General features: G+C 66.5%; 48 protein-coding genes and 3 pseudogenes (1 of these 51 only partly in view). 18 read left to right on the forward strand and 33 right to left on the reverse strand.

Annotated features, from left to right (window positions below; genetic code table 11):
* Positions 1-657 precede the first annotated feature (657 nt).
* Complete coding sequence (locus NFX44_RS22075) at positions 658-1,050, forward strand: DUF6745 domain-containing protein (protein WP_262285478.1); 393 nt, start codon at positions 658-660, stop codon at positions 1,048-1,050.
* A 711-nt stretch (positions 1,051-1,761) separates the two neighbouring features.
* On the opposite strand, the gene NFX44_RS22080 is transcribed toward NFX44_RS22075, so the two are convergent.
* From NFX44_RS22080 to NFX44_RS22105, 6 genes are all read right to left on the reverse strand, one after another.
* Positions 1,762-3,558 (reverse strand): caspase family protein, encoded by a 1,797-nt coding sequence (locus NFX44_RS22080; protein WP_262285479.1) that lies wholly within the window; start codon positions 3,556-3,558, stop codon positions 1,762-1,764.
* Positions 3,542-3,904 (reverse strand): hypothetical protein, encoded by a 363-nt coding sequence (locus tag NFX44_RS22085; protein WP_262285480.1) that lies wholly within the window; start codon positions 3,902-3,904, stop codon positions 3,542-3,544. Before NFX44_RS22085 ends, NFX44_RS22080 begins: the two co-directional genes overlap by 17 nt.
* On the reverse strand, positions 3,901-5,427 hold the full coding sequence (locus NFX44_RS22090) for a hypothetical protein (protein ID WP_262285481.1): 1,527 nt from the start codon (positions 5,425-5,427) through the stop codon (positions 3,901-3,903). The genes NFX44_RS22085 and NFX44_RS22090 overlap by 4 nt, the downstream gene beginning before the upstream one ends.
* Positions 5,428-5,800: 373 nt before the next feature.
* The gene (locus NFX44_RS22095; protein WP_262285482.1) at positions 5,801-6,463 is read right to left on the reverse strand and encodes a hypothetical protein; all 663 of its coding nucleotides are present in this window, start codon (positions 6,461-6,463) and stop codon (positions 5,801-5,803) included.
* 13 nt (positions 6,464-6,476) lie between these two features.
* A complete protein-coding gene (locus NFX44_RS22100) occupies positions 6,477-8,639 on the reverse strand; it encodes a glycoside hydrolase domain-containing protein (protein WP_262285483.1) in 2,163 nt (720 codons plus the stop codon).
* A 143-nt stretch (positions 8,640-8,782) separates the two neighbouring features.
* On the reverse strand, positions 8,783-9,244 hold the full coding sequence (locus NFX44_RS22105) for a YjfA family protein (RefSeq protein ID WP_262285484.1): 462 nt from the start codon (positions 9,242-9,244) through the stop codon (positions 8,783-8,785).
* 229 nt (positions 9,245-9,473) lie between these two features.
* Here NFX44_RS22105 and NFX44_RS22110 point away from each other — a divergent pair, with 229 nt between their 5' ends.
* Both NFX44_RS22110 and NFX44_RS33350 read left to right on the forward strand, forming a co-directional pair.
* On the forward strand, positions 9,474-11,039 hold the full coding sequence (locus NFX44_RS22110; protein ID WP_262285485.1) for a hypothetical protein: 1,566 nt from the start codon (positions 9,474-9,476) through the stop codon (positions 11,037-11,039).
* Positions 11,040-11,379: 340 nt separating this feature from the next.
* Positions 11,380-11,883 (forward strand): DUF2690 domain-containing protein, encoded by a 504-nt coding sequence (locus NFX44_RS33350; protein WP_369015334.1) that lies wholly within the window; start codon positions 11,380-11,382, stop codon positions 11,881-11,883.
* A gap of 476 nt (positions 11,884-12,359) precedes the next feature.
* On the opposite strand, the gene NFX44_RS22115 is transcribed toward NFX44_RS33350, so the two are convergent.
* Positions 12,360-13,232 (reverse strand): class I SAM-dependent methyltransferase, encoded by an 873-nt coding sequence (locus NFX44_RS22115; RefSeq protein WP_262285486.1) that lies wholly within the window; start codon positions 13,230-13,232, stop codon positions 12,360-12,362.
* Positions 13,233-13,601: 369 nt separating this feature from the next.
* Complete coding sequence (locus NFX44_RS22120; RefSeq protein ID WP_262285487.1) at positions 13,602-14,282, reverse strand: SDR family oxidoreductase; 681 nt, start codon at positions 14,280-14,282, stop codon at positions 13,602-13,604.
* 56 nt (positions 14,283-14,338) lie between these two features.
* Between NFX44_RS22120 and NFX44_RS22125 the strand changes: the two genes are divergently transcribed.
* The 8 genes and pseudogenes from NFX44_RS22125 (at position 14,339) to NFX44_RS22155 (ending at position 19,841) form a co-directional block, all read left to right on the forward strand.
* Positions 14,339-14,710 (forward strand): helix-turn-helix domain-containing protein, encoded by a 372-nt coding sequence (locus NFX44_RS22125; RefSeq protein ID WP_262285488.1) that lies wholly within the window; start codon positions 14,339-14,341, stop codon positions 14,708-14,710.
* Between the two features lie 310 nt (positions 14,711-15,020).
* Entirely contained in the window at positions 15,021-15,482 is a 462-nt protein-coding gene (locus NFX44_RS22130; protein ID WP_262285489.1) for an IS5 family transposase, read from the forward strand.
* The gene (locus NFX44_RS22135; protein ID WP_262285490.1) at positions 15,451-15,648 is read left to right on the forward strand and encodes a hypothetical protein; all 198 of its coding nucleotides are present in this window, start codon (positions 15,451-15,453) and stop codon (positions 15,646-15,648) included. The genes NFX44_RS22130 and NFX44_RS22135 overlap by 32 nt, the downstream gene beginning before the upstream one ends.
* Before the next feature lie 76 nt (positions 15,649-15,724).
* On the forward strand, positions 15,725-16,000 hold the full coding sequence (locus tag NFX44_RS22140) for a hypothetical protein (RefSeq protein ID WP_262285491.1): 276 nt from the start codon (positions 15,725-15,727) through the stop codon (positions 15,998-16,000).
* 598 nt (positions 16,001-16,598) lie between these two features.
* Positions 16,599-17,045 carry a helix-turn-helix domain-containing protein gene (locus tag NFX44_RS33355; RefSeq protein WP_369015336.1) on the forward strand — a complete coding sequence of 149 codons (447 nt, stop codon included), beginning with the start codon at positions 16,599-16,601 and terminating at the stop codon, positions 17,043-17,045.
* A gap of 595 nt (positions 17,046-17,640) precedes the next feature.
* The gene (locus NFX44_RS22145) at positions 17,641-18,006 is read left to right on the forward strand and encodes a transposase (RefSeq protein ID WP_262285492.1); all 366 of its coding nucleotides are present in this window, start codon (positions 17,641-17,643) and stop codon (positions 18,004-18,006) included.
* Positions 17,913-18,677 (forward strand): annotated as a pseudogene (locus NFX44_RS22150) (transposase); the annotation flags it as partial. The gene NFX44_RS22145 and the pseudogene NFX44_RS22150, both read left to right, overlap by 94 nt.
* 120 nt (positions 18,678-18,797) lie before the next feature.
* A complete protein-coding gene (locus NFX44_RS22155) occupies positions 18,798-19,841 on the forward strand; it encodes a hypothetical protein (protein ID WP_262285493.1) in 1,044 nt (347 codons plus the stop codon).
* 144 nt (positions 19,842-19,985) lie between these two features.
* Here NFX44_RS22155 and NFX44_RS22160 read toward each other — a convergent pair whose 3' ends face one another.
* Positions 19,986-20,261, reverse strand: a complete 276-nt coding sequence (locus NFX44_RS22160; RefSeq protein ID WP_262285494.1) for a hypothetical protein — start codon at positions 20,259-20,261, stop codon at positions 19,986-19,988.
* A gap of 347 nt (positions 20,262-20,608) precedes the next feature.
* On the opposite strand from NFX44_RS22160, the gene NFX44_RS22165 reads away from it, so the two are divergent.
* On the forward strand, positions 20,609-22,546 hold the full coding sequence (locus NFX44_RS22165; protein WP_262285495.1) for an ATP-dependent endonuclease: 1,938 nt from the start codon (positions 20,609-20,611) through the stop codon (positions 22,544-22,546).
* Entirely contained in the window at positions 22,543-24,207 is a 1,665-nt protein-coding gene (locus tag NFX44_RS22170) for a UvrD-helicase domain-containing protein (RefSeq protein ID WP_262285496.1), read from the forward strand. Before NFX44_RS22165 ends, NFX44_RS22170 begins: the two co-directional genes overlap by 4 nt.
* 337 nt (positions 24,208-24,544) lie before the next feature.
* Here the strand turns inward: NFX44_RS22170 and NFX44_RS33360 are convergent, their stop codons facing one another.
* From NFX44_RS33360 to NFX44_RS22230, 14 genes and pseudogenes are all read right to left on the reverse strand, one after another.
* Positions 24,545-25,012: an endonuclease domain-containing protein gene (locus NFX44_RS33360; protein WP_369015338.1), complete on the reverse strand. Its 468-nt coding sequence runs from the start codon at positions 25,010-25,012 to the stop codon at positions 24,545-24,547.
* A 299-nt stretch (positions 25,013-25,311) separates the two neighbouring features.
* Positions 25,312-26,184, reverse strand: coding sequence for an endonuclease VII domain-containing protein (locus NFX44_RS33365; RefSeq protein WP_369015344.1), 873 nt, complete (start codon positions 26,182-26,184; stop codon positions 25,312-25,314).
* Between the two features lie 210 nt (positions 26,185-26,394).
* Positions 26,395-27,424 (reverse strand): annotated as a pseudogene (locus NFX44_RS22175) (IS30 family transposase).
* A gap of 858 nt (positions 27,425-28,282) precedes the next feature.
* Positions 28,283-29,590 (reverse strand): hypothetical protein, encoded by a 1,308-nt coding sequence (locus NFX44_RS22180; RefSeq protein WP_262285497.1) that lies wholly within the window; start codon positions 29,588-29,590, stop codon positions 28,283-28,285.
* Entirely contained in the window at positions 29,587-32,670 is a 3,084-nt protein-coding gene (locus NFX44_RS22185; protein ID WP_262285498.1) for a hypothetical protein, read from the reverse strand. Before NFX44_RS22185 ends, NFX44_RS22180 begins: the two co-directional genes overlap by 4 nt.
* Positions 32,667-33,332 carry a hypothetical protein gene (locus tag NFX44_RS22190; protein WP_262285499.1) on the reverse strand — a complete coding sequence of 222 codons (666 nt, stop codon included), beginning with the start codon at positions 33,330-33,332 and terminating at the stop codon, positions 32,667-32,669. Before NFX44_RS22190 ends, NFX44_RS22185 begins: the two co-directional genes overlap by 4 nt.
* Positions 33,329-33,877, reverse strand: a complete 549-nt coding sequence (locus tag NFX44_RS22195) for a hypothetical protein (RefSeq protein ID WP_262285500.1) — start codon at positions 33,875-33,877, stop codon at positions 33,329-33,331. The genes NFX44_RS22190 and NFX44_RS22195 overlap by 4 nt, the downstream gene beginning before the upstream one ends.
* On the reverse strand, positions 33,874-35,097 hold the full coding sequence (locus NFX44_RS22200) for a hypothetical protein (RefSeq protein WP_262285501.1): 1,224 nt from the start codon (positions 35,095-35,097) through the stop codon (positions 33,874-33,876). Before NFX44_RS22200 ends, NFX44_RS22195 begins: the two co-directional genes overlap by 4 nt.
* Before the next feature lie 381 nt (positions 35,098-35,478).
* Positions 35,479-38,481, reverse strand: coding sequence for an SMC family ATPase (locus NFX44_RS22205; protein WP_262285502.1), 3,003 nt, complete (start codon positions 38,479-38,481; stop codon positions 35,479-35,481).
* Positions 38,478-39,743: an exonuclease subunit SbcD gene (locus NFX44_RS22210; protein ID WP_262285503.1), complete on the reverse strand. Its 1,266-nt coding sequence runs from the start codon at positions 39,741-39,743 to the stop codon at positions 38,478-38,480. The genes NFX44_RS22205 and NFX44_RS22210 overlap by 4 nt, the downstream gene beginning before the upstream one ends.
* 94 nt (positions 39,744-39,837) lie before the next feature.
* On the reverse strand, positions 39,838-41,154 hold the full coding sequence (locus NFX44_RS22215; RefSeq protein WP_262285504.1) for an AAA family ATPase: 1,317 nt from the start codon (positions 41,152-41,154) through the stop codon (positions 39,838-39,840).
* The gene (locus tag NFX44_RS22220) at positions 41,151-42,641 is read right to left on the reverse strand and encodes a hypothetical protein (protein ID WP_262285505.1); all 1,491 of its coding nucleotides are present in this window, start codon (positions 42,639-42,641) and stop codon (positions 41,151-41,153) included. The genes NFX44_RS22215 and NFX44_RS22220 overlap by 4 nt, the downstream gene beginning before the upstream one ends.
* On the reverse strand, positions 42,638-43,753 hold the full coding sequence (locus NFX44_RS22225; protein WP_262285506.1) for a hypothetical protein: 1,116 nt from the start codon (positions 43,751-43,753) through the stop codon (positions 42,638-42,640). Before NFX44_RS22225 ends, NFX44_RS22220 begins: the two co-directional genes overlap by 4 nt.
* 37 nt (positions 43,754-43,790) lie before the next feature.
* Entirely contained in the window at positions 43,791-44,597 is an 807-nt protein-coding gene (locus tag NFX44_RS22230) for a hypothetical protein (RefSeq protein ID WP_262285507.1), read from the reverse strand.
* Positions 44,598-44,999: 402 nt separating this feature from the next.
* Between NFX44_RS22230 and NFX44_RS22235 the strand changes: the two genes are divergently transcribed.
* Both NFX44_RS22235 and NFX44_RS22240 read left to right on the forward strand, forming a co-directional pair.
* Entirely contained in the window at positions 45,000-45,137 is a 138-nt protein-coding gene (locus tag NFX44_RS22235; RefSeq protein WP_262285557.1) for a hypothetical protein, read from the forward strand.
* Between the two features lie 138 nt (positions 45,138-45,275).
* Positions 45,276-45,656 carry a hypothetical protein gene (locus tag NFX44_RS22240; protein WP_262285508.1) on the forward strand — a complete coding sequence of 127 codons (381 nt, stop codon included), beginning with the start codon at positions 45,276-45,278 and terminating at the stop codon, positions 45,654-45,656.
* 434 nt (positions 45,657-46,090) lie between these two features.
* Here NFX44_RS22240 and NFX44_RS22245 read toward each other — a convergent pair whose 3' ends face one another.
* Positions 46,091-46,336, reverse strand: a complete 246-nt coding sequence (locus NFX44_RS22245) for a hypothetical protein (protein ID WP_262285509.1) — start codon at positions 46,334-46,336, stop codon at positions 46,091-46,093.
* Between the two features lie 78 nt (positions 46,337-46,414).
* Here NFX44_RS22245 and NFX44_RS22250 point away from each other — a divergent pair, with 78 nt between their 5' ends.
* Positions 46,415-47,086, forward strand: coding sequence for a DNA-binding response regulator (locus tag NFX44_RS22250; RefSeq protein ID WP_262285510.1), 672 nt, complete (start codon positions 46,415-46,417; stop codon positions 47,084-47,086).
* A 29-nt stretch (positions 47,087-47,115) separates the two neighbouring features.
* Here the strand turns inward: NFX44_RS22250 and NFX44_RS22255 are convergent, their stop codons facing one another.
* From NFX44_RS22255 to NFX44_RS22270, 4 genes are all read right to left on the reverse strand, one after another.
* Positions 47,116-49,755 (reverse strand): tetratricopeptide repeat protein, encoded by a 2,640-nt coding sequence (locus tag NFX44_RS22255; protein WP_262285511.1) that lies wholly within the window; start codon positions 49,753-49,755, stop codon positions 47,116-47,118.
* A 358-nt stretch (positions 49,756-50,113) separates the two neighbouring features.
* Positions 50,114-51,790, reverse strand: a complete 1,677-nt coding sequence (locus tag NFX44_RS22260) for a tetratricopeptide repeat protein (protein ID WP_262285512.1) — start codon at positions 51,788-51,790, stop codon at positions 50,114-50,116.
* Entirely contained in the window at positions 51,783-52,673 is an 891-nt protein-coding gene (locus tag NFX44_RS22265; protein ID WP_262285513.1) for a triacylglycerol lipase, read from the reverse strand. Before NFX44_RS22265 ends, NFX44_RS22260 begins: the two co-directional genes overlap by 8 nt.
* Positions 52,674-52,706: 33 nt before the next feature.
* The gene (locus tag NFX44_RS22270; RefSeq protein WP_262285514.1) at positions 52,707-53,090 is read right to left on the reverse strand and encodes a hypothetical protein; all 384 of its coding nucleotides are present in this window, start codon (positions 53,088-53,090) and stop codon (positions 52,707-52,709) included.
* 119 nt (positions 53,091-53,209) lie between these two features.
* Between NFX44_RS22270 and NFX44_RS22275 the strand changes: the two genes are divergently transcribed.
* A complete protein-coding gene (locus NFX44_RS22275) occupies positions 53,210-53,695 on the forward strand; it encodes a hypothetical protein (RefSeq protein ID WP_262285515.1) in 486 nt (161 codons plus the stop codon).
* A gap of 63 nt (positions 53,696-53,758) precedes the next feature.
* Here the strand turns inward: NFX44_RS22275 and NFX44_RS22280 are convergent, their stop codons facing one another.
* Positions 53,759-54,589, reverse strand: coding sequence for a hypothetical protein (locus tag NFX44_RS22280; RefSeq protein ID WP_262285516.1), 831 nt, complete (start codon positions 54,587-54,589; stop codon positions 53,759-53,761).
* Positions 54,590-55,005: 416 nt separating this feature from the next.
* On the opposite strand from NFX44_RS22280, the gene NFX44_RS22285 reads away from it, so the two are divergent.
* Positions 55,006-55,167: a hypothetical protein gene (locus NFX44_RS22285; RefSeq protein ID WP_262285558.1), complete on the forward strand. Its 162-nt coding sequence runs from the start codon at positions 55,006-55,008 to the stop codon at positions 55,165-55,167.
* A gap of 8 nt (positions 55,168-55,175) precedes the next feature.
* On the opposite strand, the gene NFX44_RS22290 is transcribed toward NFX44_RS22285, so the two are convergent.
* The 4 genes and pseudogenes from NFX44_RS22290 to NFX44_RS22305 all read right to left on the reverse strand — a co-directional run.
* On the reverse strand, positions 55,176-55,739 hold the full coding sequence (locus NFX44_RS22290) for a hypothetical protein (protein WP_262285517.1): 564 nt from the start codon (positions 55,737-55,739) through the stop codon (positions 55,176-55,178).
* Positions 55,740-55,781: 42 nt separating this feature from the next.
* Entirely contained in the window at positions 55,782-56,003 is a 222-nt protein-coding gene (locus tag NFX44_RS22295; RefSeq protein WP_262285518.1) for a hypothetical protein, read from the reverse strand.
* Positions 56,004-56,224: 221 nt separating this feature from the next.
* Positions 56,225-56,424 (reverse strand): annotated as a pseudogene (locus tag NFX44_RS22300) (hypothetical protein).
* A 94-nt stretch (positions 56,425-56,518) separates the two neighbouring features.
* Positions 56,519-57,671, reverse strand: the 3' portion of a protein-coding gene (locus NFX44_RS22305; RefSeq protein ID WP_262285519.1) for a DUF262 domain-containing protein. The gene runs 734 nt beyond the window's last position; the window shows 1,153 of its 1,887 coding nt (coding positions 735-1,887); the start codon falls outside the window, past its right edge; it ends in the stop codon at positions 56,519-56,521.

The following is a 57,671-nucleotide window of genomic DNA, read 5'->3' on the forward strand; positions in this document are numbered from 1 at the left end:
CGTAATCGGCGCAGCCACCGGACCTGACCGACCACGACTTGACCAACTACCGCACCATTAATGGACAAGCGTCCATCAATAGCGCCTATTGGAGGAAGCCATGAAGCCAGCCATCTACCCGATGACAGAGCAAGCACAAGCCGTAGCGGACAGGTGGACGCAGGCCGCCTTGTCCTGCGAGCCCGCCGACCATGCGCGGGCCGAGGCCGCGGCGCGTCTCGCCTACCAGGCGGCCGGGCAGCCGGAGCCCTCCCGTTTCCTGTGGTGCCCCTCTCCCCCGGCCGCTGTCGAACAACTGCGACGCCTCCTCGAAGGCGGACACACGTCGCTGGTTACCTCAGTGCGGCGCGGCAACCTCAACCGGTCCCTGGCGGCAGCGCGGGCGCCGATCTGGGAGCGAACCAGCGAGCTCGATCAGTTCAACGCCTTCGGAGCCTTCCACCACTTCATGGAGTGGACCGGCTACTACGGCGAACAACGCTACGACGGTGTCGAAGCCCGCTACGACCTCATGGAGCATCCGTACCGCTGCAACCCAGTCACGGAGTCCGAGCGCACTGCCCTCACACCGGTGCTGGAGACGGTGCGGCGTGGTTACGACCTCGTGCACGGTCCGATCTGGGCGGCCATCGAACGAACCTCACCGCCAGCTACACCATGCAGCCCGCCTGGTTCTGGGACACCGGAAGCAGCACCGTCGACCAGAACGACGAAGGACACGCCGTCATTCGGTACTGCCTCAACCCCCGCGACTGGTTTTTCGAACCAGCTTGGAACTACTACCCGGACTGGCTTTTGCTCTCCACCATCGACACCTACCAAGTGGCCCTCGGCGTCACCCCAGATGCAGCCTGGGAGGGATGCAGGGACGTGGCGCAGGCGGCCGGGCCCTGGTGGCCGCTCACCGACGTCGCCGTGATGAGCGAACGCCCCACCACCCTGCGGGTCAACGCACGCGGGCAGCTACACGCCGCGGACGAGCCGGCAGTCGTCTGGCCGGACGGCAGCCAGATGTGGTCGCGCGACGGCAAGGCGCTCCCGCCACCGTGACCATCAGGCGCAAGCAGCTAGCAATGGGCAACGCGTAGCACTCACGCAACGAAAATCCTCGGCGGCCGATAGTCGGTCCCCGACGTGTGCAACGAAGGCCTCTGCGCGGCTGGCTTGCAGGGCCGTAGGACGACGGCCAGGCAGCCGGTTTGGACGAAGGTTCGGTGCGTTCCGCAATATGGTCACGCGGTGCAGCGGACAAGGCACAAGCTGACGACGGCTCTGACGGTCGGCGGCGTGACCTTAGCCGCTGGCTGGGCCTTGCCGAGGATCATGCAGGGCACGTCGAGGCGCGCATCGGGAGTCAAGCCGAACCCGCGACGGCCGAGTCGGCAGCGGCCGCCCAGCTGACAGCGGCTGCCGAGCCTGTGACGAGACTGCCGGCCGGGACGGAGGCGCCTACCCCTGCTCACACAGGCACGGTGCCTGGAGGCCTTCGATCGCCAGTTCTGGCTCGCGTGGGCGCTGTCCCTGACGGCTGTCGCGGTGATCTTCGTGCCTGTCGCCCATCCGCTGTTGGTCGGCGCCAATTCGGGGACGAGTGGGCCGATCGGGGCCGCTCCGGCGGGCGGCATTCTTCTGCTGGTAGACGCCAATGACCTGCTACGCCGGGGATCTCACCGCCAGCCTCAAACCGACCCACCGACCCACGTCGCCGCTTCCGGGACTTGAGCCAACCCCAATGGGCACCTCCGTCGAATGAACCGCTGGTCAGTGAACGGCGACCAACGCCAAGCTGAACGTGCCGCCGGCGCTGACCGCGATGAGTCCACCGAGGCCATCCGGGATGGTGCATTGTTCGTAGCTGTTGTCACCCCAGGCGTGAAGCACACCGTCGCTGCCGAGCGCCAAGCAATGTGACTCGCCGGCCGAGAGAGCGAGCGCGCCTGCCAGATTTCGCGGGACGGAGCCGGTCGGTGCCCGGCCCCATGAGATAACCTGCCCGTCGCGCCGTAGGGCCATGCTGTATGAGCCGCTCGCCGCGATGGTAACGATGTCTGTCGCCGCTGTGGGGACTGCGGATTGTCCGTAGTTGTTGCGCCCCCACGCCGTCACTGTGCCGTCGGCATGCAAGGCAAGGCTGTGCGCTTCGCCTGCGGCGACCGAGACGACATCCTGCACCCTTGGCGGTATCCGCGTCTGGCCGTCGCGGTTTTCGCCCCAGGCCGCGACCGACCCGTCGCGCAGGAGCGCCAGGCTGTGCCAGCCGCCCGCTGCTATCTGGACAGCTTCGCTCAGCTTGTTCGGGGCTTTTGCCTGGCCACCGTTGTTGTTCCCCCAGCCGACGACCGTGCCGTCGGCGCAGAGTGCAAGGCTGTGCGCGCCGCCGGCAGCGATCATTCGTACACCGCGTAGCCTTCGCGTCGGGACCCGAGTTTGTCCCAAGCTATTGTCTCCCCAGGCCAGCACGTTCCCGTCGGCCGTCAACGCGAGGGCGTGCCGGCTTCCGGCGGAGATCGCCGTCACCCCGCGCAGCCCGGCCGGAACGGCCAGCCGGCCGAACTCGAGAACCGTGGCGAAGGCGCGGGCCACGCTCGGGTTGCGGCCGCCCCATCCGATGACGGTCCCTCCGGCTGGCGGCACCTGTTGCGGTGTCGATACTTGGTGCGACCTCCTGGGTATTGGATTGGTCCGGGAGGGGGGCATGCGCCGTCCGTCAAGTCCGTGAATGACACCGGACGCTGCGTCGGGGGTGGTGAACGGCACTGGTGGCGAAGCGGGCTTCGGTTGCGGCGACGGCGCGTAGGCCAGCCAGATCGTGCCTTCGGCGCCGAAGCTCCACCGTTGTGGCGTCTGGTTCACGCCGTGCCGCCGGACGAAGTTGCAGGCGTGCCGGAAGGCGTCCTCCACCGAGATGCGCCCGAGGTTGCTCACGTCCGCCGTGCCGGACGTGAGTCCGTCGATCAGTCCGGCGGTGAAGACGGATCCGGTGATCGTGGAGCCGGGCACCGCCTGACCCTCGAATGAAAACTCAGTCGCGCGCGAAGCGGTGAGGACGATCCTGCCCCGTCCCCGGGCGGAGATCTCGGCGAGGTCGCGGGCGAGGTCGTCAGCACCGCCCTTGGCGCCTGCTGCGAATGCCCCGCTAAAGCAGCAGTCCAAGATGATGACCTGCTGCGTCGCGGCGCACTCCTCAAGACGATCCATCAGCCACAAGGCTTCGACCCCGGTTGCCGTCAGGCGGGATTGGATTGTGTCAGTCGCCGCGAAGTACAGACGGCCGCGTATGTCTCGGATGCCGTGCCCGGATATGTACACGACGAGCAGGTCCTCGGGGGCGCGCTGGGAGAGATACTCGTCAACGCTGACCTTGAACTGCTGGCTGCCCGGGTTCATGAGTGAGGTGACTTGGAAGTCGCCGATGGCGGGATCGCTGAGTACCGTCGCGAGATCCTCAGCGTCGCTTGTTGGGGACCGTAGCCGGCGAAAGGTCGGGTCAAGGTAGGACGAGATCGCAATGACTAGGGCCGCACGGGACCCGCGCGGAAGGTCACGCGTTGGAGCCATGGCGAGCGATGAAGGCCTCGACGATTCGGTTCTGCTGCTCCGGCGTGGCGTTGTTGAGAATGAGGACGTCGCCGTCGACCGTGACCCTGACAGTGCGCCGGGTGCGTATCGCCCATTGCAGCGCTGCCGCCACCACGGCCATGACCCCGTCTAGAGTTAGGTCTCGCACTTCGAGCCAGCGCGCAATCGATCCTAGGCTCTTCGACCCGTCCTGCTGATTCGTGTCTTCCACGATCCGCGGTTCGAGGTCAAGGGTGCGCAGCTCGTTGCGCAAGTCCCAAGTCACCGCGGTGCGATCCGCACCATCCCTCTCGTCGATCTCCAAGATCGCCAGCAGGCCCTTCAACGAAGGTCACCTCCCAAGTCGGCGGGGCTGGTCGCCGCGCTGCCGGTGGCGAGCGCCACGTCGGTGGGCACCATGCCGTCAGCGTCATGCTGCGAAGCGCGCGGCGCCGGGTAGCGGATGTCGTGCATCTCGGCCGGCATTGACCTGCCTCGCAGGCCCCGTATCGCGATCACCACAGCGACCAGGCCGGTGCTAGCCAGCGTTAGCCAGCCGATGCGGTACGGGCCGTAGCCCAGCGCACCGAGAATTCCGAAGCCCCAACCACCGATCAGCACCATCACGGTGGTGATCGCCAGAGTGTGGCCGGTCATGTCGGCGACCGCAGCGGACAACCGCTTCGCTGACATAGCCGACAGTGCCGCCCAGGCGAGGGTCAGCAGGACGTATGAGGCTACCGCGTAGACGGCGAGCAGAGAGATGTCAGACAGTGACCCAGTTTTGACGTAGTCCACGTCGGTGCGCGCGAGCAACAGAGTCAATCCGGCCGCGACCAGCAGGCTAACAGCCGGAATGAGGATAACCCGAGTGGCGGTCCATGCCGCCCGGAGAAGAAGGGCAAACGCCCGCATCCCGATCGTGTAAATCGCCGCCACCGACAGCAGGAGCCAATTGGCGACTGCTACCAGGATACGCAAGCCCCGGTAATAGATCAGGTAGATGAGAATGTCAAGGGCGGACAGAATGAGATCGACCATCACCCGAGAGAGGACCTCGATGAACCGATCTATAGTCTGCCCCCGGCGGCCAGTGGACCGCCGCTCTCCACCCCGCCCGGCGAGCGGACCGGGCTGTCGTGGCGGCCCGATCAGCCATGACGTCTGGTCGGACCACCCGGCGGTACCCAACACAGCGGCGAATCCAACCGACGCCGCTACCGCGAACCCGATGGCGAGCCATCCGGTCCAGGCCAGAGGAGCGGCCAGACCGCCGGGCAGAGCGGCGGCCGAATCGGATTCCACCATGACGGTCCCAAGCCACAAGAGGCCGGCCGCTGCCGCGACGCCCAGGCTGGCCGCGACCAGCGCGGCTCCGGCGACGCCGCCGGAGGAGTCCGCCATCTTGTTCCGCTCCGCCGCGGACCGGCCCAAACGCAGGGCCCAGCCGAGCGCGAGCAGGATCGCGATCACAGTGATGACGGTCTGGAACGCCTCACCGCGTGGCCGTTGGAGGACAGGAGCAACCGCGCAAGCAACCACCCATCCGATCACGATGGCCTTGCCGGCGACTGGAAAGTGCCGCAGCGGCAGTGCGACGACGGCAGCTCCCGCCGCCGAGAGCACTACGAAGATCGGAACAGCGTTGTTCAACGTAGGCGCGGCAAAGAAGGCGGCCCAGGTTAGCGCGCAGGTGAGCACCCCGAGGAGGATCCGCATCCGTTGGGAAACCTCATTGAAAACGAGCAGCGCGCCGTGGGTGCGGCACAGCAGGTCGACCGACTCGATCAGCGTGGCGTCGCAGTCGGTCTGGCCACACCCCTTGACTGTTCCACTTGAGACGGGCATTCCAAAGGATGTCGTCGACATCGGAGGCTCCTATAGATCGACGATGACCGTCCTGCGGTCGGTGCAAATTAGCGTTCCAGCGACCACCTGCGTGAAGTACGCCCGACCGGTCGGACTCTCAAGACAAAAGGGTGACTCGCAAACGCTAAGTGTCATCGCAATGACGACATTAAGCTATGCGCAGCTTCGCGCGATAGCGGCGACGATCCCGTGCGGGAGATCGAAGAAGGAAAATAATCCGGAGATCGCCACCTACGAATAGGTTGCCTGGTACAACCTTTGGCCAGTTAGTCGTTGTACTCCTGGATCGCCGGACTGTAGGTGGCGGCTTCACGTGCGCCCGGGTAACCCAGCTCGGCTTCGGTCGCCGCCTCGATGATTTTCATGCCCGGGATCAGCGTGGGCGCGGAATCTTTCGGGTCAGCACCCGGCGTGGGGGTGCTGCCGGGTCCGCGACGACGCCGGCGGTCTGGGAGCGGAACCGCCGTTGCCTGCCGGTGTCCAGCTGGGCGGCGACGCGGGCCAAGGCGCTGCTGCCAGGGCGGGCGGCGAGGTGGAAATGTGAGGCCTTCGCCGGGGTCAGGTGCCCGCCCCACACCACGGTGCCGGCGCAGTCGGCGAGGATGTCCCGGACGATCGCCTCTTGATGGGGCCACAGCCGTTCGCTGCCACCCAAGGGGTAGGCGGTGGGGTGCAGGACGACGGCGGTACCGGAAAGCTGGTTGGATTCGAAGTCGGCGCGGACGGCACGGCTTGTCAGGTGGCCGGCTATTCCGCCACCTTCCCCGGTGTCCAGTGGCGCGATCTCGTAGTGCCAGCGGCGGGCAACGTGCAGCAGCACTGCGGCGGCGTCGCCCCGCCGCAGAGCCACCGAGGCCGTCGACCCGCCGATCAGGAAGGCGGCAATCGCGTCAGGTTGGATTCGCCAGCCATTGGCGGACACGTCTCCGGCCCACGTGCCGCTGTTGCTGATCGTCGCGCCGGCCGGGGTGCCTACCGTGAGGGCGAGCACACCGGCGCCGGCGGCGGCACCGAGGAGGTTGCGTCGGGTGACCATCTGATGCTCCTCACTAGCTGCTGACGAGGGTGGACACGCCGGGGTCGGCTCCTTGACGCCAGACGTCGTGGTCCAGCCCCCAGCCCGGCTGGAACTCGTACTCTCTGATCTGGTTGAACGACCAGTTCTCCGGCAGAGAAAAGCCCAGGTTGCCGGAGAAGCCCCAGGACATGCCGGAGACCAACGACCAGCGTGCGCCGACCTCGCGCGAGACTCGGCTGCACACGTTGCGGGATCCGTAGACGCCGAAGCTGTAGCGGTTGCCGAACTCGGCGAGCGCATCCCCGACGCCCTGGAAATACGGCTTGATGTTGCTGTCGATCTCGGTGTCCATGGCGTCGTAGTCGACAGCGAAGTAGATGCAAGTGTCCGGAGGGATGCGGTGTTCGACCGCCTTGTGATGTGCGGCTCGACCCTGGTCGTATCCCTTGGAGTACGTGAAGTTGCCCAGTTGGGTGCCGTTGTACTGGAAGATCGGGAAGAATCTCAGCCCGGCGTCCAGGATGGTCTGCGGCTCGCCGGGCTTGAGGGCCTTGCCGAGGTAGTACGGGTCGTCGGGCGGGAGGTGCTCATCGAGGTAGCGGCCGACGATCTGGTAGCCGGCGCTCCTCAGCTGCCTACCGCGGTCCGGGGTGATCTCGGTGATGCAGTCGCAGCCGGCGGCGGGACGGTCCGTGTCGCCGGACGAGACGAGCAGCTGAGCCCAGGTTGTGTAGTCGTTGGTGCCGGTGACGGGTATCTGCGAGAAGCGCTGGAAGGCGCGTAGCCACTCCACATGGGTGCTGGTCTCGGCGTCGGTGTCGATGTCGGCCGGGTTGTAGGCCACGGGCGGCTGCCCGTCGCTCATCGGCACCGGCGAGTTGAAGTAGCAGGCAGAGCGGAACAAATGGCGCAGGTCTCCGGTGAGCCCGGCGGAGCCCCGTCCTCGCAGCCCCGCCTGCGTGCCGGGGCCGAAGTATCCGTTGATGGATTCGGGCGGAATGCCCAACTCGTACTGAAGGGCCATCATGAAGCCCTGCTGCACATCGCGGGAGTAGTAGCCGTCGCAGGGCACCAGACCCATGGCGGGGATGCCAATGCCGGCGACGTAGCGGGAGTTCAGGCGCTGTTGAATGTGCCGGATGTTGCCGTCGCCGTTCGGAACGAGACGGAACTGGTCCATCCGAAGCAGCGCCCTGGCGACATGCGGCCACATGTCGTACCGGGTCGATGCGTTCGAGTAGGAGAGGCCGGCGTCGCCGTAGAGCGCCTGGAGGGCTGCCTCCGAGTCGCTCGTCCATAGCGTCGGAACAACCGAGGTCCAGTAGCCCTTGCACCACAGTGCGCCGTTGTAGATGCCGATCAGGTCGGGGTTGAATTCGTACAACGGGAGGGTGCCGCGTCGCCGGACGGCGTCGAAGGTGCCGGGGCCGAAGTTCTGCACCGTTGGGGAGATGCCGTGCTCGTGCTGCAGCCCTTGGGTGAGTGACAGGACGGTCGGCCAGCCAGTGCGCCCGTTCTGGGGGCACTGGCGGTATCCCGGCGCGCTCGCGTAGGTGGCGTTCACCCGCCGCTGGGTGTCGTATACGTAGATGTCGGCGAGGCCGGTCCATGGCGCGGCCGGGTCGATCGTCGAGCCCATCTGGGCGTACATCGTGAGGTTGCCCGGGCATTGCGTTTCGAACTGGTACGAATGCGGGAGGATCCGGGACCCAGCCCTTCTGGGGGCCTCCTCGCGCAGGTGCCTGATGAGCTCCCGGTAGGCGCGCAGCATGTCCTCGGTGGCCGTGTGGTTGGAGCGCATGAGGCCACAGATGGAATAGAACGCCGCGTTGCGACCCAAGCTGAGGTCATCATCGACGTAGCCTGCGGCGTTCGCTTCGCCGCGTTCGTACCCGCGGCCCTCGTAGATGTTGCCGTGCCGGCAGATGAGGAAGTTGTAGCCAATGTCGCCGTCGAACTTCTCCGTGTTTCCCCGATGATCTTCGTAGATTTCGGCGATGTCCTTCCGACAGGCGGTTTCATTCTCGTAGTCGTTGCCTATCGGGTTGAAGCCGCCGCGGTAGTGGATGAAGACACCACCGATCGGGTTCCAGTTGGGGTTGTCGCTGGGCTCCGGAGCTGCGGCGGCGTGCTCCCAATGCTCCTCGGCCACGTACGGGGCCCAGGTCGCCCGGTTGTAGATGGTCACGGTCATCGCTTCCTCCGTTCACTCATGCCGAAGTTGTTTGGGGGACAGACTGGGACGGCGGGACGTCGCCGTGCTCGTCGATCGGAATCGCCTGTCGGGCGCCGTCGCCGCCGGGAGCGTCACGCTCCCGGCGGTCCCCGGGCGGTCGGTCACTGCCAGGCGGTGCACCCGTCCAGGTGGAGGTCGTCGCCGCTGCGGAAGCAGCCCCGCACCAGGTACCGGAACGACCACATGTTGGTCCACTTCTGTCCGCCGCTGGGGCCGCCCCACTGCTCCGAGCCTCCCGAGACCTGGAGCGCGGACACGCAAGGCCGCCAAATGTCGAAGCAGCCGCCGCCGGTCGTCCTTACCCAGGCGGCGTCGCAGGCCGGCGAGTACCGCAGTTCGAGGAGGGTGTTCTGGAGCCACGGGCTCGCGCCCGAGTACCAGAAGGACTGCAGATTCCGGGCGTCGTTGGCGCAGCCCTTCGTCCACGGGTCCTGGCCGTTGCAGGTGTTCCGGTAGCAGCCGGCGGCGTGGGCCGGCTCCTGTGCTGCGACGGTCATGACCGTCCCCAGCACCAGCGCGGCCAGTGCCGCGGCGGCTCTGCGGGCTCCTTGCGAGAGGTTCATGGTGTGCTCCAGCCGTGAGGGTGGATAAGCCGTTGGCACCCCGTTCGAGGCGTGCCGCCAGGATCCGCGACCCTGTCTGCTAGTGGCCGAGGCGTTGCGCACGGTAGTCCGACGTGCAATAAATGGCCGCGTGGGAGCCGGAAGGAGCACCACCGGCCGCCGTGGCCGCCCGTATCGGGCGTTTGCCGGACCGGCCGACCGAGCACGCCTGCCCGCGCACCAGCACCGGGTGGGCTGGCTGCTGCGGGTCAACCGGCTGTACGGGGCGAGCGAGCGGTGGCTTCGGTCGGCGGCCTTCGCCGAGGCGTTCCAGGGCGGCTGCTGGGCCGAGCAGGTCAGCATCTATCAGATTTCCCGCTGGGAGACGGCGGCAGTAGCTGCTCCATACCTGGCCATCCGCCGCTACGAGGAGCTACTGGGCCTGCCGTCGCACCATCTCGTCGCGCTTGTGGACACCATTCATCGGGACGCGACGTCCACATGGAAGGTGTCGCCGGCATTGGCGCGGGCGCCGGACCGGTTGGCCGCGTCGGACCGCCTCGACGAGCTCGTCGACCGGGCGGCCTCTTCGACCGACCTGCTGACCGGTGTTGAATGGGACGAGCTGACGCGACGGTTGGCGGCCGCCCCGGGGATGGTGATCACGCCGCACCGGGCCTGGGCGGATATCGCCGAGCGGCTGCTCAGCGAGACCATCGTCGCCGACGGCATCGCCTGGATGCAGCGCTACGAGGCGCTGAGCCGGCTCTTGGCGCATCCCGTTGGCCAGCAGGCGGCGGTTGGCGCGTGCGCGAGTCTCGCGGCGGACCCCACGAACCAGGTATTCGTCGAGACGGTGAGCGTGCTGGACGCCAGCGACCACCCCGACGCGAACCGGTACGTGCTCCAGCAGCTCGTCCACCCCACCAACGACCGCGCCCAATACGGCGCCCTCCTGGCGAGCGTCCGCAAGCTGCGGTTCGGGCACTTCACCGACACCGACATGCCGCGTTTGGTGACGATCATTCAGGAGCTGACCTTCGACTCGACCCGGCGGGACGACATCCAGCCCTTGGCGGCCGAGCTGCTGCGTCGTTTGCCGAACACGATTTCGGCGGCGAGCCGGACCAGGCTGCAGGCACTGGCCGCCGATCCGACCCTGGACCAGGTGCTCCGCGCCGGCCGACTGGCCGATCAGGAGGCCAGCCAGCGACTGGTGGCGCGGCTCGTCGGCACGGTGACGGCGGGGATGCCCCGCGACGTCCCACACTTCCGCGACGACGTGCTGCCCGTCCTGCTGGACGAGATGTTGTTCCATCCGGTGTTCGACGTCCGGCTGCTGGCGGCCATCACCGTCAGCGGCACCCCGTACCGCCGGCCGCTCGCCGCAGTTCTCGCCGCTGAGCTTGCCCGCCCCGCGGTCCTGGCCGGATCAGTGGCACCCGCCATGATCGAGGCGCTGCGGCTGGTCGGCGGAGCAGAGCAGCGCGCGGTGATCGAGCGGCTGATCACTGCCAGCGGCGTGCCAGCGCGGATCACGGTCGCCTCGGCCCAGGCAATCGGACACGTAGGTGGGCGTAGCCAGGACCGGTTCTGGAGGCAGGCGATCACGTACCACGCGGGGCTGTGGCAGCGTACCCGGCGGTCGGTCAACGCAGCGGCGCTGAGTAGCCTGACCTACGGCCTGGGCATGACCCGCAACCGAGCCATGCTGCACCGGCTTCGCGCCGACGACCAGATGCCGGAGAATGTGCGGGCCGCCGCCACCTGGTGGCTCAATCTGTCGACCGTCGTGTACGAGGGCGCCAATCGGTAGACCTCCGGTTCTACCGGGCTGTCGCAGAGGCCTGTATTTGTACCGGTGCTGCCAGTCTAGGGATCCGGGGACCGACGTCTGGCCATGCTCACGGAGCCGAACTGACCAGCAGCCACACCTGGGCGGCGTGGCAGCAACAACTCGCTGTCAACGGCCCTGCGGGACTAGAGGTGGTCACAGCCTCGCACCGAACCTGCGGCCCGAGCGTTCGACCAAGCTCCGATCTGGCGATCTATTGCATAGCCGATCGTCCTGCGCAACGCTCCGGCCGCTCGCTGGCAAAGGGCTCATCCCGGCGGCAACCCGTTCGGAGCCCCGAAGGTGAGCCCACGAGCAGACGATGCCGCGTCGCGCACTGCGGGCAGCAGAGGATCTCGCCAGAGCACGGAGGCCGGAAGAACAGAAGAAGCTTGCTGCACAGGTAGCGCTGGTGCTCGGCCTGCTCGTCACGGTGGTCGGTGGCGGCGCAGTGACCACTCCCGCGGAAGCCGTCGAGCCACCCACTTGCTGGGGCGACTGGTGCTCCGGGCAGGACCCGGAGGCCAGCGGCTGCAGCCGAGACGCCCAACCGATTGCCTCCGCGCGGATTCCAGGGACCTACGCGTATGTGGAGCTGAGGTGGTCACCGACTTGCAAGACAAACTCGGCCCGTGTACCCGCCGCATGGGGTACGGACTATCCGTGGCAGTTGCGCGCCTACCAGTGCGCGACCGGCTACAACCAAACCGGCGTCTCGGACAGCAACCCCAACTACTCGTGGACAAAGATGATCTACTCGCCAACGCTCAGGGTCCGGGCTGAGTGGAACGGTCAACCCGGATCCGCCTGGACCGCCTGCGGCTGAAAAGGCACCTGAGCACGCCTGCGCGAGCCGGCGACGCCGCCCCGTTGTTGGTCGCCGGGGTGCCCCTGTGGCACCTCGGCTTCCGGCTGTCGCCGCTTCTCCGGCTCGTCCTGCCTGCAGGTCTGATGGAATTGAAGAACCGGCGTTACGGGGGCGTTGGTAAGCGTGGAAGTGCAACTCCGATGATCGACATGAAACGATCCCCAACTCGGGCTGCGATTTCCGCGGCCATCCGGATCGGCTGGCATTCAGCCAGCCTGGACTGGGTCGGCCCCGGGCTGTCGACCGAGCCCATCCGGTGTCGGCAACGCCATCACGGGCACGCTACATGGAAGGGTCGCAACCAAGCTCCCGTCAACTCCGAAGGCAACTGGCGCACGCAGCGACCCGACCTGGTGCACTCACATGCCGAGGAGCGGATGCAAGCAGCTCACCCACGCCACACGCCGTTATTGATCTTTCACGGCGAGGCGAGTTCAGGGTCGCAGTGCGCGGAGGAACGCCGTGGCCATCGTGCGGCGCGTTGGCGTGCCGGTCGCGGCTAGGGCGTTCATGTGCGTGTCGAGACGCTCGCGTTCGTCGTCGGTCAGGGCGGCGGCGATCGCTTCGCCGTACGTTGGGACCAGGGGGTTGGGCGCGACGCACTTGAGCGTTTCCCAGTCCGCAATCGGCTCAGCGGGCACGTCGACTTGGGCGCGGTAGTCCAGTTCCACCGCCTCGAAGCCGGCAATCACCGCCCAGTCGACGAGGTCACGCTCGTCGAAGTCGGTCATCGGTCGCGTGGTTTCCTCGGTGGTGCTCCGGTACACGTCGCCGACCTTAGCGATCAGGTCGTTCACCGGCGAGTGGCCCAAGCCGAACAGATCGTCGGGGCGGTGCTGCATCGCGAAGCGGTTGATGGGCTCGAAGAGGGAGATCCGTCCGCCCGGCCGCAGGACCCGGAAGAACTCTGTAAAGGCGGCGGCCTTGCGATCGGAGTAGATGAGCACCGATCGAGTGGTCACGACGTCGACGGAGGCGTCAGCGATTCCGGCGAGATCATCGGCCGACGCGACCAGGAAGCTGCACCGCCCGTCGCCGCTGGCGGTGCGCCGGCACTCGTCGAGCACGTCCTGTGAGACATCGCTGAAGATGACATGACCGTCCGGGCCGAGCCGATCAAGCGCACCGAACCCGATCAGTCCGGTCCCGCAGCCCACGTCGAGGACCACGTCGTCGGGCTTCAGGCCAGCTCCATCAAGGACGCCGTCGCGGAACGCCGCCAGCTCCGGGGCATAGCGGGCACGCAAGGCCGCGCTGTTGCCGTCTCGCCGGGCCAGGAGCCATTGTGCCCACTTGTCCGTCGTCACCCGGCCACCGTAACCCCGACGCATGTCCGGCCATGCGTATACACCCCCCTGCCGCGGCGCCCGGATCTGCCGTTGAGCACGCGCGACCCACTACGAACTAGAGGTGGTCGCAGTACGGAGAGCAACAACGGCAAAGGGTGTGGCCCAGGCCCCGCAGAAGAGCGCCCATGCGCTCGACCTCCTCGGCGATGGGCTGAGTGATGGCTACGCCGGCCCGATGTGCTCTCCGGCCTCGTACAGCGGGACCTACAGGCCGGTGCCGAGCGCGTCCACGGCCAGGGCGACGGCGTAGGCGGGGCCTCCGGAGGCACGGAGGGGGCGCGGGGACGGATTCTGGTGGTGGTTGCCATGGCACTGGTGGCGCTGGGATCAGCAGTGTCGGGCGCCGCCGTCGACGTGGACCGTCTCGCCCGTCACCCATCCCGCACTCAGGAGCCACAGGGCGGTGTCGGTGACGTCCTCGAGCGTGCCGACCCTGCCTGCGAGGGAGGCCGCGGCGGCGCTGTCGTACAAGGCACGGCGACGCTCGTTCGGAAGCCGGTCCCAGGTGCCAGAGTCGGTGATACCGGGCGCGATAGCGTTGATGCGCAGCGGCGCGAGCTCCACGGCCAGGTGAGTGACCAGCGCGGCCAGGGCAGCATTCGCAGTGCCTTTGACGACGGTGCCGGGCTTGGGCTGCCAGCCCACTATGCCGGAGAAGAACAGGAACGATCCGTCGGCAGGCATCCGTGGGGCGAAGTGCTTGCCCAGCAGCAGCGGGCCGACGACCTTGGCGGAGAACGCGGCCTGGATCTTGTCGTGTTCCAGGTCGGGCACCGGCACGTCATGGTGGGCCGACGCGGTGGAGATCACGTGGTCGAAGGCGCCGAGCGACTCCGCGGCCCGCGCGATGGTGGTCTCGTCGGTGACGTCGATCTGGACCTCGGGGCCAGACCGTGTGGCGACGACGACGTCGGCGCCGGCCAGCCCGGTGCGCCGGGCGATCTCAGCGCCGATACCGCGGGCCCCGCCGACGACCAGGATGCGCTTGCCTGTCAGGTTCTCGCTCATGACCGCGACGGTATACATTTGCTACCGGTATCTTCAACGCTACCGAGAGGACCTCCATGGGCAAGGCGTACAACGTCATGGCGGCGACGTGCCCGAGTCGCACTGTGCTGCACCGCATCGGGGCGCGTTGGACCGTGTTCGCCATCAACGCACTGCAGGACGGACCGATGCGGTTCACCGAGCTCAAAGCGCACATTCGCGGGATCACCCCGAAGGCCCTCACCGAGACGCTGCGCGCCATGGAGGCTGACGGCCTGCTCGCCCGTACCGACCTGGGCGGCAACCCGCCGCACGTCGAATACGCCTTGACCGAGCTCGGCCGTTCCCTGCTGGTTCCGCTGCGTGCCGTACGACAGTGGGCCGAGACGCACGTCCCGGACATCCTCGCTGCGCGCGAACGAGCCGGCGTCGAGCAGGCCTCAAGCTGAGGATGCCTCCCCGAACGCCGGCAGCAGCGCAAGGTGCCGACGACAGCGTCATGTCGAGCCTCTCAAGCGGTCTAGTCGCACAGCGAGAAGGTCGACCAGTGCTCCTGGCCTGAGGGCCAAGAGCGTGAGTTCTTCCGTTGGACCTCACGAGGCGGTCGCTGCCGACCGCCACGTCGCGCGGCATTCATCCGTAAACAGCCGCATGGCGTTCAGAGTCGTGCGTCCACTGCTTGTGCGGCACGCCCTCCCGCCGCTTCCCGCAGTATGGAGACGGCATGTCGAGAGCGCCTGGAGCGCCCCACGGGGCGATTTGACCGGCCCGAACCCGGTCAACCGGGGCAAACCAGGCAGCAAGATCCATGTCGTCTGCGACCGGACCGGACTGCCCCTGGCCGTCGTGGTCACCGCCGCGAACGTCCACGACAGCCAGCTCCTGCTCCCGATGCTCGACAGCGTTCCTGCGTTCCACACCCCAGCCGGACGCCGCCGGTGGCGGCCGGCCGCCGAGAAGGCCTACGACAGCCATGACCTGCGCGCCGAGGTGCGACGCCGCGGCATCGCGGTACGGATCGCGCGAAAGGTCGAGGCCTCCACCCGCCTGGCCCGCCACCGGTGGATCGTCGAGTCGTGCATGTCCTGGCTCATGCGGTACCGGCGACTCGTCCGCCGCTATGACCGCAAGGGCAACCACTACGAAGCCTTCGTCACCGGCCCGTCGCCGATCACCTACGGTCGGAGAGGTGGAGGTGCTGCTGCGCGGTGGGCCGGGTGACGGCCAGGCAGTGCCGGGCGGCGGGGAGACCGTCGTGTGGCGGGCCTGCTTGTACGAGATCACAGCGGAGTTCGTCCGCCGTGGCGGACGTGATCTTCGGGTGTATCGGCACCGCCCGGACTGCTGCGAGCCCTACGGCCGAGGCGCGGAGGACCGCTGCGAGTAACCCTTCGCTACGGGCGCGCGAGACTCGCTCGCCATCCGAGGCGTCTGCCCGATCGAACGTATGTACGATCGCAGGCGTGCAGGAAGTGATACGGCGCTGGTGGAACGGTGCCTGGGGGCGCCTGACCCGGCGCGACGTGTGGCTGGTCCGCGAGACGCGCTGGACGGTGATGGCCCGGGCCGGGGACACGGAGTCCGGGAAGGTGCTGCGCTGGGAGTTCGACTCGGAGCCACAGGCCCTGGAGATGGTTGATCGCCTGCTGCGCGCCGACACCGCCGGCCAGTGGCGGGAGCAGGACCGCGGCACTCCCCCGCCGGGTACTGGCGCCGGGGAGGCGCGGCGGGTCACATAGCGGCCTCCTGTACCCGGACGGCTTCGGACGGGGACGCCAGCGGCCCCCAGTTCGTCGTGCTTCGCGCGCTCGCCATGGCCTAGCAGGCCATTGAGCAGTGCGGTGCGAGTGACCCCACCGCTGCACCTCATCCGGTCGCCTGTCCGGCTGGCTGCGGGGTTGTGGTCCTTAGGTCGGCGACCGGGCGTCGTGGGCGCAGGCTACTTGCAAGACACAGCAGTACGCCGAGCGTTAGCCACGTCGTGAGGACGATGATCGAATGGGTGGCGCCGTGGCCGTCGAAGAAGGCGGTGGACCGCAGCAGTCGGCCACCCGCGCCGGGCGGTCGCAGTTGTCGTGGTGTCCCGGCCGCTGGAGGTAGGGCGGCCGGGCTTCGGATGGGAACGAAGATCCGTCTGGCTGACGACCTACAAGCCATGATCAGACCGCCTATACGACCCTGCCGGCGGCGCCAGCCGGCAGCGATCAAGACGAGGGCTGACTCGCCCTGCAGAGGACAGTTGAGCAGGGAGGAACTTTCATCAATGGGCGTTGGCGACAGATTTGCGACAGGGGGTGACGGGTTGAGTCGATCACGCGCATCGTGGACGGTGGAAGCATGTCTGCGACCAGCGGATCCGGCTATGTGGGCTGGGTGCTGCGCAGCAACCGGCGTTTCGCCGGGAACGCTGACTTCCATCTGGCCCGCAACTTCGCTCGCGTCTTTCGATTAAGCGCAGAAGCGGGCCTTGCCCCGTCGCAGATCACCCGGTGGGAGCAGGGTACGACGACAGCCAGCCGGGGAGTTCTCCGCCGATATGAACAGCTGTTGGGTGTGCCTCCTGAGTCGTTCGTCGTGGTGAGTGACGCGATGCGCCGCAGCGAGGGGCTGACCCTCGACGTCACGCCTGGCCGGCAAGACGATCAGAGCCGCCTCTATGAACTCCTCGACCGTGCCCTTTCTCCCGGCGAGATGACGGGAGCCGACTGGGGCGTACTGAGCGGGTCGAGTCGAAGGTCAGCTCCTGGAGGATCGTCACCAGACGCGGCATGTCGGTGTCGGTGAAGTGCCCGAACCGCAGCTTGCGGACGCTGGCCAGGAGGGCGCCGTACCGTGAGCCCGTGGCCGGAGCGCTGCTGATGCAGCTCCAAAGTGAGGCGGGACGACATCCAGCCCTTGGCGGCCGAGCTGCTGCGTCGTCTGCCGAACACGATCTCGGCGGCGAGCCGTACCAGGCTGCAGGCACTGGCCGCCAATCCGACCCTGGACCAGGTGCTCCGCGCCGGCCGGCTGGCCGATCAGGATGCCAGCCAACGACTAGTGGGCCGGCTCGCCGGCGCCGTGACGGCCGGGATGCCCCGCCACGTCCCGCACTTCCGTGACGAAATGGCTCATTGGCGCGTCCTGCTGGACGGAGGACGGCCACCGTCTCATGATCCTTCGGTTTCCTGCAAGGACGCGAAGATCAGGCGGTGGCCGTGGCCACGATTGTGGACTACCTGGGCGGTTTGGGGTTTGCCCGACACGCCCGCTGAGGCAGAGCCGGTGGCCGGTCCGGCGGCGGTGCTGGCGGCCTTCCGGCAAGGCCTCTCCCGGTGTTTGACCGGACCGGCGGATGCGTTGTTCGAGCTGACCGACGGTCCTGTGCACCGACTGGCTGGTGCACAGCCTGGTCGACCTGTCGCTTGCGGCGGAGCACCGGCGTGGTCACGGCGCCTTGTACGACGGGTTGAACAGCTGCCGCATCGCCATCGGCCAGCTCCGCACCACGCTGGCCGGCCTGCCGCTGCCGAGGACCGCGGACGGTCAGATCGTCCTGGCGGTCGACGTCAGTAACGGCTGCGCCGGACGCTTCCACCTCGGCGGACCGGCTGTTCTGCCACGTCTACGGCCGGGCGAAGTGTCAGGCCCAGATGATCCCGCTGGCCGTACTCGTTCGTCGCCGCGCTGGAGTCCGGCCGCACCTCGTGGACCGCGATCCTGGACGTGGTGCACCTCGGCCCGACCGACGACGCCACTGCCGTGACCGCCGACCAGCTACGCGACGTCGTCAACCGCCTCATCACCGCGGGGCACTGGCGCGACGGTGATCCTGAAGTTCTGATCGTCGCAGACACCGGCTACGACATCACCCGCCTGGCGTTCGTCCTAGCGAATCTGCCGATGCGGCTGCTGGGCCGCCCGCGCACCGACCGGCTACTACAACAACCGAAGCCACCCCCGACTGCCCGGCAGCACCGGCCGCCCACCCAAACACGGGACCCGAATTCCGCCTGGACACCCGGCTCACCTGGCCGGCGCCGCAGCACCACACCACCACCGAGACCAGCCGCTACGGCACCGCCAACGCCTGCAGCTGGGACCGGCTGCACCTCCACGGTTGACCCGCCGCACCTGCTGGATCGACCACGATGGGCACCTCCCGTCATCGACGGCACCCTGATCCGGCTGCAGGTCGATCACCTACCCGGTGACCGTGACATCAAGCCCGCATGGCTGTGGTGCTCGACGGTCGGCGCCAGCGCCCTCGATGTGAACCGCTGGTGGCAGTGGCTCCTGCGCCGCTTCGACCTGGAGCACACGTTCCGGCTGTTCAAAAAGACCCTCGGCCGGACCCGACCGAAGATCCGCACACCAGAGGTCGCCGACCGATGGACCTGGCTGAGCATTCGACAAAGCCGATCTCTCTCGCGATGAACGCAGAACTGCCCGACCGTCACCCGACCGCCTGATCGGAACGCTTGGCCTTCGCGCGTTCTGCTTTCATCGCGGCCAACGGCAGTGGACCCCTACCCCTATTACCTATATGATGTGCTGGTGGCGGAGTCTGCAGAGCACCAATTCCTATCCGAATGCGTTACGGACATACTCAATCGGTTGTCGCAAACAAATTTGTATGCCTATGTGGAGGCGGAGCGCCGAAAGTTTGACTTCGCCTGCGAGCTTCTGCGCGACTGGTCTCGTCCGCTCGTCGGTCAGACTCTCTGGAGTCACCCGGCCGGGATTGATAAAGATGTGCGCACGATGCTACTTGACGCAAACGCGGAAATATGTGTGTACGTCGCCAAGGACACCATTCAAGCTCACCGCCTCCTTTCGGAAGCGATGAGGGATTTTCGGCTAAGCAACGCCCCTGTGGCTCCGCACCGGCTTAGGGTCTTTTGGGTGCCTCAAGATTTCGATGCTGACGACGAAGCTCAGCGGCAACTTATTGAGCATCTCCTCATGGAGAAGGTTAGCCGCGACATCCTCATGAATGTGGTTTTCGGCAACCTTACCTCCGAAGATGTACGGTTCTTCGTCCGGACCAGCGGTCTACCCGGTCTCCATCTCGCGATGTTATGCTATATCTCTACAGCTCACATCCCGGATATCCGACCGCGTGACCTTGCGGATCGGTTTGGCGTTTCCCAAGGACCAATACGGGAGCGTCTACTCCGGCTCTTCGGATGCGGCTTCTTGTCCCAGTTCGGAGGAGGCGCGACCCTCGCAAGGGCGACGCTTAAGGGACGAGTTTTCCTCGACCTGTGTGCCGAGTTGTGGCGAGAGTACTCCGCGGGCCAATTAGGTGCAGAGATGTTACAAGTTTTGCGTTTGCTCGATATGCGTTTTGCCCCCTCCGCGATAGACCATTCAGCCACGTCGCTTCATCTGGCTGGTCCACTTCTTACTGAGGTGCCGGAGATGGTCACGGGTCGACTAATCGCAACAATCGCTGCTGCGATCGAACGCTGGGGAGTTAGCTTCGACCGCGTCGAGCACGTGATACAGGAAGACTGGAAGCCAATCGGCGAACTGGGTTCGATGCCGCGACAGATTGTGGACAGCCTACGGAAGGAAAGTGAACGATACTCGTTATAGCATCTGGATGATGATGCCAGATCGCCATCGCTCCCCAGCATCGCAGACCCCGACTACCGCGCTGTCGGATATCAGACATGAACGCAGACTGAGTGGGCAGGACCCTCGGGATCCGAGCGTTGGAATACTCCCGGGGGTTCCTGTTCAGCCGTCACGGGCCCGGCGGGGAGGCGCACGATGCAGTCGGAGTTTCACGCCGAGTTGGGCCGGGTCTACCATGGTGGGCACCACATCGGCGGTGGTTCCTTCATCGCTATCGACGGCTCGATGAACGCGCAGCGGCATCAAGCGGTGATGGTGCATGAGCTGGTCCACGGCGACCTGGTTGACGACTCGGGATTCGGCTACCTGCAGGACCTCATACTGTCGCTGACCAGAATGGGCACTCATGCCGAGCGTGCGGAAGCGCTTGATCTGCACGACACGATGATGGCAGCACGATCGCGTCCTTGTACGCGACGCACCGACCGCCCGCGACCTGCTCGCCGTTGTGTTCCTGCATTCCGATCAACCGGGCGACGAGCAGGGGTTTTGCCAGTCCTGCCCGCCGGTCAAGCCCTCGGTCAGCTCACCTCCCAGCCAGCTCCGTGGTTAGCTCGCAATCCACGCCGTGCTGGAGGAAGTCGGGCCACGCCACAGCGAAAAGACGCATCGCCTCGACCAGCGGCGGGCGTACCAGCGAACGAGTGTGTATCGGCGTGGCGCTTGCGCCCCTCCTAGTAAGTCAATCGCCTTCGGATCACCGTTGAGTAGAAGTTGGGACTACCGTGCGCCTGACCAAGCTTCGGGTAAAGAACTTTCAATGCTTCGGGCCCGAGCCCACCATGCTCGAGATCGATGAGATCAGCTACCTGCTCGGGCCAAACGGCTCTGGCAAGACGAGCGTACTCACGGCGCTCGCAAGGATGTTCGCGGCCGAGCTCCCCATGCGCAGAATCCGACCCGGCGACTTCCACGCAGCGATCGGGACAAGCGAGGCCGTCGCCGAGCGCGAACTGTGGATCGAGGTGGAGTTCTCGTTCCCTGAGTTGGGCGATGACACAGCTGAGAAGCTTGCCGTGCCGGACTTCTTCCACCATATGCAGCTCCAAGGGGCGGGCGAGGTGCCCACGACCCGGATCCGTCTCACTGCCACGATTGATGAGGTGAACGAGATCGACGAACGACTTGAGTTCGTGACGAGTGTGGATCCGGCCACCGATGAACCCGTGACCGTCAGTCAGATGGGAAAGTACGACCGGAATCTGATTCAGGTGCACTACTTACCAGCACGGCGAGATCCAGCCGATCACATCGCCTATACCAGCGGGGCGATGTTGGGAAAACTCATGCGCTCGATCGACTGGAGTGCACAACATGCCGTCATCGAGGACTTGGGCCAGCAGATGAGCGATTGCCTTGGCTCCAACGTCGCATTGACTGCATTCGGCACCCACATGACGCAGACGTGGGCACAGCTTCATACCGGGGCCTACTTTCAGACACCGCAGACCGAATTCACGAGGGCGGATATCGACAGCGTTCTGCGGCATTTCAACATCACATTCGACCCTGCGCCGGGCGGAGGCGCGGTGGACTGGACCCGGCTCAGCGATGGACAACAATCCCTGCTCTACCTGACGTTGGTTATAACGCTCCACCGGATCGGGCGTGAGGTTCGTGCGGGGCAGACGCAGTACGTCGACGCCGCAAAGCTGCGGCCAGCATCGTTCACGCTGATAGCGCTGGAGGAGCCGGAGAACAGCCTCTCGCCGCACTACCTCGGACGAGTCACCAAATTGCTAACTGAATTCGCGTCCCAACCAGACGCACAAGTCGTTGTGGCAACCCACTCGCCCTCGGTGGTGCGCAGGGTCATTCCAAGCTCCATCAGGCACCTGCGCCTCAATGAAGACCGCCGTACCGTTATCTCGACAATTGAGCTGCCACCGAAGAGTCACGAGGCCCACAAGTTCGTCCGGGAAGCTGTCGAAGCATTCCCGGAACTTTACTTCGCGCGTTTGGTCATTATGGGCGAAGGTGACAGTGAGCAGATTGTCATCCCACGACTTCTCGAAGCGGCGGGACTCACCACCGATCTCAACTCCATCTCCGTTGTCCCGCTCGGTGGCAGGCACGTGAACCACTTCTGGCGGCTGCTGAACCGCCTGGGCATCCCACACGTCACGCTGCTGGACTTGGATGTCGGTCGGCACCAAGCAGGCTGGGGCCGCCTAAGATACGCCTACACACAGCTGCTGGAGCACGCGGCTCCGGAGACCTCCAGCACGATCACGAATGCCAAGATTGATTTGCTGCCCAAATGGGACGACCCGGCACACCTGATCCGCGATCAAGGAAGCACGGAGATCGCCACCTTGGAGGGTTACGGCGTCTTCTACTCCACGCCGCTCGACCTCGATTTCGCGATGCTGTCGGCCTTCCCAGATGCCTACGGCCTCGATCAGACTGCCGTGGCCCCGCCAGATGACGACACCCTGAAAGCAGTCCTCGGCAGGGCGCGGAGACTCGAAAACCAGTACACTGCGGATGAAGCTAGCCGGTTCGCCAACTATCAGCGACTCTTTATCAACGGAAGCAAGCCCGCCGAGCACTTATCGGCCTTATCAAAGCTCGCCGACGCCGAGCTTGAAGCCGGCATGCCTGACAGCATCAAGCGCTTGATTTGCGCAGTCGACGCTAAGCTTCGGGGGCTTCCCGAATGACGCCGGCGGAATGGACGCCATCGCCTGGAATCGAGCTAGAAACCAACGCGGACATCGCCTGCAGGATCACCGACCGAAGTATAGCCGTCACCGCTGGCCCGGGTACAGGAAAATCCGAACTGCTTGCCCAACGGGCAAGCTTCCTCCTCGAGACCGGACAATGTCCGCTCCCCAAGAGGATCCTCGCCATATCCTTCAAGGTCGACGCCGCCGCCAACCTACGCCACAGAGTACGGTTGCGAGTCAGACGCGAACTGGCACGGCGTTTCGACAGCTACACTTTTCACGCATTCTCTATGACGCTTATACGGCGCTTTCGGCTCGCCCTCTCGGGCATCAACGCTCTCGATCCAGAATTCACGGTCGGGCCAGACCGGATCAAACACAAGCAGATTACGTATAACGACTTCCTGCCCTTGGCCAACGAGGTCCTTGACAACAGCGAAGCCGTCTTGCGTGCACTACGTGAGACGTACAGCCACGTCTTCTTAGACGAATTTCAGGACTGCACGAACAACCAATATTCCCTGATCACGAAAGCTTTTATGGGTACGCCCATCCAACTGACGGCCGTCGGTGACACTAAACAGCGAATCATGGTCTGGGCCGGAGCACTTGAGGGGATCTTCAACACATTCGCGTCTGATTTTGCGGCGATGCCACTCAACCTTTACCAGAACCGCCGCTCAGCACCCCGCCTCCGACGGCTTCAGAACCGGATGGTCATCGACATGGACCCGATCGCTGCGGTGCCGGAAGGCAGCATTGAAGGTGAAGAAGGAACGATCGACCTTCTCGGCTTCGATACGGCCGAGGATGAGGCCGTCCACTTGGCTGAATGGATACAGCAACGTATTAGTACCGGCATACCAGCGAGCCGGATAGCTGTTCTCTTCGCGAAACAGTCAGATTTATATTGTCAGCCGCTCCATACGCAGCTCGATCGAGCTGGCGTGCCCTACCGAAACGACCAGCAGCTTCAAGACTTGCTAGCTGAACCATTCTCCAAAGTCCTGCTGGCATTCCTGAAACTCGCCACGAGCAACCAGAATGCCGCAGCATACGAATCCATCAACGCCAGCGGCCTCTTGGAAGGCGAAGATGAGGAGCGCACCTTTCGACGCCACCACGCTTGGAACGAGCACCTTAAGGCTGCGAGAGCCCTTGCGTTGCAGCGGATCGCTGACCCAGAGGTCATCGGCGAACTTGTTAGTGGACTTGTAAGCATGATCGGCCCGAGCGTGCTTGCGACACTGAGCTCCCTCTATGACGAAGCGAGACTGAGCCAACTCAGCACAGAACTGACCCGTCGGCTTCGAGAAACCATGTTCTTATCAGGCGGCGACCTCGCGGCAACCGTTGAGCGGCTCGGCGAGGACGGCGGGGTAAAAATCATGACCATTCACAAGTCCAAAGGCCTTGAGTTCGAGGCCGTTGTTATACCTGCGGTGGAGAAAGAAATGTTCTGGGGCGACTACGAAGACGAGCGTGCCAACTATTTCGTGGCAGTCTCACGGGCGAAGCACCACCTCCTCCTGACATGCGCCAACCACCGCTCCAAACCGAAAGGCGCACCGTGGAACTGGTCAACCACCCGGAGCCCCTACTTCAGCCTGCTCGCCTACGCCCAAGGCCTGGAAGGTGGCTGGCCTAGCGAATAGCGGGCAAGTGTTGGTCAGCGTTTGGATGACCGAGCGGGCATCGTTCGGAGGTACGCCGATGCTGACCCGGCCACATGAAGAGACAGTCGAACGCCGACGATCCATGGCGCGACTCGGTCGACGGCGGCATGCCCCGATCGGCAATCTTTCCGGGGTTAAAGTCGGGTGCCGTCGTGCGGCCACGCCGCCGCCGAGGCGCCTCCACCCGCAGCCGGGAGGTGGTCATCGTCCCGGATGACTCCCCCGGTCGTCGCCCGGTTCACCGGCCTGTAGCGCCAGGACCTTTCGAGTGCGAACTATGGGCCATGCAGGGCCACAACTCGGGTGGTACCTGCGATCATGGTGCGGCACCGTTGTCGGCTGACGCAGACAGATACGTGATCGCCCGGCGGATGATCCGAGCGTCCTCACGAAGCATCCCGAGGCCTGAGTTACACGTGCCGCAGAGCACGGCTCGCACGCATCGCCCGCAAGCATTCTTGGGCTTGTGGGGGCAGCAAGAGTGGTCGTGGTCGACCACCGGCCGTCGGCCATCGTCAAAGGGCCTGCGGCAGATCGCGCAAGCGTCTCCCTGGTTCTCTAACAGGCGGTCGTACTCGCCGGGTGCCAGGTTGTACATCAGCTCGACATTCCGGCGGTTGACGCATGCGCGACACCGCGGATCCAGCCTGTCGGACATCAGCTTCGATGGTCCGAAGTCTGATTCAGGCTTCCATGCCTTACACATACTGCATTGCCTGCGGCCCAGCCCGTCGCGAATCGCAACCGCAGTCTTTGAGCGCCGCTGGGGGCGGAGTGGTTCCATCGGGCGTCCGGTACCTGCCCGTTTGCGTTGCTGCTGCGCGTGCCCGTTGCAAAGCGAATTCCACCGGATCGGCCGCACACAGCCCGGGAAGCTGCATTTTGGCCGCTGAATCTCGGGGCAGAAACGGCAGCGCCGCAGCTCGCCTTCGGTTGTTCGTGCGCGCCGCCGGCCGCAGTTAGTGCAGTCGTCGCCGTCCCACAGCGGGTCGCCGATCGCGTACCATCGAGTGTAGTGCCTATGGCACAGCCCGAGAGACCGCTGCGGAGCGGTGCAGGTGTCAAGCGCGCAACCAAGCTCACTCACCCCAACCTCCGAGAGCTTCGGATCCCCGCAATGTAGGCGGCAGCCCGGCGGAGCAGTTCCACGTCTTCGTTGAACATCCCGATGGCGGCGTTGCACGATAGGCAGAGCAACCCGCGGACGCAACTGCCGCAGGAATTGCTCTTGCCGGAGCAGCACGAGTGTTGATGGTCGACGACCAGGCCAAGCCCGCCGGTCGGGATCTCCCCGCAGATGGCGCACGCACCACCCTGGCCGGCAAGCATCTGCCTGTACTGCTCAACCGAGATGCTGTACTTCCTTGTTAAGGTGCGAAGCGCACGGCAAGGTCGGCACTCGACATCAAGACCATCAGAAGAGGCCGACCTCTTCGAAAACAAGAGCTCATCCAACCAAAGTTGACAGCTTACGCAGTGCTTCCGACCACTCTCATCGCGCTTGCGCAGCGACATGTCAGGACGCTTGTTCCGCAGCGGCGCAAGAGGCCTACCCTTGTTCTTCTGGTTGTTGTGTCCGGTGCAGAGTGTGGCAGTCTCCCTTGGGCGCTCACAGCCGCCGAACGTGCATGCAGCGATTGGCAGGTGACGGCACGATGCCCGACGGCATCGATGTGGGTGTCCCTCCGATGTGAGGCGCACTCGATTGTTGCAGTTCGGACACCGGCCGACGGGCGAACGCTCTTGCTCCTCGATGTGGGTCTCCCTCCACACGCTGCCCACCGGGCCGCAAGGAACCGCTGTCATCTTGACCGAAGTGTAGGAGTGGCCTACGACAAGTCTCCTCGTGGTAGGTGCGCCGCATCCTCCAGCCAGTCGCCGGGCCAGCGGTGCACCGCACTCGGGCCCGTTCGCGAGTTGCCGAAATGGCCGCCCCGTCGGCGAGGAGCAGGTCATCGACCGACACTCCTGGTGGACACACAGGGAGCGGACGCGGTGGCGCCATCGGTGGTGCTCGTAGGCGGTGTCGACGTCAACTTCGGCGACGACTGTCGGCTGGGCCTGGGTGTAGCGCAAGGATTCTGTCGGCTCCGCCTGAAAACTGACCACGTGGTTCCGGGCGGGTTCCAGGGCGGATTCGAGTAGTCGTCGCAACGGCGATGATCTTTAGCGTGCCAGAGCGTTGTGGAAGACGTCGGCTGGGGTGCGCCAGCCGAGGATCTTGCGGGGCCGGCTGTTGAGGCGCTGCTCGACAGCACGGAGATCGGCTGCCGTGTGCTGAGACAGGTCGGTGCGCTTGGGGAAGTACTGGCGCAGCAGCCCGTTGGTGTTCTCGTTCGTGCCGCGCTGCCAGGGCCGCCCGGGATGGGCGAAGAACACCCCGTCGCGCAGCAGCGGAGCGATCTGCTGGTGGTAGGCCATTTCCGCGCCCTGGTCCCACGTAAGGGTGAGGCGCACCGACTCCGGTAGTTCTGCCAGCATCGCGAGCAGTGCGTCACGGACGGCCTCGGCGGTGCGGTCGACGGGTAGGTGGACCAGTCGCAGGTAGCGGCTGGTGCGGTCAACCAGGGTGGCGATGGCGGACTGGTTCTGCCGGCCGACGATGAGGTCGCCCTCCCAGTCACCCACACGAGTACGGCCCAGAGCGGCCGCCGGTCGGTGCTCGATCAGCAGCCCGGGAGCGACGAACCGGCAGCGACGCTGATCCGGGCGGCGCCGCCGCTTCCTCAGCGGCCGGGCGGTGCGCAGCCGGCGGGTGAGCTGGCGGCTGAGCCCGCTCTTGCCGGCGCAGTAAAGCGCCTGGTAGATCGTCTCATGGCAGACATGCCACGACCGCCGGTCGGGATAGGCCCGCCGAAGCCACGCGGAAATCTGCTGCGGGCTCCAGTCCTCTTCGAGCTTGGCCTGGACAACGGCGCGCAGGCCGGCGTCGGCGAGCAGCCGTCCACCCCGCGGCCGTCGGGCCCGCTGCCGGGCCCGCGCGTGGGCCAGGTCGCCGTCGTAGCCGCCGCGGTCGTGCGGACGCACGTTGCGGCGCAGCTCCCGGCTCACCGTCGACGGTGAGCGGCCCACCTGCTCCGCGATCGCCCGGATCGTCAAGCCCTGCCGGCGGCAGCGTGGCGATCCGCTGCCGCTCCAACAGCGACAGGTACCGGCCCGACCGGACGTCGTCCCGCCAACCAGGCCGGTGGCACACCGCCGTTCTCAGCACGCCACCGATAGCCGGTCTTACGACCGATCCCGACGAGACGGCACGCCTCGAACGTCCCCACGCCAGACTGCAGCAGCCGCCAGTACTCCGTCTCCAACTCGAGTCGGCGCTTACGCCCTCGTCGTCCCATCAACACGCCTCACATGATCAGGTGTGTTGCGACAGGTACTGGAACCCGCCCGGAGCACGATGGTCAGGATTCAGGCGGCGTTGACAGGATTCCGGCCGGTCGAGCTGCCCGAACTGGCTCGCCGGTAGCGGCTGTGGCTATTGATGGGCAATCGGACCAGCTGGCTGCTGCGCGTACGTCGGCGCCAAAGGCAGGCAGCTAGCGGCGTTGCGCCGGCCGCACGGGGTGGGTTCGGCCGCTGTAGCGGGAGCCGGCCCCGGCCCGACGGGCGTCGGACTCGGTCTGGCCGGCGGCTGCGGTGGTCGAGAGGGCCGATCTGCAGAGTGCTTTTGCCAACTCGTGTTGGTGATCTTCGGACACCTGGCTGGCCGGACATGCAACCGTGTGATCCCGGGCCCACGAGCCCTCGGGCGAGGTCGCGCACCCGGCCAGACCCGGCTGCGACGTCTCGAGGTCCTGTGTGCGGCACTCAGATTTGGGGGCTGGACCGTTCCGCATCTACCTCTGGGGCGAAGGCGGCACAGCTGCCCCTGACCTTGACCGGCTGCTGGATTGTGCTCCTCCAACGACTCCCAGGTCGGAGGCTGTCCGCCTCCTCGATGTCACCGACGACGAGGCGATGATCAATGCATGGGCGAAGACGCCAGCGGACGAGCGCCTCACAAGAACCTCGTTCGTTGTGACCGACCGCGCGTAGGCGGGCCTCGCCACCATCAGTCTTGTCGAATTCTGTCCAGCGCTTCGGTCATCGCTGCTTTGACTGTCGCCTCCTGTTCGATGGCGTAGCCACGATCCAGGCAGTTGAGGGCGAAGGCTCCGATCTGATCATTACGGTTCGCGAACGGTTGCAGATAGGCCCGGCTGTGCGCAGAAAACACTCGGCCGGGTCGGTGCCCTGCAGCACCGACGTCGACGACGTGGACTGTTAACCCTGCGGCAAGGCGGTCGTGGATTCTCGCGGCGATACGCACTCCGCCAAGGTCGGCGTCGGTGCAGATCAATGTTGACGAGGCCTGCGCTGCTGCTTCGGCAATCAGGTTGAGGACCGGCTCTGGTGGCTGGCCGTGGCACCAAATGACCGGCACGCCCGCGTCGATGTCGCATAGCGTTTCGGCGGCCTGCCGGTTTTCGATGATCAGAAGCGGCCCCGCCCCACGGCATACGTCGATGGAGACCGTGTGCTGAGGGCTGAGCCGGATGTCATGCGGGCCAGGCAGCGAGGAAAGGTCGATGACGGTATCAGAGACGCACAGCCGGACCGGGCCGCCGATGCCGATGTATGGGCTGCGGGACAGGCCGAGTGCAGCGAGGGCTTCGGGTTCGAATCCGAGCTCGGTCAGCAGCCGTTGAACGTCGTCGCGGGCTTTGGTGCTTCCCGCGTGTGTTTGCACGAACGCGCGGACGGAGTTGTGGACGACGCCGGCGGTCAGATCGGTTGCGGCGTTGACTGCCCAGCCGAGCCGGTCCGGGTGGTCGGTGGTGTGCAGGGCTTGGGCAACGCCGGGCCACTCATCGCGCAGGTCGGCAGCGAGTTCGGCGGCGCGCGACTGCAGGGTGGACCGCTGGTCGCGGCGGACTGCACGGCGGTTTTTCTCTGCGGCGGAGAGGTCGGGGTGGGGGTACACCCGTTTCGGGCTCGATGTTGGCCGGCTGCCTTTCAGGTCGTAGCCGATGGTGACGCACCCGGCCCGGGCGAGGGCGAACACGATCGTCTCGGCTTGGGCGCCGAACTTGTCGGCGACCTGCCGCCAGGCGTGTTCGCTGCGGGTTATCCACGCCCAGTCGGTGTCGGAAAGCAGGCCGGCGGGCCGGCGCGGCGGCTGACCGGGGTTTTCGGCCTGCAGCCGCACGCTGCGATAGTACGGGTCGCCGTTCCGGTCGCGTGGATACCGACCACTGGCTGGTAGCGGCGCGTACACGACCAGTCCGGGATAGTCGGTGACCCAGGTCAGCACGATTTCACGATCCGGTTCTGCGTCCGGGACGGCGTTGTCGGATGCGGAGCCGCCTGGGATCGTCACGCTTGTGTCTTCCCGCGGTAGGAGGTCATCCACATGGTGAGCAGCTCGACGCGGGCTGTTTCGGACTCGCTGCCGACGACGACGGGTGGCTGGTTGTAGGCGTATGCGTCCGAGGTTCGCCGTAGCTTGATGTACAGGCTGGAGGAGCCGACGGCGTACCGTTCCATGTCGTCCTGCAGGGCGCCGACGACGCTGATCGCCCGGTCCCGGCCGATGTTCTCGAACAGGGCGACCGCGTCACGGCGGTGCGCAGAGCCGAGGTTGCGTCCGAGTTCGTCGAGGACGAGCAGCAGCGGCCGGTCCTGCGAGCCGGCAAGCGCGGCCGCGCAGACGAGTTTGACGGCTTTGTCGTCCATCTGGGCGGTGTTGCCGCGCAGCTGGTACGACGACAGTGGTTTCCCTTCGCCGCGTCGCCACCGTGGGGTGATCGCCCACTGCCAAGGCTTCTGCGGGTCTGCTGGTGATTCTGGTTCGGGGAAGTCGAGGGCGCCGCCGTACCCGCCGTACGCCTGGTCGAGGGCGTCGAACTCGTCAGAAACCTGCTTCAGCTTGGCTTTGATGGCCTTCGCGAGGGTGGCTCGCACTGCGGTCGCCGCGAGTTGGGCCTCCTTCAGGTGGTCTTCGGCGCTCTGCAGTGTCCCGGTGAGTCGTTCTCGTTCGGCGCTAATCTCGTCGAGTTGCTGCCGGTCGATGCTTTCAAGGTCGTCGAGGTGCTGGCCGATGATCCGCAGTACCTGCGGGATGAGCCGGATGTAGGCGCTGAGCCGGCGGTCGCGGCGCTGCTGGTCGACGACTTTCAGCTCCTCGGGCAGCTGCTCCTCGGGGGTGCCCGGCGGGAAACATGCCTGCTGCAGCCGGTCGGTCTGCGCTGCGCACAGGTCGTCCCATTCGGCGACACTGCGTTTCTGCTCCGTTTCGGTGAGGGTGAGCAGGTGCTGTTCCGCGGACGCGGAGGTGCCCGCCCACGCTTCCTGCCGACGTGGCAGGTCCAACTCCGCCCACGCGTCGATTTTCGCCTGCCACTGGTCCTGGTTCTGCTGCAGGTCCCGGCTCAACCGTTCCTTCTCCGCTTTCGCGGCGGCAATCCGCTCGTCGCGGCCGCTCTTCTCCGAGAGCGCCGTCAGGTAAGCCTTCTTGGCATGGGCATGTGGGGCAGCGAGTTGGTCCAGCTCCTCATCGATCTTCGCGTTCTTCTTCCGTAACTTCCTGACCTGGGAGTCGATCTCGTCGACCTCGAGCGCCGCCTTGGCTCCCTCGACCCGCCCGTCAGCACGCTTCTTGGCCCGCTGGGCGTCCCGAACGCTGTCGTCCGCTTCACCGTCGTCAGCGGATGCGGCGGTGAGGGCGTCACGGGCAGCCTGAATCCGGCCGGCGCGGCCGGTCATGGCTTCTGCGTACCCGGCAATACCATGCACCCCAGCAGCCGTGTCGATCAGTCCACCGGTGCCGGCACGGACCCGCAGAGCGGTCAGGAACCGGGCCACGGTCACCGCCGCGTTCGCCGCCGCTGGCAGGTCTGGGCCACCCGCGAATCCGTCAGGGTCAGCTTCGACGAGCAGCGAGCCGGGAACGTCGGTGAGCGCCGCCTGCGCGGCAGTCGCATCGGTGACGACGACCGCATGCCGATACGGCAGCAGCCGTGCTTCCCAGCCAGGGCGCTGCTCGTCGGTGAGACTGACCACGTCGACAAGCGGGACGGCCTCGGTGAAGCCAGCCGCGCGCAGCGCCTGCACCTGGGCGACCGCAACGTCCTCGCCGCGTTCTGCGGCGGCCAGCCCCTTACGGGCGTCTTTGACGGCTTGTTCGGTGATGCCTTTGCGGCGTTGCGCGCGGTCAACTGCGGCGTTGGCGTCGCGCACCTCTTGCTCGGCCTGGGCGACGGTCCGACCGTCCGCGGCGACCGCCTTCTCCCGTAAAGCGCGGCTACGTGTCGTGAGGAGCTCGATCTGGGCGACGTAACCGGTCTGCTCTTTCCGCAGACTGTTCACCTCGGCGTCGATGTCGTTGAACGCCTTCACCCGCTGCCGGTAGCTCTCGTCGAACGCCTTGTCGTCGGTAAGCTGACCGACTTTGACGTCGGTAGCGTCAATGGCTGCTTGGAGCTCTTTGCGTTTGGCTTCGAGCTGAGCGATGTCATGCCGCAGCTCCGCGTCGGTGGCCACACCGTCGACGAGGTAGCGGGCGCACCGCGACCGCCAACTGTCGAGCGCGTCGGCCTTTACCGTACGGGCCGCTTCGCGGGCCCGGATCATGTCTTCGGTGACAGTGACCCGCTCGTCCCACCGCTCGTACTCTTCCTTCGCGGTGTTCGCGGCGAGCGCGGCTTGGTACTGATTCTGCCGGGCCGCCTGTTCGTCGTCGATCTCGCGGGTCAGGCCGGTCAGCGCACCGATCGCATCGAAAATCCGCTCCGGTGTCAGCTCGTTCAGTGGCTGGGCCAGCAGGTTCGCTGTAGGGCTGGCTCGCACCGACGTGGACAGGAACGACACGCATCGCACCGTCTGCCCATACAGGGTGCGGGCGAGTTTGTTCGCCCGGATGTCGGTACGACCGTTGCTGCGTGGCAACTCGTCCCACAAGCCGTCGGCGCTGCTGGCCCGGTCGTTTTCGCTGGCACCGTACGCGACGTGCAGCTGCGGCTTCCACCGCAGTTCGACGTGGGGTGCCTGCCGGTTGATCCGCAGCCACACCGTCAGCACGTCCGCCTCAAGTTCGGCGAGCGCCCGGGCGGTGGGCGGGACGAACACGCCGACGATGTAGCCGTGGTCGGCGTTCGCGTGGACGACTTCCTGCCCGGCGAGTTCGGCGGTGAACAGCAGTTCGGCGGCTGCCTGCGCGCCGGATTGCAGCCGCCACTGCTCGTCGGCGTGTAGCAGGCTGAGGCCGGCGATGAACGACGACTTTCCAGCGCCGTTGGAGTCCGACGGTCCTTGGCCGGCGATGGTGATTAGGCCGCGGGAGGTGATCGGGACCGGGTGGGTCGACAGCCGGGAGATATTGATCATTTGGATGCCGGCGAGGACCCGCGGTCCGACGATGTCGGTGGCGCCGTCGTCGACGGGGTTACCTGCTGCGGTCAACGAATGTTCTCCCTGCTGGCGGTGCGGTTGCGGCGTTCACGGATTGCGGCGGCGAGCGGATGGTTCGGGGCGGCGGCGAGGATCAACTGTTCCTGCAGCCGGGCCCGAGCGGCCGGGGTCAGGCGCAACAGTTGCGGGCCGGGCACGTATCCACCTTCGGCGTCGGCGCGGTCGCGGACCCGGGTGAGCAGCCCGGCGGCGACGAGTTTGCTCGCTGCGGCTTTTGCGGCGACCGCCGGGAGTTTGCTGGCCTTCAGGATGTCGGCCTCGGTGGTCGGGTACGGGCTCGTCCAGTTGTCGGGAGCGAGGCGTTCCTCGCTGCGGGCGATCGCGACCGAGTAGATGAGCACGAGAGCGAGCACGGCTCGCTCGACGGTGGTCAGTGGCTGCCAGCCGGCGGCGGTGAGCTGCGCGGCAACTGTGTCGTCGAATCCGGAGGTGAACCGCAGCCCGTCGACCTGGACGAGGACCCGGCCGGTGTGGCGCAGCAGTTGCTCGAGTCGGTCCCGGCTGGTCGGGTCCTGCAACGCGTGCAGTTCCTGCCGGTGGACGGGCTCGCGGCTGTGCTCCAGCAGGGCGTACGCCGCTTCGACGTGTTCGCGCTGCCGGTCGGTCAGGGTCGCAAGGACGGAGTCGAACAGCGGGTTCTGGTTGCGGTTCACGGCGCCTCCCCTCCGCCTGGATCAGACTTCGGCTGGGGGTCGGGGATCATCCGCCACAGTTCTCGGAGCGTGGACAGCTCCAGCGACCCCCACCCGGTGACGCGAGGCCCCAGCCGGACCCGGTCGGCCGTCTGCAGCACCCACCGGGACGCTTCCAGCCGGCGCAGGCTGGCGGACAGCAGCTTGCGCCGGCTGGCCCGGTCCCGGCCTGGGGTGAGCTGCTGTAGCACTTGGTCGACGTCAGTAAGATCGGCCAGCTGGCCCGGCCACAAGTCGGTGCCCGGGTCCGGCCAGCAGCAGCGCAGGCAGGCGGCGAACACTCGTAGCGTGCCGGCCGAATCCTGTAGCGTCGCCGGTTCCTGTCGGTACTCGGCGAGGACCTCCGGCGCAGCACTTGGCGGCAGGTTCGGCAGGAACCACACTGACTGGGCGTCCGGCTCGACCAGGCGCCGCATCCCTGCTGGGGATGGGCTGCCTGCGGGTGCCTGTTGCGGGCCGCCGGAGCGGATCTTCGCCCACCACAGTGCGGTGTCGTGTTCGTTCACGCCGGCGCCTCCGCCGGTGTCCGGCGCCTGAACCAGCCGTCGGTGACCCAGGTCAGGTCTCCGACCACGTTGATCCGCAGCCCGTCCCCCCAGGTCAGCAGGTAAGGCAGCTCGGGTCGCAAGCCGATCGCGGTCAAGTCCGACAGCACCCGACGGCCGGCCGCCCAATCCCCGGCCGTGTCCAACAGCTCGGCGACGGTGACCTCGTCGCGGCCGGCCAGCAGCTCCTCCGCCCGGGTGGCAAGCAGTTCCGCCTCCATATCGGCACCGACCTGTTCAGCGCCTGGTTCATCGTCAATCCGCGGCCGAGGCGGCGGTGTCCGCCCCGTCTCGGTCCGCAACCCTTCTTCGACCGCGTCGAGCAGGTCGTCAACGGTGAAGTGCGGATTCGGCGCGTCGAACAGCAACCCGTCCAGCGCGGCCGCAAGCTCGACGGCGGTGGCGTCGCGGGCGAAGCTGCGCCACTTCTCCGCTGGCAACAGCCCCAACGCCCGGGTTCGGCCGGCCCGGTCGATCAGTCGCCGCGCCGCGGCGTTCACCGCGTCCCGATACGCGGCCAACGCCATCCGCAGCTGCGTGCACTCTGGCAACAGCTGCGGCCACTTCTCCGTCGCCAGGTTGTGGAAGACCGTCGCCTTGTCGATGAGTTCGCTGTTGCCGAGCATTGGCTGCGCCGAGGCTCGCAACGATTCGACCGTCCCGGACTTCGCCATCTGCATGATGGGGTTCGCCAGCAGCCGGAACACGTTCGCCAGGTCCTGCAGCTGCGCTTGGGCCTGCTCGAGGGTGGTATCGGCGTCCTCGATCGAGAGCCGGGCGATCGACAGCATCTGGTGCAGCTCGCCGAGGCCGCCGGTCTGCGCCAGCCGGCGCAGGAACAGCAGCATCACGTACGGCGCGAACGCCGCCTGGTAGAACATTTCGTTCGGTCGCTCGTTGACTTTGGTAACCGCTCGATAGGAGCGCAGCACCTCGAACCGGCGCCGGACCGCGACGGGCGAGGTGTCTCCGCACGCAGCGATCACCTGCTCCACCGTTAAGCCGGCCGGGCCCGCGGACGCGAATGCGTTCAGGATCAGCTCGTCGACGCGAACGAGCGCCGGGTCGTCGACCATCTGGTTCGCGTCGCGGGCCAGAACGGCGAACACCTGCCGGTAGAGCGCAAGCACGGCGGAATCAGCAGCGTGCTCCTCAAATGGCAGCTCTGCGATCTCGGTCACCAGTTGGTGCATCCGTTGCCCCCCTCGGATCGGGTGCCGGGGCGGGCTGAAGTGATCGTCGGCGCCTCCAAGAGGCCGGTGGCCTCGGCGGTTACGGTTCTCGCCGGCCGCGAGCCGCTTGGAGCTGGGTCCTCAGGCCTCGGCTGATCGACGGCATGTGCCCGGGACCGCCGTGGCCGGCATAGCTGACCGCGCGCGAGGGTTACTACCAGCGCGCTCCGGGTCACCGGAGGATTGTGCATTGCCATCGATAACACAGTCCTCCCCCGCTCAGCCAGATCACACTGCCGCGTCGCCACGAGAGGCGACACCCGCAACCGTGGTACTCGCGCATCATCTCGGTCTGGAGCCTTTGCGCGGCCAGCTTGGCGCCCTGTCGGCCTATTCAAGCAGGCCACGACCAAGGTCATCGTTGATGATCCTCTCTCGTTCCGAGGCGTCGGCCCAGTGCGCGTGACTACTTGTCAGGGACTTCTCCACGACTAGTACATGTTCAGCGTTCTCGGTGATGGAACGCATGTGGCTGATCACCGTGACCAGCCGGCCGGTTGTGCTGTGGTCGGTCAGCGTATTGAGGGCATCGCGCAGGAAGGTGGTGTCAAGGGTGCCGAAGCCCTCGTCGAGGAAGAGCGCTTCGACGTGGCCGGTCGCACGGCTGGCGAGTTCGACTACGGCGAGCGCCAGGGCGAGGCTGGCGAGAAACGTTTCGCCGCCGGAGAGCGTCTTAACATCTCGGGCAGCCATGGTGTCCATATCGATGATCCGGAAGTCGGCCGCGAACCTGTAGCGGCCACCGGAGATCGAGAGCAGGATCTCGCTTGCCTGGTGAAGCAGCGCTTGGAGGCGCCGGCTGACAGCGTCAGCGATGAACTTGCCCTCGGCCAGCACTACCGACAGTTGTGCAAGAACATCGACTGTGCCAGCCGCAGCATCAATCCGCTCCTGCAACGCGTTCACCACGGGGAGTTCCTCCCGGGCGCGCTCGATCTGCCTTTTCAGGTTCTGGACCGTACCGTGGGCGGCGAGGTATTGCTGCTCAAGTTCTTCTTCGCCGGCGGCACCAGCCGAATGGCAGGCAAGGCCGATGGCCTCTCCGGCAGCCTTCTCGGCACGCTGCTGTTCGTCGATTTTTACGGCGCAGATGCCGAGGAGTTCCTTTGCCTGAGCGAGAAGATCAGCAGCCCAGTGCGCCTGCGTGTCGAGGTCTACGTGCGCGGCGGGCGCGGCCGCCGGTTCTTCGAGCCCGAATGCTCCTGCGGCGTCCTTAACCCGCTGCGCCAGGGTCAAGAGCTTGTCTCGCAGCGTCGCCGCCGGCTTGGTGATCTTCTTTGCGTAGGTCGTCTCCAGCGCCGCGCTCCGCGAGCGCAGGCCGGCGAGCGCTTGTTCGGCGCCGGTCCGTCGGCCGGCCAGTTCCTGAAGAAGTCGCTGATGGGCTTCGGCTGCTGCCTTCTGTTGCTGGACTTCCGCGACGTCCAGGGGTGTGGCGAGAGTGAAGCGGGCGGGTAGGCGGCTGGCCGCCTCGTCGATCGATTGGCGCAAGGCGACGTTGTCGCGTCGCTGCTCCTGATGGGCAGACATGCGCTTGGCGTGGGCCTCTGAGAGGGTGACGAATTCGGTTCTGGCGGCGGTCACGGTATCGCGGGTGTCGTCCCGAATCTTTCCGGCGCGCTCGACGTCCTGCTGCGCTTTGGCAGCGTCATCGGTCACCAGTTTGAGGATCTGCTCGTCGGTTTCCGACAGGTCGGCGTCTCCAACGACTTCCTGAAGGCTGATGAGCGCTTCACTGAGCAGGCTCTCGGCTGTGGTCACGCTCTGCTGGGCGGCAGGCAGGTTGTCTCGTTTCAGGGTTTCCACCCGGGCGGCCGCTACGGCGGCCGCCCGACCCGTCTTCTCCGCCCGGACTCGGGCTTTCTTGTGGGCGTCGTCGGCGGCGGTGAGGTCGGGTGCGATCGGTGCGGTGAAGTCGGCAGGCAGGGGACGAGTACAGATGAGGCATGGCGCGCCGGGTTCGAGGTCCGCGGCGGCGTGCGCTGCGGCGTTCGCCTTCAGCAGCGCGCGGTGCGTTTGTTCGCTCTCGCTCCGGTTGTGCTCGGCCTCTCCTGCGATACCCGCCGCTTCTCTTGCCTTGGCCATGGCGGTGCCGAGAGCCTCTTCCGTCGTGGCGAGTTCTGCGCGTGCCTTCTCTAGGTCTGCGGCGGCTCGGCGCCAGATCCTCAGTCGTTCGACGGCCTTGTGCTGCCGATCCTGGGCTCGTTTGAACGCCGTTTCCGCGTCTACATGCGTCTTGTTGGCCACCGCGACGGCTCGCTCAAGATCCGCCAGGCTCTGTTGCACGCCTTGTAGCCGGAGCTGCTCGACGGCAAGGGCTTCGGCGTCCTCCGTAAGCTGCCGGTGGCGTTTCCGCTGCTGGGGTAGCTGTTCGGCGAGGTATTTCAGAGTGCTGATCGTCGTGGCGGTGCCGGCCACATTCCCGCCGTACTGCTCGGCCTGTGTGAGCTGACCTTGTAGGAGGTCTTGCTCGATCTGCAGTTGGTGGGTCAGTTGGTTGATGTCGACGCGCTGGCCGTTGAGCGTCTGAGCCTGCGACGCCAAGGCGTGTAGCTGGTCGGCGGCGCCGGCAGGAACTGCGGCCGCCAGGGATTCCTTCAGCTGGGCCAGCGTGCTGACCGCCCCGGCGGCTCGTCGCTGTTCGGCACGCGCATCAGCGATGGCGGCCCGAGCATTCTGGAGATGTTCCAGGCCCTGCTGCTGCACGCTGTGCTGTTCGGCTGCGGCGGCCAGCGCCGCGGCCGGGTCGTCGAGGAACCTCCTGCGGTGCAGCTGGTACTCGTTGAGCCGGTCTTTGAGGCGCACCTGAAGGGTTCGGGCGTGCTCGCGGACCTGGCCCAGTTGCTCAAGACCGAGGACGGAGTCGAGGACTTTGCCTCGGTCACGGTCGCTCATGCGCAGCAGCTCCTGGAAGCGGCCCTGGGGCAGGACCACGGCACGTAGAAAGGTGTCGCAGTCGAGCCCGACAATCCGCCGGATCTCTGCGGTGACCTGCCTGGCCCCGGTGGTTAGGGCGCCGGTGTCGAGGCAGGTCAGCCGGTGCACTGACGTGGCGGTGTGACGGCTGACGGACCGTGATACCTGCCATCGGCGGCTGCCGACGGTGAACGTGAGTTCGACGGCGAGGGTGCCGTCACCGCCGTCGGCGACCAACGGGGATGCGGTGGCGGCGTAGGTGCATCGGTTGTAGAGGGCGTAGCAGATCGCTTCCAGGATCGTCGATTTCCCGGCACCGGTATCGCCGACTATCGCGATGAAGCGCTTGTCGGTGAAGTCAATGGTCTGCTTCGCGGTGTAGGTGCCCAGGCCGCAGAAGGTCAGTGTCTGTGGTCTCATGCCGAACCTCCGATGGTGGCCGTGCTGGTTACCGGCAGCGGGAAGGCGATCTCGGGGTCGGCCGCCAGTAGCTGCTCTTCCGGCAGCTCGGGTGGTTCGTGTTCGCTGGCGTGCGGCAGCAGGGTGTTGAAAAGCTGAAGAACCTGTTGCGCCGAGACGCCTTGGACACCGCGGGTGGCGAGGTATTCGCTGAACAACGTCGTGGTGTCGACGTCGGTGGCGTCGTCGACGGGGGCGAGCAGTTCGAGCCTGCGGTCGGCGGCGTTCTCCCGTAGATCGGCGATGGTGGCCTCAGGCAGCAGGCCGCGGATCTGGCCGGCCAGGTTGTCGATGTGGGTTTCGGTGTTGACCGTGACGAGGCAGATGTCCGTGGTCACGGAGGCCGCCATGGTGCGGATCTCGTCGAGCGTTCCGGTGATGTAGCGCAGCCGGCGGCCGCGCTTTAGCCGAATTCGTTCAAGGACGGCGCCTTGGCCGGGCTGCAGCGTCGCGACGACGACGCTCTTGTCCTCGCCGACCTCACCGAAGTCAAGCTGCAGGGGCGAGCCTGCGTAGCAGCCCGTCACGCCGGTGGTCGGCAGTGGCTGCGGTTTGTGGATGTGACCGAACGCCGCGTAGGTGACCACCGGCACGTGCTGTGGATCGGTGGCGTAGAAGTCGCAGGTGTGGTTGGGGTTCTCGGTCCGCGACGGGATGGCGCCGGCGATGTACTGATGCGCGGCAAGAAGGCTCACGTCGCGAGACGCGTCGAACCCGTCTTTAAGCTCGCGCATGAGCTGCTGCTGCAAGCCGGCGACGTGGTCGGCGTAGGTGATGCGGCGCTGGCCGGGCGCGTCGAAGACGTTGACGATGCGGTTGGCGCTGATGAACGGCAGTGCGGCAACGTGAAGTGCCTGCTCGCCGGCTGGAAACCGCAGGACTTCACCGGCGGCGTTGTCGTGGCTGGTGACGAAGTGGATCGGCGCAGACCGGTTGAGCAGGTCGTGCAGCCAGTGCAGGTATGCAGCCGAGTCGTGGTTGCCGCAGACGACCACGACTGGAGCGATCTCGGCGAGGTTGTGCAGCGTGCTGGTGGCCAGTTTGAGGGCGTGCAGGGGCGGCCGTTGCGTGTCGAACAAGTCACCGGTATTGAGAATCAGGTCGGGGCGGGTGGCGGCGGCGATCTCGGTGATCTCGGCGAGCACCGCTTCGTGGTCGCTCGCCCGGGAGTGGCCGTAGGTGGTACGTCCGAGGTGCCAGTCGGAGGTGTGCAGTACTTTCACGTGCGACCTCTTCGTCGTCAGTGGCTTCAATCGCTGAGGACCGGCGTCACCTGGGCCCGACAGGGGCCGGCCCGAACGGCGCCGGGCGGTGAGCTCAGAATGCCCGGATGCGGTGGGCAATGAGATGTTCGAGCAGGGCGTGGTTGGCTTCCCAGCCGTTGGGGAAGCGCGGTTGGGTGTTGAAGGGCACGGGGTCGGCGGACGGGTGGGCGTCCAGCAGGTCGGGAATGCCGTCGCGGGCGACAACGATGCAGGCATGCCGGTGCCGTGAGGTGAGCACGCACAGCCGCCCGGATTCGAGATGGAACGCGGTGGCGTCGCGGCGCCCGGACAGCGGGTGCAGCACGATGACGGTGTCGTACTCGCTTCCCTGCAGCCGGTTCGCGGTGTCGACGCGAATCTTCGTGTAGGGGGTGCCCGCCAGCCCGGTTTTGATGGCAGCCATCTGGTCGCGATGTGCCACACCGATCGCCACCCGGTCCGGCGTGACCCTAGCGCCCTCGGGGTGCCGTTCGTCGCGTAGCATCGTGCCTCGCTCCAGAACACGCACAGCCAGCTCGATAACGGCGCTGACCGCTTCAGCGTCGGTGCGCACTGTGTGTCGCCGCGGCAGTTGATAGAAGGCCCAGCCGTTCGCCGCGGCGTGCTCGATCGCACGGTCGGCAGGGCTGTTGCCAAGGCTGCGGGTCGACAACCACATCTGCCGCGTGTCTTGGCCGGGCGCGGACTCGAAGGGCGCGAACGGGTAAAAGGCGTCCGACACCGGGGTCGCGGTGTGAGGGGCAAGCCGCCACGAGTGCGGTAGCTGCCGTTCCGGGATGTCCGGGTTGTTGGCGAGCATGGCTGCCACCGCGCTCTGCAGGGGATTCCAGGCCAGGCCGGTCCACCGGTCGACGTTGACGACCGAGAACGGGTCGAGTTGCCCGGGGTCGCCGACGAACGCAGCCCGTTCGAACATCGGCGCGAGTCGCAGCAGGGTGTCCGAGCGCATCTGGTACGCCTCGTCGATGATCGCCCATGGCCCGCGCTCGGTGATGACGGGGTCGAGCCACTTCGCTGCGGTGGCGACCACGATGGCTGCCTGACGCAAATCGGGGAACCGGTTCGCAATCAGGATGTTTGGGGCGGCGAGCATGGCCGGCACCGGGTAGCCGTAGGCGGTGTACCGGCCGACGGTGATCCCAGGATCCACGGCGGCGATCTTGGCGACAAGGTCGTCGACTTGGGAGTTGGTTTGTGCGACGACGCGCACCTGCTCGCCGTGCCGGGCAAGGTGGTGAGCCATGTAGGTGACGGCGGTGCTCTTGCCGGCTCCAGGTGGTGAGTTGAGCACCACGCCAGGCAGCGGACCGTCGGTCAATAACCGAAGTACGTCGAGGACCGCGTTGGGCGGGGCATAGGTAACGGTCACGACCACGGCTCCTGGGCATCCTGCTCGGTCGGCAGGTATGGCTTGGGCGGGCCTCCATGAGTCCACGGGGTGTCCTCCTTGCGCGGCAGCGTCGGCGCCCGGCGGTAGTCGTCCTTAAAGAGGCTGTAGCACACGGAGTCCCCTACGGCGGGGACGGTGCCGGGCCGTGGTTCACGCCCGCTGCCCATGCCCTCGCGAAGTTCTAGCTCGACGATCGCCGTGTCCCCGTCACGGGTCATCGAGACGACGGTGGTCTTCTGGTCCAGCAACTCGGGCCGGCGCAGACCACTCTCGCCGACGGCGAGGCTGATCGCGTCGGTGGTCGACACGGTGATCAGCGGCCGCAGGCTCCTTCCGACCCGCCGGTTCGGGATGGCGGCGACGACGGTCCCGACGAATGCCTCGCCGATCATGCGAGCCTCGGCCATCACCATCGGGTCGTCGAAGGCGCGTTCCGCGTCGTACTGCTGCTGGGCCCGTTCCAGCCAGTACAGGCGCCGGGCAGCGTACACCGCCGAGTCGCGTTTGGGCTGTGCACCAGGGCTGGTCGCGATCCACTCGGCGGTCTGCGTGAAAGCGTCCAGGTCCCGTTCCCAACGAACACCGACATGAGCACCGGCCGGAAGGGATGGGTCACTCAGCAGGGCGATCGCCTGCCACATCCGATGCCAGGTGCCGTCGAGCTGCTTCCGCAACTCCTTGCGGATCTTGTCCTCGGCGATGCGCGATGCTGCCGGGCTTGCCGCCTGATGGTAGGCGGCGAGCAGCGGCTCGAGGATGCCGTTGTCGAACGACGGATCCGTGGCTGGACCGGCAGGCGGTACCTTCAACGGATTTTCGCAGGCACGCGCGGCATCCCGCCCGGTCATCCCGGGTGGCGGCGCGATCCAGCCGAGAACGGCGGGAAGATGCTGGTCCTCCTCATTACTCTGCCCGGTTGCCCAATGCAGGGTAAGCGCGTCGGTCGCCGCGACCAGCATGGCGGAGCCGGCGTACTCAGCACGGTCGGCGAGGAACGTCAGCCATTTACCCATGACCGGAATGTTGCGTGGCACCGCCCCCTCGCCTGTACTCCTCCGCAAGCGGGTGGAGCGCCCGAGGATTCGGATGAACTCCACGCCGGCGCGGTTGGGCACCCAGACCTGCGGCGCGTCTGCGCACCGGTACTGGACGCCGGACGCCCCGGCGCGAACCGGAAGACGCCGGTTGGTGCGCGGCGTGATGTAGGCGGCGAAGATCTTGGCCAGCTCGTAGGCGAAGGCGACCTGCTGGTCGCGGTTCCGCGGCTGCGCAACCGTCAACAGCTCAGGCCGGTCAGGGCTCGTGCCAACCATGACGGCGAGTGGGGCGTGGGCCTCGCCCGCCATCGCCAACGGCACGAACACCAGCGGCTCACTGCTCACATGCAGATGCCGGACGGTCGTCAGGCGCTGCGCCACCGCCTGGTCGCTGGCATGGGCGCGGGCCAGGGACGTCAGCAGGCTCATGCCATGCTCCCCAACAACTCGTCGCGATACCGTTGGGCCCGCCGCAGCAACTCGGCTTGTTCGACCTGATCCGGGCCAGGCAGACGGGTACCTCGAGCCAGACCGACGACCTCACCGATCGTGTCCAGCGCCAGTTCCTCACGGACCTGTCGGCCGAGCACCGCCGTGGAACCCTGTTCCTCCAAGCGGCAGAACCGCGCCATCTCACAGGTGTCCAGGCACGACGGCGCATAGCGTGCCGGCACCAGACGCAGGCCCGCCATTAGCTCCTCGGCCGGCCGGAAACCGGCCGGGCCACGCAGGGCGAACGTCAACCCTGCCGGCAGGTTCGACAGTATGGTGTCGAGGTCGTGCATCCGCTTGAGTATCCGCCGGACCGCCGTGATCTGGTTCCGGACGTTGACCCGGGCCGCGAACGGCTTGTTGATGAAGTTCTGCGGGCACACGAAGATCGCCTCGTCCGCCACCAGATCCTCGTCGAACCCATGGGAACGCAGCAGTTCCCGCAGGGCGTAGATGTAGACCGCGGCCTGCAACTCTGCGCCTTCCACCGCGGCCGCAGGCGCCTGGCCATCGATCACCGAGAACGACTTAACCTCGACGATGTAGAACTTCCCGCCCGACTTCACAGCCACCAGATCCGGCTCGAGGAAGACGTCGTAACCCGCGACCGTGATCTTCAAATACGGGTGGTCGAATAGTGTCCCGCCATCCTGTGCCGAGCGGGCCACAGCGGTCAGTCGCTGAACCGTGTTGCGGTACCGGGCCAGCTTGCCCTCGTTGCCGCCGATGGTCTTCAAGTCTTCGTGTTCGGCTTCGGGAATGGATAGCCCGATGTCCTGCCGCAGCAACGTCAGCAGCTGCGCACCGCCGTTCGCCTTGACCTGGGCTTCGAACTGGGCCCCTCGAGCGAGCACCATCCGCGACGGCTGGGCGTACATGGGGTGCCGGATAGCTCGGGCCAGTGCCTCCTTGTCGATACCGGCTGCATCGAGCAGATTCCGGCGGCCGCATCCCGGGTTGCCAACAATCGCCGAGATAGCCCGGGCGTCGAGGCTCTGTGGTTCAGCGTCCCCCCGCAGCGCGTCAAGACGCGCCGTCAGTTCCTTCACGTGCTCTTCCTTCGCGTGGGAAGTGCGGATTCAAGACTCAGGTGTCGCTCGCCGCATGCGACGCCACCTTGAGAGCGGCGCCGAACAGCTGGTGAAGATCGTCGAGCTGGTCGACGGCGCGCCAGGCTGCCGCTTCGCGGTGCGACAGGTCTGCGTCAATATGAACGTCCAGCTCGGCCTGGGCCGCACGCCGCACGGCGTCCGGCCTCATCGTGTCGAAACTGGTGGCACCGCCCGGGATGTTGGCGGCAAACTGCCACAACAGACGCCGGGCGGGCAGAGTCGCCCAGTCCGGGTAGCTCAGGTGCTCGGCGACCCGGATCGCCGAGGTCAGAAAGTGAACCCGGGGGCTCAGCGGCCCGACGATGCGGGTGGCAAGCGGCCAGGTGGAGACGGCCAGGAGACCGCGGGCAGGCGAGAGCCGGTCAGCGGTCAGGGCCGCACACAAGTAGTACGGCCGGGCCCACGGCGCCGTCTTGAAGGATCTTTCCTCGTCTCGGCGAAGGCTCGTCAGCTGCTGCCCGGTCAAGGCCCCAGCGAAGACCGCCTGGTGCAGGGCGACGATGAGCTTCGGTGCCGCCGGCACGCCCAAAAAGGTCAAGGCCTGGTGGACTTGGTCGCGAATCGACAGCAGGCTCCCGGCGTCCTGCGGCTCGGTCCGCGGTTGCGAAGCCACCTTTTCCGGTTCGATCGCCAGAAGCGCATCATCCCACTGCGCCTCCGCCTGACGAAGGTCGGATCGCAGACGCCGCGCCTCGGCCCGATCACCGGCCATCAGGGCACGACGCACGGCTGTGCGCAGCTCGTCGATGCGCGCCTCGAGATCGTCGAGAGAATCAGCCACGGGGAACACCGTAGTCGCTTCCATGCGTTCCAGCAAGTTCCAGGTTTATCCAGGCTGGCTGGTGATCGCGACCGAGGCGGTCACCTCGCACCTCGAAGACGAACCGGGAACGGGCCACACCAGGGAAGGACCACCCCCGCGGCGACCGCGGATGGCACGGGAATGCGAGTGCGCGATGCCAGGAGCAACAGGTCGACCACACGCGGCCCGCGTCACCGTCAGGACCCACTCCCTCCACCCAGCTCACGCAAGCGGATGCGACTCGCCGGTGAGGGCCGCCAACGCGGCAGCTACTTAATGGATGGTCGCGCGGACGAATGTACCGTGGTGCCGGCGTCCAAGGCGGCGGGGTGATCGGTCGAGCTCGGGCGGGGCCCTCGCCGATCACCTACCGTCGGAGAGGTGGAGCTGCTGCTGCGCGGCGGGCCGGGTGACGGCCAAGTGGTGGCCGGCGGCGGGGAGACCGTCGTGTGGCAGGCCTGCCTGTACGAGATCACGCCCGAGTTCGCCCGAAGGAGCGGGCGTGATCTTCGGGTGTAGCGGCACCGCCCGGACTGCTGCGGATGGCGAGCGTGTTGTCTCGCGCGCCCGTAGCGAAGGGTTACTCGCAGCGGTCCTCCGCGCCCCGGCCGTAGGGCTCCAGCCGCGCACCAGATCGAACGTATGTACGACCGCGGGGTGCAGGAACTGGTACGGCGCTGGTGGAACGGTGTCTGGGGGCGCCTGACCCGGCGCGACGTGTGGCTGGTCCGCGAGACGCGCTGGACGGTAATGGCCCGGGCCGGGGACACGGAGTCCGGGAAGGTGCTGCGCTGGGAGTTCGACTCGGAGCCACAAGCTCTGGAGATGGTTGATCGCCTGCTGCGCGCCGACACCGCCGGCCAGTGGCGGGAGCAGGACCGCGGCACTCCCCCGCCGGGTGCGCCAGGGAGCGGTCTGCTCCCAATCTGCTCCCAATTTAAGGGGCAACAGCGGAGAAGCCCGTTACCGGCGGTTCCGGCGACGGGCTTCTTACCTGCCTATATTCAGAAGTGGGCGACACTGGGATCGAACCAGTGAACTCTTCGTGTCAACGCCGGCTCAACCTTGACCCCTCTGTTCCGAGCGGGTTCCGGAACCACGGGGTCAGTTTTCAGGCGGAGCCGACACTTCGGTGTAAAACAGGACGCTGCACCGACTCTGACCTGGGCAAACGCGAACGTGCAGGTCGGGGTGGGTGCAGTTGGACACGCTTGGGCGCCGCTGGGTGCCGTTCAGCGCCGTTCAGGGCACCTGTCTGCTTCCAACCTGCTCCCTAAATATCAGCGCGAGAGCGTCGGCACCTGGTTGGCTAGCACGGTCGTTCGTCGCGCAGGCGGGCACCGTAGGTTGCCCAACGCGCCCCGTCAAGTCGCTCACCTATCACGCGGTCGCTGCGTCGGCCAGACCTCATCCGCCGCTCCCACACCCGCTACCTGTTCGGCGGACCAGCCCCAGCGGCCACGTCCGCCGGGTCACCGCAACGGATTCGGCAGATCGAACTTGATGATCACCCAGTTCACTTCGCGTTGCCTGAGGTCGGGTATCTTCCGACGCACTTCCGCGAAGATGGCGGTTCGGCCGAGGTTCGGATAGGTGACCGCGACGGCTCGGATGGCATGCTTCGTCTTCTCGTCGCGAGGCTCCTCCGTGGGCAGCCTATGATCGTCGGTGTCGATGACCGATGGCGGCGTGTGACGTTCGTCTTCGTCTTGGACCACGTGCGGCTCCTCGATGAATTGTCTGGTTCGACCGTAGGAAAACCACACGCGGCGGGTCCACGACATGTTCGTTGGCAGGTGACCCGCGCGCTTGGCAGCAACCTGACATCATGCATGGCCGGGATGACGAAGGGACACACCCGCGTGGGCGTCCGCGTCGCGATCGTGGACCCGCTCCCGGTCTTCCAGCACGGCGCCGCGGCAGCGCTGACCGCGGCTGGCCACATGGTCCAGACACCCGCGGATGTGGTCAGCTGGGCAGCCACATCTTCCGGCGGAATAGTGGTGCTGACCGTGCTGACGGAGCCCGACTGGACCAGGCTGAAAACTCTGCGGGCAGCTCAGCCGCAGGTAAAGGTGCTGGTTCTCCTGGAGGACACCGCCACCGCCCCCGGTGTGCGGGCCGTCAAGTCGGGCGCGGTCTCCGTCCTCCCACGTCAGGTGACCCCAGAGGCTCTCTGCCGCTGTGTTGATGCGGCCATCGACGGGACCGCCACGCTACCCACCGATGTGGTGACCACCCTGGCGGCGGAGGCCAGCGGACACGACACCGTAGTGCCGGTCCCGCCGGCGAAGGTCAGATGGCTGCGTGCCTTAGCGTCGGGAACAACCGTCTCCCAGCTCGCGGCGCAGGTGGGATATTCGGAACGAGCGATGTACCGGCTGTTGCGAGCCCTGTACCAGGATCTCGGGGTGAGCAACCGGGTCGAGGCGTTGATCTTGGCACACGGCAGAGGCTGGCTTCGCTGACGGTCTTAGGGGCGCCCGCATCGGGGCGGTCACGGGGTGAAGCCTCGTACCGCATCCCCGGTGGCGGCCGCAACGAGCTCTTGGTAAACGGTTGAGGAGGCGGCCACGATGCCGAGCATGAATTGCAGGCGCTCCTTGACGACCGGGAAATCGGGCGCGATCGTGCGGGCTTTCCCGAAAGCCGTCTTCGCCGCGGCAGCCCGGCCGCCAGGGCGATCCACGCCCAGGCCACAGATCGCGATTGCTTCCAGCTCCCAGGCCGCGAAGTCGTCCGGATCGTCGTTGCGGCGTTGGGCGGCCTCCCTCTCCAGCGTCTCGAACAAGGTGCGTGCCTCGCCGTCCGGATCCTCGCGGAAGGCGATCAGCGCTTGCAGCGCGAGTACGATCAGCGACCTCTTCTCGCGCCGATACCAGCCAGCGCGATCGATCTCCGTCCGCGCCGCTTCAAGGTCGCCTAGTCGCAGTGCGGCCATGGCCAGGGTCGTCCGCGCCTGGAGAACCGTGACGGGATCGTGGATGTCCAGCGCTTGGCGCAGCGCCTCGGCCGCGCTAGTGCGAGCAGCGACCCAGTCACCGTCGTCAAGGTGCAGGTCCGCCTGACCGTCCAGCCAGCGAGCCCGATAAGCGGGATTGGGGCGCTCACCGGCGACCACGGCGGCTTCCGTCATCAACTCCCACGCCGGAGCTGACTCCTCCTGCTCGGACAGCCACCGTGCCACCTTAACGCTGATGTCGATCTCCCAGCCGTACGCGTTCTGCTCCCGGGCCAGGGAGAGAGCCTCCCGGCCCAGGGCGACGGCCTGCCGGTGATCGCCATGACGTCGGCGGCAGTCGGCGATCCCGGAGAGTGCGACCATTCGACCTTCGTCGTCTCCGTCGCGCACGGCCAGTTTCAGGACCTTTCGGTACCGGCGTTCCGCTTCCTGGATCTTGCCGGTCTGCCACTCGAGATCCGCGATGTTGGCAAGTATCTTCCGGCGGAGCTCGTCCGGACGGTCCTGCGTCCCGGCCAGAGCGAGCGCCCTCTCGTACGCGTCCACCGCCGGGCCCATCAGCCCTCGGGAGGCGCGGGCGTACCCCAGCGCGTTGAAGTTGCGCAACTCGTCGAAGGCGTCTTCCAGTCTGCCAATCACCTGGGTGCGGGCGTCCATGATCAGCCCTGACGCGTTCCATTTGACGAGATGCTGGTCGAGCGCCTGAATCCGGTCGAAGGCGGCCAGCCAGTCCCGGTTCCGCAGGGTGATGCGGAGCTCGGTGAACTCGACGGTGAGGTCGCCGGGACCGCGGACATGAACCTTCGGCTTGCGCCGGTTCGACAGTAGGTTCGCGGCTTTGCGACGTAGAGCCTCCATGTTTTGACCGTCGCGTTGCAGCGCGCCGAGGATCTCCGGGTCGGTCAGGCAGTATCGCGGCGGTGCCGCCAGACGGACAATCACATGATGCTCCGCCAGCTCGTCGAGCAGTTCCTCGACTCGCACCGGGGATATCCCGTCGCCGACCAATCGGCCCACGTCCTCGGACAGTACCGGCATGTCGTAGGCCGCGACGGCGGCGACAAGGTTGTGCTGCTCGTCTGTGAGTGAGTCGACGACCATCCGGGCAAGGGTGCTCGGCCGGTCCTTGCGCCGTGGCCGTTCCAGCCTGCGGGTCAGCTCACGCACCGACGGCCGGTCCACGGGCAGGGTTAGCGCGGCCCAAAAGAGGTTGGCGTTGCGCGGCATGCCCTGCAGAAGATCGCACAGGTCATCGGAACCCGCCTGCATCCCCTCGGCATCCCCGGGATCCAGGATGGCGAGATACTGCTTGAAGTCTTCCGGCGCGAGCCGGTTCACCGGGATGTGGACCGCATCATCCGTGGTCCACCTGCTGCTCGCTGCCGCGATCGGCTGCTCACGCGTGATTAGGATGACCTTGACGCGCCGATCCCGGCGCGCCGCGATGACAGCCAGCGCCTCGTTGAGATCGAAATCGGAAATTTTGTTGGTTGTCGGCTCGAGAATTCGCTGGGCTCCGTCGATCACCACGGCGACACCGGGATCCGTCCGCGACTCCAGCGCCAGGTGCAGCGACTGCAGCGGGTCGTCGCGAAGTTCTTGCGGGGGTCGCGCGGTGTTCTTGCCCAGAATCCGCACCAGCTCGGCCGCACCGAAGCTTTCGTCCGCGACGAGATCGAATCTTTCCCGGGTGGCACCGAGATCGGTAGCACGGAGCACGCTCTCGACGAGGGTCGTCTTGCCCGCGCCGGCCGGACCGTAGACCAGCACGACCGCCGAGCGGGGCCCGGCCAGTTCCGCTTCGAGAGTGGCACGTTCCGGAAGATGGTTCACCGGCCTATCAGGTTCCGCCGGGCGGGCGGGAATGACCGGCTCGGGCTTTACCGGCCGGTCACCTGGCACCTCAATCCGATTCAACAGCCCGAACGCGAAGATGCGGCGGTCCTCCCCGCCGGGTCCGCCGCCCTGACGGGCTCGCCGTTCGTAGACAATCGTCAAGATGAGCGATGCGACAGCACTGAACCAACTAAACCGCTCGACCCAGTCCCAGGCGGCCGCAGAGTTCCCGGTAATCTTTTGCCACACGCCGAAGTGGCTGGCGACCGCAACCAGGGCAGCGAGCAGGGCCACGGCGATGAACAGGCGACCCGCTCGGGAGACTAGTCGTCGACTCACCCACTCATCATGACGCCAGCCGATGGAGAAGCGGAACCGAGCAATCGCCTAATTGAGCATGGCGAAGCCGACGGTGTCGCACCACGAACCGACGCACCGGCGCCGAGCCGCTTGGTGACGGTTGCGAGCGCGTTGCCAGCCTCGACAGGAACCACACCAATGCTTGCGAGTGTTACCCGCCGGGCAAATCGACCATATCCGTCGGCGGCGGGCGGCGTCATGGTGCCCGGCACCGAGCGGTACCGGTCGAAGTGGCCCTCGAAATGCTCGATAGCTGACCGAATGAGAGCCGCGTCTACCGCTGTTGACCGCCGACGCCGGCAATGGCCAGGTGGCCGAGTTTCGTCAGGGCAAGCACTCAAGATCCGCGTAGCGTCGTCGTCAAGCTGTCGACGAGATCTTGTTCGGCGACCGGGGCCATTTTGTTCAATGCGCTGGTCGAGAGTTCGATCCGGTTGCCGTCCGGCGCTGTAATCACCAGTCGTGCGCGGCGTGGGCGGGCGCGGATCCACGACACGAGGGCTCGGACGAACGGGGAAACCGACGCGGAAGCCAACGCGACCGCGATCGTGTCGGAGAGCGAGCCCATGGCGCCCGGGTCGAGTGCCGGCTCGGTGAGGCGAAGCGTGCCACGCAGCGTCGGCTCCTCCTCAATCCACTTAGCAAGTGACCGAGCCTCGCCAGAATCGCCGCCAAGCATCGTGAGCGCGACCTCCGTCTCCGCGGTTGAAGCGACATGCCGGACGCGGTCGCCCGGTGGCCACAACGCAGCCAGGTCACCGACAATGCTCCGGCATCGTGGATGGTCGGGGCCGAGGACAAGCTCGGAGACCTCCAGCGCCTGCCGGTAGAGCTCCCGTGCTCCGTCGACATCGCCGAGCTCACGCCGCACTCCGGCCAGGCTGGTCATCGACACCAGGGTGCTCGGATGCTCGTGCCCGAGAACACGCCGCGACTCCGTCAGTACCTGTTCGTACATGCGCAGGGCCAGGGTGAGATCGCCAGTGCTGCGGAGGACACCCGCGAGGTTGTGCATCGATGCCAGCGTGCTTGGATGTTCCGTCCCATACAGCCGGGTTCGGAGCGCGAGCGTCTGCTCATAAAGGCGTTTTGCGCCGTTGAGATCGCCGAGGTCCCGCAGCGCGCCCGCGAGGTTATTCATCGAAGACAGCGTGGTGGGATGCTCCGGGCCGAGCACCTGGCCCGCGCGTGCGTACGTTTCCCTGTGCAGGCGCTCAGCCGCCTCGAGATCGCCCTGGTTTTGCAGTACGACCGCGAGGTTGTTCATCGAGGCGAGAGTCTGCGGGTGATCATCGCCGAGCAACAGCCGACGTCGGTTCAGCACCTCGCGGTAGATGCGCACCGCCTCCATGCTCAATGAGCGCAGTTGCCCGTCGTCCTCATCGATAAGCCGTCGAGGCGTTCGCTCATACTTGGCCCGCAGTGCGTCGCCGAGGATGGACAAGGCGGTTAAATATTCCGGCTCATCCGGCCGGAGGCGGCCCACCGCGGTCCGGAGCACTGCCATTGCCCGGTCGACATCCGCTTCGTGGTCCGATTGGTTGTGCCGGAGCAGCAGTGCGACGCCCAGGTTCGTCAGCGCCGCGACGTCATGGTCCGTCTCCGATAGCTGCTCGACAGCGACGCCGAGCACCTGGATCGCCTGATCTACATCTTCCGCCCGGCCAGCAAGCTCGTAACGGCGAAGGTGAACAGCGCCGAGATTTGTCAACGCTGGCACCCGCCGCCGGTCGCCCTCCGGTAGTCCGTCGATTGCGGCTCTCAACACCTGAGCCGCCTCCTCGACGTCGTCGGCGCGCCCGGCGAGCTCGTAACGACGCAGCAGCGCGGCACCCAAGTTCGTGAAAGCGGCGTTCCACTCCGGCGTCCCGGGCGGTAGGTGTACCAACGTGTTACGGAGCACGGTAACAACCCTGTCGAGGTCCTCGCCGTGCCCTGTGCGGCCGAAGTCGTCCCACGCTTTCTGGGCCTCGCGGAACGGCATTCGCTGCGGGTGATCTGCTTGGCTACTCATCCGGCTGCTCCTCGCGCAGTTCCCTGATCCATGACAGCGCGATGTCCGGTGTGGTGATGAAGTCGACCGTACGAGTGTCGGCGTTCCATCGCACCACCACGTTCTCCCCGTTCACCGACTCCGTAAGGTTGGGGGACGGCGGAGGCACCGCGCCATCTCCGGCGACGGTGATCGCGGGACGTCGGCCGAAGGTCTCGACGAGGTGCCGCTTCAAGGTGGGAAATGTCAGGTTGTCGGTCTGCGCCGCGTGCAGGATGGAGAAATGGTCTCCCGGCAGGGTCTCGGCGTCCGGGAAAACGCTCTGCGCCGAGGCGCGGGTCACGACCCGGTCGCTGCGCCCGGCGTAGACCCGGAAGGGAATCCGGCACTCCCGGGCGGACACTGTGTCGGCGTAAACAACCTGCCGCAGCACCGTGCGGCGCGCGTCAGTCACGTCCGAGCTCAGGACCTGCAGGTCGCGGGCCTGTGCGTGGCGGCCGAAGCCGGCCATCTTTCGAATGGACCGGCTGAACTCGGAGCCCTCGTTCGGGCAGGCCAGCATAAGGACCAGCTTGACCGACGCGAGTTCCTGCCCGTATCCCTCGTTCAGCATCCAGGCGAGAAACCGCTGCAGGATGAGGCCGCCCTGGCTGTGTGTGACGATCGCGGTGTCACGCCCGGACACCGTCGCCGCGAGGTAGCTCCGCAAGGACTGTGCCACGTCGTTGTAGTCGGGAATCCGGGTGGCAGCGAACGGCATCGCCAGCTTCGGCGACTCGTACCGGAACCGGTGGACGCGCAGACCCCGCAGATCCAGGTCGGCCTGCACCCGCTCGGCCACCTGGTCCCAAGTGGCGGGCGACGACCAGAAACCGTGGATGAGCACCAGGTCCGCGTCGATCAATGACGTCTCCGTAGCACGCAGTTGGATGCCCGTTCACGCAACGTGCTGGAATACTACCGGCGCGGGAAGCTCGACGGTGAGGCGGTAGTCGACCGGGAACGCCTCGTCGGTGCGGTAGAGCAGCGTGCGATCCGGGGTGACGTCCCGGAAGTCGTCCCAGCCCGTGCTCGCGCCTGGCCGCAGCGGCGCGGTGAGGGTACGCGTCCATGGCTCGGTGAGAGCGTCGTCGGGGCCGAGCAGCTCCAGCGTCAGGGTCACGTCCGCCAGCGGTTCCGTGCCGCGGTTGACCAGCGCGAGGTGGCGGACCAGCGGTACCCGGTTGTGCACCAGGGCGGCGTTGATCGCCGGCTGAACGAGCAGCGCGACGGCGAGCTGGTCGTCGTCGGCGGTGATCTGCGCGAAGACGCTGTCGGACATTGGCGTTTCTCCAGGTGGCGAGGCCAGGAAGGGCCAGCCTAACGGTCAGCCGACCGGTGGGTCCGCCCCCGTCCGTATGCCGATCTTGGTTGTCGTACGCCTGGGGCAGGATGTGCGCCATGACGACGCACCACCCGAACACCCGGCGCCTGGTCTACGGCCATGCAACCAATCACGACTGCCTGGCCTTCATCGACGCCGACATCGCCGCAGGCGAGGCCGCGGAGATCAGGGCCCTCGCGGCCGCGCGTACCTGGGGCGAGGCCCGGCAGGTGCAGATGACCCACCTGGAGAACCCCGCCGGCCCCGAATGCTACGAAGAGGACGACTGCGCCGACGACAAGCCCTTCGACATCACCGAGCTGGGTGCGATCGTGGACGGGTACTGGCCCAAGATGGTCACGACGCGGGCGCTCGACGTGCTGCCGCAGGACCTGCAGGACCGGTACGGCGAAGTCGTACTCACGGTTCACAACGGTGAGTACCTGCAGGTTCCGCTCGACGGCGAGGCGGAACTGGTCGCAGAGCTGCGCGAGCGCGGCTACGAGTTGACCCGCGACGACGACCTCATCAACCTGCTCGACGGCGTCGGCATCGGGTGGTGACCAGCTGAGGACGACGGGAGACGCCGGCATCGCGTTCCGGCCGGCGTCTCCCCTGGCTCACGCTCACCGGCGGCGCTTGTTCAGGCTGGGAAGGCCGCCGGACACGGTCCGAACGCTGCCGTCCGGGTTGCTCCGGCCCGGCTTCTGTAGAGCCTCGTTGACCCGCCTACCGGCGAGGTCGGAGGCGTTCAGGTTGACGACGACCAGATCCGACCGGCGCCAGCTCCGCAGGCGAGCCAGAGCCTGCTGGCTGTCGGCGATCCCGGTCAAGGCACGGATCGCCGGCATAGCCCGGGACGGGTCGGCGAGCAGGAGATGGGCGACGTCGGCGGGGCTCAGCCTGCGCGGCGAGGTGTTGCCCGCCGGGACGAGTGAGGCATGAATCTTGCCGTTCTGGAGCCACAGCCACACCGGCCGTTTGCCGTCGCCGGCCCGCATCGCCGGGGTTGTCGACGTGGCACTTCGGGTGGCGGAAGCCGGCTTGGGCGGAAGGCGGGCTGGTAAAGCGGCCGGCGGCTGCGCCCGTCGCGGCGATTGCTTCGGGACGTCAGAAGCCGAGCGGGACGAGGCGGCGGCGTCCGACGATGCCACGTTGCCGGGTTGCGGTGGCTCGGTCGGTGTCCCGCGCGGCTCCCGCATAAAGCCGCCGGCGACCGCCCACTGCTCCGGGGTGAACCGGACAGGGATGAGCTCGGTCAGGTGCGGCGCCGACGGGTCGTGAACGGTGAGTTGCCCGCGCCGCTTGGCGTGGTCGGCTGCGGTGAGCGAGCCGATGTCGAGGACCGTAGCCAGCGGTATACGCCGGACGTAGGCCTTGCGCAATGGCAGCAACCGCCTGCGCCGGAGGACAAGATGCTCCTTGTCGAACCAGGCGTCCCAACGCCGAGCTGCCAACCCGACCACCTCCCCGTGCTGCGCACCTTCGCGGCGCGATGATCATCGGTGCACTCGGCTCAACGGGCAGTTCAGATGCCAGATCGTCTGGTGTGTCAGCGACGCAGACGGCGGGACCCTCACCGCGATGAGTCCGTCCTTCGGTGTCCACCTGCGATCGACGCTGTCGTGGCGGCCCTGACCCCTCGTGCCGCCGCGATCGGCCACGCCACCCGCCCCGCCCTCGCCGACATGCCGCCACCACCGGAGGCTGCATCGCCCTAACGCCGGCCTCCCTGGCCAGCCTCACCACGCACACGAAAGGCTGATGGTCGCGAGACCGGCGCAACGTCGCCTGCCTACTCGTCACGCCGGCGGCGGTCAGCCGGCCAGCAGTTGTGACCCGGTCAGCGGCTGAGGCGCCGCGAGCAGGGGCCGTGATGATCGGTGCGGAGCAGGCAGCGCCGGCCGCCGGGCATCAGCGCATCGCAGAAGACCCAGTGGCCTATGTTTTGGTCGTCCTCGGCGGAGACGGTGGTCCCGCCCGGTTCGGTCTGCGGCAGGACGAGCAGCCAGCGGCCGATCTTCAGATGGGTTGACGAGGGCGTCAATAGCTGTACGTCGGCCGGAAAGTGAACCCCTTCGGATCAACAACACCCCGCTCCGCTATCGTCGCTGCCTCGCTCTCGGTCACCTGCAGCCACCGCTGTGCCGCATGGAACCTCATCTGGTTTTGACGGCGGGCGCCCAGCACGGTGATGAGGAGCGCCTCGACTTCGCGGATAACGGTCTCGTCCGTGCTTGGGACCGGACGATCACGATGGTTCATGACCTTCCAACCCTCGAGCTCTCCCTCCACCACGTCGTCGAAGGAGAACCAGCAGAAGCGAGACCATGTGCCACCGAGATGATCTGAGCGGTGGTCCTTGAGGCGGCCTCCGAGTCCCCCGCGACCGCGCGCCAAGCCGACGTACACCGGGCCGAAATCGTCAAAAAGGATGTAGACACCGCGAGCTCGCCGGAAGTCGCAGAGGCGGATGGTCCCCGCGTTCCGGTGCTGGCGACCGAGCAACTGCCAGGCGCTCGGACCTGAGCCGGGGCTCCAGGAGACCTCATCGGCGTCCCAGAACATGCCAAAGGCGCCAAACAGGTGTCCACCGTTGGTCGGCATCAAGTGATCATCGCACCGTCGATGGCAGGGCAACACCCCACGTTAGATCAAAGCCTGGTCACCGCCGGCTGTTCGTGGTGCCAGCGGCTCATATGGTTGCCGTGGGCCGATCTCGGACTCACGCCGCAGCGCAGCCTGGCGCTTCGACACCTGGCGCCGGAACTCGTTGATGGTGGCAACGGCAACCTCGGCTGTCACCAACCATCCTTCCGCCTGGTCGTAGTCGGGCGCGGCGTTGATCGGAATTCCATCGAGCATGACCATGCCGTTGTCTATGCGATGACGACCAGGGTAAGCGTTAAGCCCTTATCCTGCTTGGTCGGCTGGCCCGCAGAGACTTACGGATGCGATCGAGGGATGCGGGCTTTGTGGCGGCTCCTATCTGGCTGTGACGGTCACCCATCACGATCCCACAGGAGGCGGAAAAGGCGAGCACGTCGACAGCCGGCAAGAGCCGCTGTCGCCGAGGACCAGCACTCGATCCCTCACCTGTGGAGGCGACGAACGCAGGGGCCATCGTGGTCAGGGCGGAGCAGGCAGCGCCGCCGCTGGGTAATCAGTGCATCGCAGAACACACAACGGCATACGTTCTGATCGTCCTGCGCGGATATGGCGATCCGCCCGGTTCGGTCTTCGGCAGGACGAGCAGCAGGAGCCGACCACCACGGCGCTGCGCGGCGGGCAGGTCGGCGACGGCAGATGGCACCTTCCGTCGAGTCGTCGGCCCTCGCCTCGCTCATTGCGGGTAACGCCGCCGATTGCCCCTGGCGTCAAAGCGTTCAGTCAGTCTCGTCGCCCGGAGCTTCGTCGCTGGTATCGCGGTCCTCGCGCTCTGGGGCGAACGCCTCGGGAGCCTCGTCACCGCCGCTCAGTTCCCCGGCATCGACGTCCCGCTGCGCCCGCTTGCCCATGACCAGCTCCACCAGTTCGAGCAGCGCCCGTCGGCGGGCGAGGAAGAAGCGCTGAAAGTTGGCGGCCCGGAGGGCCGCCGTGTCGATCAGATGGGCGCCGATGATGCCGTCCAGCTCTTCGGCGGTGATGCCGGCGGCTGCTTCCAGTTTCGGCACGTAGCTCGCCGGCGATGCGCCCCCGATCAGCCGGTTCGTCTTCGCCGCCAACGGCGTCTTGTTGACGATGCTCTCGCGCAGGTTCGGGTTGATCTTGTTGTCGTCGCACCACTTCTTCGGAAAGACGTGGTGGATGTCAACATCGAGGGCCACGTACTGGGTGTGGTCGAAGGTCTGGTTGAAGCGCCAGTCCTTCGCTCCGCGGGCCATGAGCAGCGCATGCAGGCCCTTGTAGGCGGCGGACTGACGAGTGCGCAGTGACAGTAGCCGCGACTCCGCGAAGGTGGCCGCCGACACCGTGACCGGTAGTTCCGCCGTGTCACCGGACACTGCCGCCCGGGCCCACGCCGGAACCTGGTCGACGTCGCGGGCGAATCTGGTCTCGGTGGCACCGCCGTAGAGCTCACCCAGGATCCCGCACCAAAACCATTGGCGCAGCCGATTCCGGACGCCGTGCACGTCCGCGTCCTCGCCGAGGATCACCCGGATCACGGCCAGCGGCACCAGCTGGGTCGGGTACGGGATGTCGCGCGCCCGGTGAATATGCTCATCCCTGAGGAACTGCGCCACCCACACCAGCGCCGCCCGGACCTTCTCGGCCCACGGCAGGTACTGGCGTAGCTCCAGGCGGAGCACGTCCTCCTTGCGGGCGGAGGTGAACGAGCTGCCGTTCGCGGTCACGAGCAAGGTGACCGCCTGGAGGAAGTCGGTGTTGCGGATGCCCTGCAGCACCGGATGCGCAGTGATGACCTGCTCGGTGAGTTGCCAGTCGTCGTTGAGGCGGAAGTCGTCGCCGTGCTCTGCGAAGTAGGCTGCGTCGCCGGCGAACGTCGCGGTCAGCAACTCGAAGACGTTGAGCGGCAGG

It is taken from the genome of Micromonospora sp. MA102 (genome assembly GCF_025460765.1).
GTDB lineage: Bacteria > Actinomycetota > Actinomycetes > Mycobacteriales > Micromonosporaceae > Micromonospora > Micromonospora halotolerans.

Coding starts and splice junctions, on each gene's coding strand:
- NFX44_RS22075 (WP_262285478.1), top strand. CDS start 658: ATGCAGCCCGCCTGGTTCTGGGACACCGGAAGCAGCACCGTCGACCAG.
- NFX44_RS22080 (WP_262285479.1), bottom strand. CDS start 3,558: ATGGCTCCAACGCGTGACCTTCCGCGCGGGTCCCGTGCGGCCCTAGTC.
- NFX44_RS22090 (WP_262285481.1), bottom strand. CDS start 5,427: ATGTCGACGACATCCTTTGGAATGCCCGTCTCAAGTGGAACAGTCAAG.
- NFX44_RS22095 (WP_262285482.1), bottom strand. CDS start 6,463: ATGGTCACCCGACGCAACCTCCTCGGTGCCGCCGCCGGCGCCGGTGTG.
- NFX44_RS22100 (WP_262285483.1), bottom strand. CDS start 8,639: ATGACCGTGACCATCTACAACCGGGCGACCTGGGCCCCGTACGTGGCC.
- NFX44_RS22105 (WP_262285484.1), bottom strand. CDS start 9,244: ATGAACCTCTCGCAAGGAGCCCGCAGAGCCGCCGCGGCACTGGCCGCG.
- NFX44_RS33350 (WP_369015334.1), top strand. CDS start 11,380: ATGCCGCGTCGCGCACTGCGGGCAGCAGAGGATCTCGCCAGAGCACGG.
- NFX44_RS22120 (WP_262285487.1), bottom strand. CDS start 14,282: ATGAGCGAGAACCTGACAGGCAAGCGCATCCTGGTCGTCGGCGGGGCC.
- NFX44_RS22125 (WP_262285488.1), top strand. CDS start 14,339: ATGGGCAAGGCGTACAACGTCATGGCGGCGACGTGCCCGAGTCGCACT.
- NFX44_RS33355 (WP_369015336.1), top strand. CDS start 16,599: ATGTCTGCGACCAGCGGATCCGGCTATGTGGGCTGGGTGCTGCGCAGC.
- NFX44_RS22170 (WP_262285496.1), top strand. CDS start 22,543: ATGACGCCGGCGGAATGGACGCCATCGCCTGGAATCGAGCTAGAAACC.
- NFX44_RS33360 (WP_369015338.1), bottom strand. CDS start 25,012: ATGGAACCACTCCGCCCCCAGCGGCGCTCAAAGACTGCGGTTGCGATT.
- NFX44_RS33365 (WP_369015344.1), bottom strand. CDS start 26,184: ATGACCTGCTCCTCGCCGACGGGGCGGCCATTTCGGCAACTCGCGAAC.
- NFX44_RS22205 (WP_262285502.1), bottom strand. CDS start 38,481: ATGAGACCACAGACACTGACCTTCTGCGGCCTGGGCACCTACACCGCG.
- NFX44_RS22220 (WP_262285505.1), bottom strand. CDS start 42,641: ATGAGCCTGCTGACGTCCCTGGCCCGCGCCCATGCCAGCGACCAGGCG.
- NFX44_RS22260 (WP_262285512.1), bottom strand. CDS start 51,790: ATGAGTAGCCAAGCAGATCACCCGCAGCGAATGCCGTTCCGCGAGGCC.
- NFX44_RS22270 (WP_262285514.1), bottom strand. CDS start 53,090: ATGTCCGACAGCGTCTTCGCGCAGATCACCGCCGACGACGACCAGCTC.
- NFX44_RS22275 (WP_262285515.1), top strand. CDS start 53,210: ATGACGACGCACCACCCGAACACCCGGCGCCTGGTCTACGGCCATGCA.
- NFX44_RS22290 (WP_262285517.1), bottom strand. CDS start 55,739: ATGCCGACCAACGGTGGACACCTGTTTGGCGCCTTTGGCATGTTCTGG.
- NFX44_RS22295 (WP_262285518.1), bottom strand. CDS start 56,003: ATGGTCATGCTCGATGGAATTCCGATCAACGCCGCGCCCGACTACGAC.